The organism is Mucilaginibacter pedocola (genome assembly GCF_002013915.1).
GTDB classification, from domain to species: Bacteria; Bacteroidota; Bacteroidia; order Sphingobacteriales; family Sphingobacteriaceae; genus Mucilaginibacter; species Mucilaginibacter pedocola.
The window spans coordinates 285,983-343,653 of the sequence record NZ_MBTF01000023.1; the positions used below are offsets into that span (position 1 = coordinate 285,983).

Genomic DNA, 57,671 nt, shown 5'->3' on the forward strand with positions numbered 1-57,671 from the left:
CTTTGTAATCGTTCCAGTTATACTCAGGGGCAACAACACCGTAACCGGCAAATACCAAAGGCGAGTTTGTAAGATCAACGGCGGGCATTTCGCGACGGGTGGCGGCAACAAAATCCTCGCCCATTTTGAGGGAGGCTTGCACTTTGCCTGTTAGCTGTAGGGTGGGAGCGGCAGCCGGCCCAATTTCAACCATAGGCACATCCTGATAATAACTACCATTGTTACCGGGTTCTAAACCCAGCTTTTTAAACTGGGATGATATATACGCAATGGTTTTATCCTCGCCCACGGTAAACGGCTTACGGCCCAGTAACGAATCGTTAGCCAGAACGGCAATGTGCTGTTTAATATCTGCTGCCAATTCCGGGTCGGTAGTGGCGGTGTTTTCTTTTTCGTGCGAGCAACTGGTTATAACTGCAGCAAAACCGCAAATGGCAATAAACCGGGCTAATTTGGTATTCATAGGTTTTTGGGGAACTTTAAAAATCAAATATATAAAAGCAGTTTATTGTTTAGGTATCAATACGTCAATTTAACCGCGGAGAACACAGAGGTTGCGCGGAGGTTCGCAGAGTTTTTTTGAAGGCGGCTTATAAGGGAGGGGGGATGCCTAAAGTAAACTTTTAAAAAACTTACTGGTGGCTTTGCAAAGTCTCTGTGCACCTCCGCGGTTTTCACTCTGTGGCCTCCGTGGTTAAATAACTCGCCGCATTAAATAAGCAATTAAAAACCTTCCCCCCTTACCTCAAAATTTTGCACATTTGCAGCACCGTATACTGTACTCCAATGGATCAATACTTTATAATAGATTTCGATAGCACCTTTACCCAGGTAGAAGCGCTTGACGAACTTGCCCGCATATCCCTGAAAAATCATCCCGACAGAGAATCTATCTACAAACAAATAGAGGACCTGACCAATGCATCAATGGAAGGCCGCCTTTCGTTCACCGAGAGCTTGCAGGCCCGCGTTCGTTTGCTTTGCGCCAACCGCGACCATTTGAAGCTGCTGATTAGCCATTTGAAGAAGAAAGTATCTACATCGTTCTCGCGCAATACTATTTTCTTTAAAAACCACCAGGATGAGGTTTTGATCGTGTCGGGCGGCTTCAAGGAGTTTATTACGCCGGTAGTTACCGAGTACCATATCAAAAAAGAGAATATCTACGCCAACACCTTCGTATTTGATGAAGAAGGTAACATTGTAGGTTACGACCACGACAACCCCCTGTCGCAAGAAGGAGGTAAAGTAAAGCTACTGAAAGAGCTTAACTTGCAGGGCGATATTTATGGCATTGGCGATGGTTATTCCGATTTCCAGTTGAAGGAATCGGGCATGATCAAAAAGTTTTTCGCTTTTACCGAGAACATCGAACGCCAATCTGTTATAGAAAAGGCCGACCACATTACGCCCAGCTTTGATGAGTTCCTGTACATCAACAAACTGCCAAGGGCTATATCGTACCCTAAAAACCGCATTAAGTGTTTGGTGGTAGGCGATATTGATGAAGAAGCTTTAGCGCAGATGAAACGCGAAGGTTACAACCTGCGCCATAAAGAAACCATTGAAGATAAGTACCTGGAAGAAGCCGGCGTATTGTTTTGCGATGAGGCCAACCAGCCAACCGTGGAGCAAATACAAAATGCAGGGCGCTTAAAAGTTATTGGCTGCTTTGGCAGGGTTGCCAGCCGTAAATTGTCTGAAGCTGCCTGTGCCGCCGGTATCATCATTTTCGACGACCCGAAAGATAACCCCCGCAACTCGGACTTTATCCCTAAACGCGTTATTGCCTTTATGAACGAAGGCCGCACGCACATGAGCTGCAACTTCCCGGATCTGCAGCCACCACGCAATAATAACGCGCACCGACTGATACACATCCACACCAACGTGCCCGGTATTTTGGCCAAAATAAACGAGGTTTTTGCCCGCCACAACATTAACATTGTTGGCGAGTTTTTGGTTACCAACGCCCAAATAGGCTACGTAATTACCGATGTAAACGTAGGCTACGAAACCACGGTACTGAATGAGTTGAAAGCGATAGAGGAAACGATAAAATTCAGGCTACTTTATTAGAGATCAGGGATAAGTAATATCGAATAATTAATTTCGAACGCTGAATAACGAAGTAGAAAAACCTTCGAAATTCATTATTCAGCATTCGGTGTTTGATATTATTTCTCAGCCAAAGGTACCACCAACACCGGCACCTCAGAGTGCCTTACTACGCTCTCGGCAACGCTGCCCATAAAAAAGCGGTCGAGGCCTGTGCGGCTGTGTGTGCCAATTACTATTAGGTCGGCATTAAATTCTTTGCTGCAATGGAGTATACCCTCGGCAGTGGCGCCAAATTCGCTGAAGTGGGTAACCTGCAAATCGCCTGCATATTTTTCTATGGTACGGTCTACCAGGCTTTCGGATAAGTGTTCCTGCACATTCAGCATTTCCACGTCGTTAACACCCGGGTCTTCATAAGGCAGCCCCGTAATAGTATCATTGGTGGTAATGGGCGTTACAACCGGTTCAACAATATGTACCAGCCCTACGTGTGCGTTAAAAGTTTTGGCTAAGTCGAAGCCATAAGAGGCTGCGTAGTCGGCAAATTTGCTGTCGTCTATCCCAATAAGTATCCTGCTAATTTTCATGGCTGCATGCTGTGGTATTTCTACTATAACAATACAGATGCAATATGTTTTAGGTCATAAAAATTAAAGCCTGTATTTGCCAAAAATGCGTTGCAGGTATTTCGGTTTGCCGGTTTCGCTTTCAGGAAGCTTTTGCTGAGCAGTGCGCTGTGCCGAATAAATGCCACCCTCGCCGCTGAAGAAATAGGCCGTGAAGCAAGCTACGGCAAACAGTAAAGCGTGCTCGCCGCCAAAAAGCTCTATACCCATTAGCGTACAGGCCAACGGTGTATTGGTGGCGCCGGCAAAAACCGCTATAAAACCCAGCGCAGCAAACAAACCAATTGGTGCATTCATCAATTCGCCCAGGGTATTGCCCAGCGTAGCACCAATATAAAATAATGGTGTAACCTCGCCGCCTTTAAAACCACTGCCGAGGGTAACCGCGGTGTATACCAATTTCCAAAACCAGCTGAAGTTAAGCGCGCCTCCTTGCTGAAAGGCTGAAACAATGGTAACAGCGCCGGGGTATTCAGGCTCTACGCCGAGGCTCAGGTAATCGGGCCGGCCGAGTATAAAGGTTAATCCGATAATAATTATCGCGCCGCAAACAGGCATTAGCCAGCTGATTTTTATCCATTTAAGCAGAGTGCTTTTAACCAAATGCACGGCTTTTGCAAAGGCCATAGCTGCCAGCCCGAACAAGGCTGCAGCCAAAATAACTTTTGCCAGCAGCATAAAGTTTACCGGTACGTGCTTGCCGTACAACAGCTGACCAGTATCAATCAAATCAATATGGTAAAGCGTATGTTTAATACCCCATGCCGAAACCGTAACATCGCCAACAAGCCCTGCTATTAAGCAAGGAAGCAACGCAGTATAATTAATACGCCCAATGGCAATAACCTCCAGCGCGAAGATGGTCCCGGTTAAAGGTGTACCGAATACCGCCCCGAAGCCTGCCGCTACACCGGCGGTCAGCAAAGTTTTCTTGTCAGCCTCATCTAACCTGAACCAGCCCGAAAACAAGTTGGCCAAACTGCCGCCAATCTGCACTGCGGTACCCTCGCGCCCTGCCGAGCCACCAAAGAGGTGCGTAATAACAGTAGTAACCAAAATAAGCGGTGCCATGCGTTTGGGCACGCCTGCACCCGGTTGGTGTATCTCATCAATAATAAGGTTGTTGCCGCGCTCGGCGCTTTGCCCGTACCATTTGTATAGCAGGTGTATAATAATACCTGCCAAAGGCAACAGGTACAGCAGCCAGGTGTGGGCAAACCGGTAATGAATAGCCCAACTGAGCAGCCATAAAAACAAGGCTACCATACTGCCAATAGCCACAGCAACGGGCATAACAATAACCGACCAACGGATGAGGTACTTTAAAAGTGAAACCTGGTTTGAGAAGAAATTTTTGAACATAAACCTACATGCAAATAAATAAACAATATTTGAGTGGGAGCCATCAGCCTTGCAGCGGTTCAAATAGGCGGAGCACCATCGCCCTTCGTGAATAAGACAAAATTAAGTAAAAAGTCGAAAGTTAAAAGTCCTAAGTGTTTTAGACTTTCGACTTCCTGCTCAAGACTCCTATCTTTGCCTCTATGAGCATCTCGCCGGAAATAGAACAAAAGTTAGCTTTACTACAGGAGAAATACGAGGCCATGGGCCAGGATATGAGCAGCTACCTGGATGGCTTACTGCATGCCGACTTCCTTACTTATTGGGATTACATCCACCTGGATACTTTACTGAGCCTGCAAAGCCCCAAAACGCCTTTCCCGGATGAAGAGATCTTCATTATGTACCACCAGATAACGGAGCTATACTTTAAACTTAGCCTGCACGAGTGCAAACAAATTGCCGATGCGCAACCGCTTAGCGTAGAGTTTTTTACTGCGAGGGTGCAACGCATCAACCGCTATTTTGAAGCGCTAACCAACTCCTTCGAAATTATGGTAGATGGTATGGAGAAGGAGCAATTCCTGCAATTCAGGATGTCGCTACTCCCGGCCAGTGGTTTCCAGAGCGGGCAATACCGCATGATAGAGATACATGCTACAGATTTTATTAACCTGGTAGCCAAAGACCGCCGCGAAGGATTACGCGATGCCTCGATAGAAGAACAATTCGAATACATTTATTGGAAGTTTGGCGCAACGGAACTATCAACCGGCAAGAAAACGCTTACGCTGAAACAGTTCGAGAAGAAGTATGCCAAAACGTTTATCGAGATGGGTAACGGCCTCACCCAAACTAACTTTTACCACCTTTATAAACAACTGGCCGAAAGTGGTGCCGATACAACTTTGTTAAAAGAGCAATTGAGGCAACTGGATATCAACGTGAATGTGAACTGGCCGCTATCGCACTACAAATCTGCCGTACGCTACCTGCACCGCGAACCTGAAGAAATAAAGGCCACGGGCGGCACCAACTGGCAGAAGTACCTGCCTCCGCGTTTTCAAAAGCGGGTGTTCTACCCTTCGCTATGGTCGGCAGAAGAATTGGATAATTGGGGCAAAGGCTGGGTTGATAAGGTGGTGAGCGGTTTGTAATACGCGCCCATTTTTATATACGCCGAGCCTACGGCTCTCTAATTTGTTTATGCTTTTACCTCGGGTTAAAACCCGGGGCTACAATATTGGCCGAGGCTACGCCTCTTCATGTTGGCCTGATATCTTCTCAGAGCCATCGGCTCGTTTCATATTGTAGCCGTGGGTTTCAACCCACGGTTCACGTCATCCCGATTTATTTCGGCACCCCACACGGCAGGTAGCGTTCATGCAAAGCGGCTTATATGATGGGGTTCTGAAACAAGTTCAGAATGACGATTTTTTATTCAACCCAAGGCGAAGATGAATAATCAACACCCGCCATCGCCGATCACATTTTGTTTAAATACAATTTTCGCACCTTCGTAAACGGTAAGTACAGCGGTAAATGTGTAATATTCGTCATCTTCCTGCTTTCTTTCTGAGGCTTTTACATTCAGCCTGTATTTCCCGCTTACCATTTCAAGCTTGCCGGCAACTTGCTTTGTTTTAAACCTTAAAAGCTTTCCGTTTATCTTCAGCATAGCATCCTCAAAGTTATTCGCGTAAAGCATTCGCCCGGCCTTTTTATCTTTTTTGTTAAGATACAGTGCATCACCGCAGCCATACATATCATCGGGTACTTCGGTAAATGTAGAGAGCTTGAATGCTTGTTGAGCATGGCAAGGCGAAGCAAGGCCAAAAAATAAAAGGAGAGTGTATCTGATCATTTTTTGCGGATGTTGTTTAGGTTAAGTTTATGACTTTTGTATCATTCTTTCTTTTGAGAGGCGTAGCCTTGCCTCATATTGTAGCCGTGGGTTTCAACCCATGGTTCACGTCATCGCGATTTATTTCGGCCCCCCCCACGGCAGGTAGCGTTCATGCAAAGCGGCTTTGCATGGTGGCTTACATGATGGGGTTCTGAAACAAGTTCAGAATGACGTTTTTAGTTGCCCCCTCGGTTATTTCACCGTCATCAAGCTATGCTCTCTCACCCTTTCGGCTATCAGCTTTTGTATCTCATCAAAGCCTTCAAATTTATCCATTACAAACACCGAACGCTTGGCGGGGAGTTTGCTGATGAGGTGAATACCTTGTTTGGCCTCTTTTATCTGCCTGATGTTTTCAAAAGCAATAGCAGCCTCGGGCTGGCCGGGTACGTGCAGGGTTATTTTATCATCATCAACCGTAAGTTGGGTACCGTCGGTATTAGCGAAATATTTTTTACGGCCAAATACAAAGCCAACAGCCAATGCAGCGGCAATGGCGAAAAATATAATGATGTTGGTAGTACCGCCTGTGCGGTAAAGTAAGTTGTATGAAAAAACAGCAATTATAGCTGCAAATGAAGCTAAGATAGTGATGGTCCACGACCGCTTTAATTCGGCGCGGCCCTGGGCACTGAGGGCGTATTTCAACATTTGTTTAAAGGGTTAAGCCTACTAATATACTTTATGACAGCATAAAAATAAAATATGCAGCGAAAAATATTTAACTTGCCATTTTTCGACTAATACGTACTGTCATGACCGAAACATTGGATTTCAAAACTACAAAAACGTCGAAATCGCGTTTACAGGAAACGGATTTTGACAACCTGCCCTTTGGGCGCACCTTTACCGACCACATGTTTGTGGCCGATTATGCTGATGGCGAATGGAAGAATTTCGAAATTGTTCCTTACGGCCCTATCGAGCTAAGCCCTGCCATTTCTGCACTACATTATGGCCAGGCATTTTTTGAAGGTATTAAAGCTTACAAGCATGCAGATGGAACGGTCACCATCTTCCGCCCGGATAAAAATGCTATTCGTTTCAATAAATCGGCAGAGCGCCTTTGCATGCCTACCCTGCCCGAAGATATTTTTGTGAGCAGTATTGCCGCCGTGGTTGATATTGACCGCGACTGGATACCAACACAACCAAACCACGCCCTTTACATCAGGCCGTTCATGTTCGCTACCGACCCATATTTGGGCGTAACGCCGTCGGGTACCTACAAATACATGGTGCTTATTGGCCCCGTTGGCCCTTACTTTTCAAAAGCCCTACGCGTAAAAATTGAAACACATTACACTCGCGCTGCCGAAGGTGGTATGGGGTATGCAAAAGCTGCCGGTAACTACGGTTCATCAATGCTGCCGGGCCGTAAAGCTGCCGAAGAAGGCTTTGACCAATTGATATGGACTGACGCTAAAGACCATGCCTACATTGAAGAAATGGGCGCCGCTAACGCGATGTTCCTGTTAGATGGTGTGTTGATCACCGCCGAAGCAGGCAACACAATTTTGGATGGTGTAACCCGAGATACGGTTATTGCTTTGGCCAAAGAGTGGGGCATTAAGGTTGAAGAGCGCAAAGTTTCGGTTGCCGAAATTATTGAAGGCGCCAAAAACGGTAAACTAACCGATGCTTTTGGTGCAGGTACTGCTGCAACCATTGCGCCGGTAGGCTCTATCAGCTACAATGGCGAAGAGTATTTCCTGAGCGACCCTAAAACCCGCGAGTTCAGCAACCGCGTGTTCCAAACCCTGGATGATATTAAGTACGGCCGCGTTGCCGATACCCACGGCTGGAATTATACCGTATAATTTTAGTTTAGATATTTTGGAGCCCTGCAGAGATGCGGGGCTTCTTGGTTTAACACGATTAAAGGATTTATTGATTTACACGATGCCGGGCGCAGATACAATTTACTTCCTGCTGATAACTATTCTCTAACCTTTTAATCTCTATTATCTATATTTAAGACGTGCCTTATAAATTTTACAGCAGCCGCGAAAAGTTGAAGCGTATACCGCTTTATTATTTCCTGTTGATTTTGATTGCCTGTTTCCCGATAATTATTGTTGCTACTGCATCCTGTATAGCCGAGGCTAACGATTGTGTAATAAATGAGGCCGGCGCACACCCTTGTTATATTGGCAAAACAGATTATGGCGAACTGCTTTCTGTGATGTTTGTTTTTGTCTGGCTAATGCTGGTTACTATACCAGGTGGTATTGTAGCGCTTGTTTGGCTCACCTACGCTACTATACACGATGTGAGGTTTCATTCCGGAAAAGGCAGAACAGCTTATGATACATGGTTGGAACAGCTTAAAAATAGGCGATAAGTTCGCAGGCATTTATATATTTGCTTAAAACAATAAACACCTATGTCTCCTCTTATTGAAGTTACCGACCCGCATATACTTGATGGTTCTGCCGTATTAATTGATGTTCGCGGCGGCGCTGATGCGCACGAACGTTATTTAGCAGGGCACTTACCCAAAGCCGTTTTTGCCGGGCTTGATGCCGATTTGGCCAGCCATCCCGAAGATGCCGCCAATGGTGGCCGCCATCCGCTGCCAACGCTAGAAGATTTTGCGGACACTTTACAGCGTTGGGGCGTAACACCCGATAGCCACGTAATAGTTTACGACGATAAGGCCGCTGCCATGGGTGGTGCACGCCTGTGGTGGATGCTGCGCTCGATAGGGCATACCAACGTACAGGTAATAAACGGCGGACTTAAAGCCGCTACCGATGCCGGTATTGAACTGGCCACCGGCGATCACCAAAACGAGCCTGCTGCTGCACCGTACGCTATCCCCGCCGAATACACCAATACAGTAGATATAGAAGAAGTAAAACAAGCTGCTAAAGACGAAGGCCGCGTGGTAATAGATGTGCGCGAGGGCGTGCGTTACCAGGGCATTACCGAGCCGCTTGATAAAATTGCAGGACACATACCCGGCGCGGTTAATCTGTTTTATAGCAACAGCATGTCGCCCGAAGGCAAATTTCTTACCTCGCAGGCGCTTAATACCCTTTACAGTGAAGTGATAGGCGATGTGCTGCCTAAAGATGTTATTGTGCACTGCGGATCGGGCGTAACGGCCTGCCATACCTTGCTGGGGATGGAGCACGCGGGTATTATAGGCCCAAAACTCTACGTAGGATCGTGGAGCGAATGGAGCCGCCGCGACCTGCCCATTGCCACTACCGAAAAATAATATCAAACAGCAAATAGCGCCGCGCGTTACCCCTCTGTGAAAACATACGTTTTAAAGCTTACGCAAAACCTGCCCATCAGTTTAGATGAGGCCTGGGATTTTTTTTCGTCGCCCCATAACCTGGCGCGCATTACCCCGCCGGAGATGAACTTTATCGTCACCAGTGTTTATAATGGCGATGCTAAGATGTACCCGGGCATGATCATCACCTACAAGGTATCACCTGTGTTAGGTATTCCTTTGCGTTGGATGACGGAGATAACCCATGTGCAGGAAGGCAAGTACTTTGTAGATGAGCAACGCTTTGGCCCTTACGCGCTGTGGCATCACCAGCACCATTTTAAAGAGATACCCGGCGGTGTAGAAATGACCGACCTGCTGCACTACGCCATACCCTTTGGCCCCATAGGCAGGCTTACCAATGCCGTAATGGTAGGTAAAAAAGTGCGCAAGGTATTCGAGTTCCGCAAAAAGGCGGTGAAGGATATTTTTGGTGTGTACAAAGGATAATTACGAACCATAATAAAACAAACAGGCCGCGAATTTCGCGGCCTGTTTGTTTTATGCTCTTATCGGTGGAATCAACCCCAATCGGTGAAATCTGTGTGAATCCCAATCGGTGGAATCCCAAAATCAAATCTTTAATATCGCCTGCAAAGCACCACCATAACCTACACCGGTATTGCGCCCTGCAAAGGTGTAAAAGCCATTGCCGAACAATGAGAAACGGCGGCTAAAGGTATGGCCTATGTTGATAGCGCCTTTGGTGAAGGCAAAATCGCGGTTGATGCTTAAGTTTTGATTGAAGGTTTTGTTAGCACTCGATGAACGCTGCCCGCCAACCTCGAAGCTTACCTGGTTGCGTTTATCCAATGGCACACCAAGCAGGGCCGAATAAATAATAACGTTAGGACCCTGGCTATCAAAATAACGACGGTAGCCTGTTTCTACATTGAAATAGCAACCACGCAGGAAGTTTTTGCTGAAGCTACCGGTGTACATAAATTTAATTTCGGACCCGAAAACACCGTAACCCAGGTCGAGGTCCTGATCTCCGTTTTTATAGAGCGGCGCAATACCCGATACCTGTACCGAGAAGTATGCCTTATAATCGAAGTTAACCAGTGCATAGCTTAAGCCGGCCTGTATATCGCCAAAGCCAAAACTTTGCTGGTAGGTGGTACCGGCAGTGCTGGTGAACTGGCTGCGTTGGTCGGGTGCCAAAACGTTTACAATAAGGTCTAACCGGCGGGTTATGCCATAGCCAACATATAGGCCGTAAGCATAGCTGGTAAACTGGCTATTGCCTGCCGGGGTTACCTTGCGGCCGCCGCTATCGTATATTTTGCTGGAGTGGTAGTAGTTAAATGATGGCACTACGATGTTGCGGTACTTGCCAATGGGCCAGCCTGCAAATGCCTGCTGCCGTGCCGAGCCGAGGATAACCAGTAATAAGCAAAGTATGTAAGTTCTTTTCATGGTAGGGTATGGGTTATGGCATCCTGAAAACTTCTTTCAGCCAGTAGTATTGAAATGTAAAGTATGTAAAGTTAACCTCGTGGGCCTTATCAGGCACTACAAAATATTCGTTGCTTTTGTTGGCAAATTTGTTGAACATACCAAAGCTACAACGCGGCGGGCAAAACTCATCCAACAAACCTATACCCATCAATACTTTGCATTTTACTTTGTCGGCAAAGTTTTGCGGGTCGTAGTAATCCCACACGGCAAGTAGTTTTTCTTTGGTAAAGGAGGGATGCTTTTTAATGTAGTCGTGGAAAACCAGCGTTGGCCAGGTATCAACCGGGTATGAGCTACCGATGGCGTACGAGTCGTGCATATCGGCATAAAGCGGCACCTGGTAAGTGCAAAGCTTTACATTGGGGTGCATAGCGGCTACAAACACAGCAAGCGCACCACCCTGGCTACCGCCCTCTACTACTATCTTATCAGCGTTCAGGCGCAGTTTAGCCGCATTGGCCGTTAAAAAATCTGCCCCGCGCAGGCAATCCATATAAGTGCCGCGGTAAATGTATTTGTCGCGGCTCTCAATGTTCACCAGGTTGTATTGTTTGTAGTCGGGCGCTATTACATCGCGGCTGTTGCCGTTACCACGTACGTTAATGGTAAATACCGCAAAATCCTCCTTGTCGTAGTCGGGTTTCATATCAATGGTGTAGCCGGGCACCCGATAAAGCACAGGGTAGTTTTTACCGCCTTTAGGTACTACAAGCCATCCACGAATGGTAATACCCTCCCACGATTTCATTTCGCACAGGTAAACTATCTTTTCTTTGGTCGATTTCTTTTTATCCTCGGTGAATTTGAACTCCGGTTTGATGCTTTTCAGGGTGTCGATGGTACCTTTCCAAAAGGCATCAAAATCGGCAGGTTTATGCAGCGTGGTTTTAATTTTTTCAGGGTCGATACCGAAAACGCGTTTCACGGTATCATCATAAGCCGACAGGTTGAACTGGAAATGCACACGATAGAAACCCGGTATGCGCTTTGGCAGGGTAACGCTATAAGTTTCGGACGAGTTTTTGGTTAAGTGCACCGGCATGCTATTGGTAGATAACTGCTTAAAATCGTCGCTCAGTACATTGTAGGTGAGCTTGCCGTCCTGGTTCTGCTTATAGGTGCTTTTTACCTTTAATTTGAACTCTATAGTTTCATCACCTTTGAAAATGCCGTTCTTAGAGCCGGGTTTTACATCAATAAAAACCTCGCCCTCGTCTTCCGCTTCTTCTTGTTTATCCTGCGCAAAGGAGCTGTAACAGCAGCCCAGTATGACGCCTGCGGTAACAATAAAATATTTAAACCCTCGGAGTAATTGCATGGTTATGGTTCTCTCTTTTTAAAAAAGCCTTGTTTTATACGGATGCACTGCGCTTTTTGTTCTTAATTAAAAAATCCGACTGCCGGATGTAATGATTCAGCGGTTCTTCTATGGTTTTAAACAGCAGGATAGATACCGCGTTGAGTATAATAAAAGCGTAAAGCACGTTTATACCATCGTGTTGAAAGGGGGAAACCCAATCTACGCCCCATTTATCGTAAAGCTCAAAAACATAGTCGTTAAGCCAGTTAAAACTGAAGTGTAAGCCATCGTACATCCAACCTAAATGTATCAGGTAAAATATGTAGGAGCTTTTGCCAAGCAGTTCAACAAATTTATTTGATAAGATGTTTTTGAGGATGGTAGTTTCGGTAAGCAGCCCGTAAAAAAACAGGGCGATACTCATGGCCAATAAATAATTATTGGTAAAAATACCCATCGGATGATGCAGGCCGGCAACTTCGCCTTTAGGTATCTCCAGCGTACTCATTAACCATACACAGGCAAAGATGAGCAGGAAGCCCACATAGGTAAGCTTTTTATTGCTGCTGCCATCCAGCGTTTTTTTGCGGACGATAAGCGCCAGTTGTATCCCTACAAAAAACTCGAAACAACGCCCGAGGAAGGTATACAGCATCATGAAAGTAAAGTTGCCGAAGAAGCCGTACCAATCTACATTCCTAAAGATGAGTACAAGCAAGGCACCAATACCCGTGATGATAAAGGGCTGGATATAGAATTTTTTATACTTCTGCGCGAAGTAGAAAACAAATGGGGCCGAGAAGTAGAAACATTCTTCAACCGTTAAACTCCATCCCTGGGCTATGCCCGTAAACTTCAGTTGGTCGAAGAAGCCGCGAATGAATGTGACGTTGAGCAACAGCAAACCAATGGGGCTGCCGAAACCGTTGGTTACCTTTTGATCGTGCGTAAAATAGAACGAAACAAAGGCCGCCAGCGTGAGCAGGAAGTACATGGGGTATATACGTGCCACGCGGTTTTTAAGGTATTGCTTGAACCAATCGGTACTCAACTCAAAGCTATCATAGTAACGGAAGGCTATTAAAAAACCCGACAGCGTGAAGAAGATAGTTACCCCAATGTGGAATTCGTTGAAGAAACGTTGCACAGCATGGGGAAAACTCTCATCAAACGCGTAGGCGTAGTGAGATATAAAAACGAGGTATGCAGCGAGTGCACGCACTCCGGTAAGGGCTGGAATGTAATTGAGTAAAGGTTTTTGCGCCAAAACAGGTCAGTTTTTCGTCCCTAAAGATAAATTTATAGCGGAGGAATTGCAAAAACTAAGCCAACAGGTGCGGTTATTCCTAAAACGTAGGGTGGTTTTGTTAACTACATGGTTAAACGCTATCCCTCATGTCATCTCGAACGAGCGGCGGGGGAAGGTGTGCACGGGCGAGGAGAGAACTTCGACGATATGCATGGCAGTAATATCCCGGTGCTCATACATAACGATAATGCATAACCGTACAAGATATCTCGTCGCTTCGCTCCAGAATGATAAGTGGTATTTTGTCATGCTGAGGGACGAAGCATCTATTCGCAAATTTGCATGGCGGTTATTGCATAGTGGCTAATAGATTCTTCGCTATCGCTCAGAATGACAAAGTGGAGGATGCCATAATGCTTACAATGCGCTGCCCTGCACCACGCCTCTGCTCAATATTTTCTGGTCGATATAATATTGTATCTCGCTCTTTTTCAGGCCCCAGTTGGGAGCAATGAGCAGTTCACGGTCGCTGAGGCCGAAGAGGCGCTGGATGATGATATCCGGGCGTACGAGTGGCAGCAAGTCGCAAAGGAAATTGGCGTACTCATCCAGGCTGAAAAGCTTAAATGGTTCGCGTTTGTATTTTACGCCCATTACGCTGCCCTCTACAATATGCAGGTGGTGGAATTTTACAAATTTTATCTGCGCGTGGCGGTTTATCTCGTCGGCATATTTCAGCATCATTTCGTGCGTTTCCCAGGGGAAGCCGAAGATGGTGTGCACGCAAATGTCCAGTTTTGTATTCTCGGTAAGTTTTAACGCCTTCAATAATTCATCGTGGCTGCAGCCGCGATTTATCTGGTTCAGGGTTTCGTCGTAAATGCTCTCCATACCCATCTCCAGGTCCACATCGAAACGGTCGGTATAACTTTCCAGCAGGGCTATCTTTTCCGCGTCTATACAGTCGGGACGGGTGCCTACGCTTAAACCTACAATATCTTCGGTACCGTAGCTCAGGGCTTCGTCGTACAGCATTTTAAGGTAATGAGCCGGCGCGTAAGTATTGGTATTGGGCTGAAAATAGATGATAAATTTATCGGCCTTGTTGCCATTGCGGGCGCGTTCCATGCCCTGTATCACCTGCTCGCGCACGGTAGGTGCATTGCGGCTAACCGATGGCGTAAACGAATCTACATTGCAATACGTGCAACCACCGTAACCCTTACTGCCATCGCGGTTGGGGCAGGTAAAACCGCCATCCACAATAACTTTAAACACACGGTGCCCCTTGTACTTCTCTTTAAGCCATGGGCCATAGTTGTTGTAGCCTTTCTCCCAATTGTTTTTTTGGATTCCACCGATGGGATTTGATTCCACCGATTGATTGGCGTTGATTCCACCGATTAAAGTTGATTCCACTGATTGCATTGGTACAAAGGTACGAATTTATGGGCACACTGATTTATAGCAACCTACTCCGAAGATTCGGGAAACTGGCATATACTCCGGCTCGCTATCAACAAAATCAAATCCCATCAGTGTAATCCTTCTTTATCGGTGGAATCATCCTTAATCGGTGAAATCCAAAAAATCAAAAGATACGCTGCCTGATCACCTCCATAAAGCCCTCGCGGAATTTTTCGCTTATGGGTATTTGTTTGGTGCCGATGTAAATGTGGTTGTCCTGAATTTTGTTGAGGAGGCGGGAGTTTACAATATAGGAGTTATGCACCCTAACAAAAGGAGTTTGCAGTTGCTCTTCAATATCTTTCAAGCGGCGGTATATCAGCAGCTCTTCGGTGGCAGTGGCCAGGCGCACATATTCTTTCTCACTCTCGAAGTAAAGGATATCTGCCAGTAATATTTTACGCAGGGTTTTACCGCTTTTGAAAAAGAAGTAGTCAGGTTCTGGGCTAGTTGTTGCCGATGTGGTTGTTGCGGCAGGGGGCGGGTTAAAGGCAGCCTCTATTTTTTGCGTGGCAGCTACAAAACGTTTTAGGGTGATAGGCTTCAGTAGGTAATCTATAGTTTGGTAGGCATAGCTCTCGGCGGCGTGCTCGGCGTAAGCGGTGGTGAAAACAATTTTAGTTTCTTTAGGCAACAACCCCGCCAGCTCCATACCGGTTAGGTGGGGCATATTGATATCGAGAAAAATAAAATCGACAGTGTGCTTTTTCAGAAATTCGATAGCTTCCAGCGCATTGTAGCATTTGCCCAGCAGTTGCCATTGTGTAGTTTGCCCTATGAGTACCTCCAGCAGGTTTACGGCATTGGGCTCGTCGTCAACTATAATGCACCTCAAATTCATTTCAGCGGGATGTTTAAATGCGCTACGTAAATATCACCTTTATTTGGGGTGGAAAGTTCGAAATCACCAAGGTAAAGCAATTGCAGCCGTTTGCGCAGGTTGGCAATACCCGAGCCGGTGGTGTTGGGATGCAATGGTGTTTCGGGTATAGTATTTTCGGTGCTAAAAAGTAGCCTTCCTGCCTTCTGTATCAATTCGATTTTTACCCTATTCTCCGCGCTCGACTTATCAATGCCATGCTTAAATATATTCTCCACAAAAGGCATCAGTAACATGGGCGGTACGTTAATATTGGCATCGCAATTTTTACTGAAGGTGATATCAACCTCGTATCTGATGCGTATCTTCTCCAGCTCTATGTAGTTTTCTATGAACTGCACTTCGGTAGCCAGCGATACAGTTTGCTTAGGGCTTTCATCAACAAAATACCGCATAATGGTAGATAGCCGCTCGATGAGCGCTGCCGTGCGCGGAGCCTCCAAGTACGCCTCGTAATAGATATTATTCAGAGTATTGAACAGGAAATGCGGCTGCACCTGTGCTTTCAGCAGGTTAAGCTCCGCCTCGGCTTTTTGTACCGCCACTTCTTCCGCCTGTTGCTTTATCGCGAAGTAGGCAATAGCTATCCTAAATACAAAACTGAGCAGGAATATCACCAAATTGCTCACCATAAAACTGCTGATAGCTTGTATCCCCATAGGCACCGGCTTCGGCGCGAACCAGGCATTGTAAACAAACAGGGTTACATAACCACGCACAAACCCGACAGCAAGCAGAAACAGGATAACCGCAATTACATACAGCGCAATCTTCCCTTTTGAGTAAAGTTGCGGGAACAGCCACAAAATATTACCGTAAATGATAATAGCATAAAAGCCACTATTTAAAAAAGCATAAGCAATGGCTTGTCCAAGGCTATCATTCTGCAGTAACGATAGCATGATGACGATGAAGAAGCACGCCCACACCATCCATTGCAATTGCACTACATTAAGCCTGCCTGCGGATATTTTCATGCTTAAAAATACAAAGCTTTTTGCTGCCTTAGTGTAGTTTTAAACCGGCGGGCATATTTATTCAATGGCTTGACGCATTTCTTCAATGTTTTCATCAAATGCTATAATACAACCCGGTTTTATGGCCGATTGAAATTATACCGCGGTCCGTTAAAAATACAGGCAGATGGGTTGAACAGGTTTCGGGTATTTATTAATGCGCAACACCTTTGCACCAATAAATAAAACGCGAACCTTTAACATTCCATACAAATGAAAACTTTACATGCCATACCGGCGATCATCGTCAGCCTGCTTACGCTGTTCTTGTCGGCACAGCCGCAATATGCATCGGCACAAAAAATAGATACCATCCGGCTGAAAGATAACCGCCTGAACGTTGCCACCCTGAAACCCGGCCTGCGCCAGTATGCTGTTTATTTTCAAAACCCCAAAACGCCCAAGATGCTCAAATTTTGGCTTTGGCTGCGCGATACTAAATTGGAAACCCGAGGCGGGCAAAAAGTATTGGTGACCAACCAGCACTGGTACGGTAACGATACCAGCAGCTATCGCACCGTATACTCGGTAAACAAAGCCAGCGATTTTTCGCCCATCTACCATTCGGAAACCGTTGCCGGTAAAAACAAAGCTTTCAACTGGAGCAACACAAAAATTACCGGTGCCGATACTGTAACTATAAACACTGCCAAAACCTTTGCGCTCGACTTTGCAGAGCCTTGCTATAACTGGAATTTGGATATAGAAACCTTCGAGATGCTGCCCCTTGCCGCAGGCAAAACCTTCGCCATCAACTTTTACGATGCCGGCTTCGGCAAACCCGAATATATTGTTTACAAAGTTACCGGCAGCGAGGTAATTACCACCCTCGACAACCAAAAGGTAGACTGCTGGATACTATTCAACGAGAGCGACAACGCCGGCCGCCACGCTACCGAAACCTTTTGGATCAGCAAAAAGAACCACGAATTTTTAAAAGAAGAGGACAACTTCAATGGTATGTACCGCTATAAGGTGAAGATGCCTGCCGCTGCTGCGAATGTTGTGGAGAAATTTTAACACGATTTCAGGATTTATCGATTCACACGATCTTAAACATTTTGTCATTGCGAGGAGCAGAGGCGTGGGGGCGTGCGAGAGGGCGACGTGGCAATCTCGTCGCAAAGCATTACCGAAAACCTGGTTTAAACGACTGTCCTATGAGATTGCCACGTCGCGTCCCCACACCGTCCAGCCCTGCCGCTCCTCGCAATGACAAATTGTTTTTATTTTATGTATCAATGGCTAATATGTAACCCCTCATAAGTCCTCACTCCATCCTCGTTGCCATAGCTAAAGTTGAGGTGAGTGAAGCGTTTGTATTTGGCCTTATATTTTTCTAAAACAGCTGCCGGCTGTTTTTTGCCGTTTACTGTCATTTCATCAGTATTCAGCGTAAGGGTATGCAAGTCCTTATCGGTGGCAATAATTTTATCTTTCACCAAATCGGCAACTAAGGCTCGCAGCAGTTCCTGGTCTTTCTTGGCCTGCTCCATGTCCTTTTTTGCTTGTACCATATCGCGGGCGGCCTGTTCCTGGTCGCGCTTAGCTTGTAACTGGTCTTTGGCGGCTTGTTCCTGGTCAAGTTTTGCTTGTACCATATCTTTAGCGGCCTGCTCCTGGTCGCGTTTGGCCTGTTGCTGGTCGTTTTGGGCGGCTGCCTGGTCGCGTGTTACCTGTTCTGCGTCGCGCTTAGCTTGCATAGCATCTTTTTGCGCTTGTTCTGCATCGCGTTTAGCCTGCAATTGATCGCGCATGGCTTGTTTCTGGTCTTTTTTAGCTTGCAGCATATCGCGGCCGGCTTGCTCCTGGTCTTTCTTCGCCTGTATTTTATCGCGGCGTATCTGCTCTTTTATTTTGGCAATTACGCTGCTGTATTTGTTCCAGCCGCTTTCGGGTATCTGCTGCCCGTCAATATTCAGCTCCGTCATCTTATTGTTTACAAATTTGGCTTTGTAAACCACGCCGTTCCAATTGGTACGGAACTCTTCGGTTTGCTTACCATTCTCGTTAGAGGTTGTCAGGTAGTTGCTGTTCGGGGTGTCATCGTTTACGGTTTGGGCGTAACCTGCGGTCGCGGCCAGCATAGCGGCTACAAAAAGGCCGCCTTTTAAAAATGTTTTCATCACGTTTTGTTTAAAAGGTTAAAAATTGGGCAATACAAATCCACCCCGCTATTGGCAGGTTTTTAAAAAAGTATTACCGGTTGGGTTTATTGGGTGCTAAATGCACGGGTACGGGCGCGCGTTCCCCTACAGGTGTTGTTTAGCGGTTGTTGCTTTATAATTGTATGCTTTGCTGCTGACTGTTCTGCTTGGCTTTTTGCTGGTCTTTACGGGCTTGTTCGAGGTCCTTCATAGCCTGGGCCTGGTCGCGGGCGGCTTGTTCCGCATCCAGTTTGGCTTGAATTTGGTCTTTACGGGCTTGCTCCTGGTCGCGCATGGCTTGCACCTGGTCGAGCGCTGCCTGGCGCATGTCGCGGTCGGCTTGTTCTTTGTCGCGTTTCATTTGCAGCATATCCGATTCCGACTGTAATTTTTGTTTGGCGGCTGCATCGGTAAGCTCAAAATTTTGCGGCGGGGCAGTAAATTCTCTTTGCTTATCAGTGTATAATGCCGCTACTTCGGTTTCGCGTTTTTGTTTCAGCAACTCCGCCATATCGGTGCCGGGTTTGGGCGGATTGGCTACAGCAGTTTGCGGCTTTCCGCGGCGGGTAGGGGTATTTACGGTTTTGGTGGTGGCTGTTTTTTGATCAACACTCTGTTGCTTAACGGTTTCAACCGTCGCTGTCGAAGTCTTATGTTCGGTGCGGGTAACGCTTTTCATTTGCGCTACGGCCACCATGCTTAACATAACCGATAGCATAACAATGCCGCCCAGCACAAAGCCTTTCTCGGCAGGGGCAAGGGTTTTATGGCGGTTAAGCATTATGCGGCTTACCCGCTGTAGTAGTTGGTTTTTGGTGCCAGGAAAAGCTACGCTATAACCGGATGCCTGCAGCGAATATTCTTTAAAACTAATGAGCGCCTCAACAAAGCCGCGTTTGTTTTGCGTTTGGGCAAGTGCCATATCGTCGCAGCAGTTCTCTCGTTCTTCGCGCAGGAGTGATGATATCCACATCAGTCCCGGATTAAAGAAGAAGACGGTTTCAGCGATGGTTTGCAGGAAGTTTACCACGTAATCGTTCCGGCGGATGTGTGCCAATTCATGCAGCAATACAGCCTCCACCTGCTCGGGCGGCAAGCCTGCCAGTAGGCCCACGGGCATTAGTATAACCGGTTTTAAATGCCCTATCACCAGTGGCACTTTCACGTAACCCGATTCCAGCAATCTAACAGCACGGCTTAGCTGCAATTTTCGGCACAGCACATCAACGCGTTGCTGCCAATCAGCACCAGGCAGCGAAACTTTACGATACCTTACCCGCTGAATGTACACCACGCCGCCTATAAACTTTACCGACCTGAACAAAAACAGCACGAACCACAACAGCACTACGAACGGCGCATTAACACTGAAGTAATTAACGCAAGCCTGGCCAAATGCCTGCATCCCCGCAACATCTAAATGGAAAGTGCCGCCAGCCTTTGCTGCAATGCCATTCGCGATGTCCTGGCCAAGGCCTGTGGTATGGCCAATATCAAGTGCGTGCACAAAAGTGAAACCACATCCTGCCAAAAAGAAAACGAACAAGGCCAGCGCCAAATTGTACCGCAGCGCCGAGCTTGCCTTGCGTGTTACCATTAACACCACCGCAGCCGCCACCGCCAGCAGCAAGCCCTGCCAAAGCGAGTGAATAAGCATCCAGCTGAATGCCTGTATTATGCGTGTAGTGTTGAGGTTGTTTAGCAAGTCCATTACGTTGGTATTATTTGCCTTTATCTATATCGTTCAGTAACTCTTTTATTTTTTGCAGCTCCTCTGCCGATGTTTTATCGTTCCCCAGCAGTGCCACCATCAGGCTGCTTGGCGACCCGTTGTATATCGAATCAACAAATCTCCCCAGCATATTGCCTTTTACTTTATCCTCTTCTACAGCGGCGCTGTAAATATGCTTCATGTTGGTTTCGTCGCGCTCCAGCATGCCTTTTTCTTTCATCACCTGCATCAGCTTCAGCGTAGAGGTGTATATCACCGCTTCTTTTTGCTCGTTCAGTTTATCGTGCACAAAGCGTACGGTAGATGGCCCATGCTGCCAAAGCACCTGCAAAACATCCAGTTCGGTTTTGGTAGGTACATTATCGACCGGTTCATCCTTCTTAAATAACTTCATAAACCAAAGGTATGTATTGAAAACGTACGTTGCAATAGTTGAGGTGTTTTTTATTTTATTTTTTTATTTTCTTGATTCCACCGATTACTTATGATTCCACCGATGGCATGGGCTGAGTGATACGAATCAGAGAATCAAAAAAATCAAGAAAATCATGGTTAAATTTGCGAAACCAATTAGTTGCGCATATATTTGCTACCGAAAGGTTGCAAGATAAATATGAGACGAGATGTTTTCCAGGCCATAGCCGACCCTACACGCAGGGCCATTATTACTTTACTGGCTGTTAGCGCCATGACGCCTAATGCCATTGCCGAGCATTTTGAAACCAGTCGGCAGGCCATATCCAAACACATCAAAATTTTGAACGAGTGCAGCTTGCTGGAGCAGAAACAAAGCGGCCGCGAGATCTATTATCATTTTAACCCCGAGAAGATGAAGGAGGTGGATGTGTGGATGGAGCAGTTCCGCAAGATGTGGGAGAGCCGCTTTGATCAGCTGGACGAGATACTGAAGAACCGTAAAAACTAAAGTTATGATAACCAAAGAAACCGTGTTTACTAAAGACACTGAGAACAAAAAAATTACTGTGGTGCGTAGTTTTGATGCACCATTGGCCGATGTTTGGGAAGCCTGGACGAACCCTGAAATACTCGACAAATGGTGGGCACCAAAACCCTACCGCGCCGAAACCCGCGAGATGAACTTCACCGAAGGCGGCCGTTGGATATACGCCATGATAGGCCCGCAAGGCGATTCGAGCTTATGTAAAGAAGAGTTCAGGACGATAGTTACCGAAGAAAGCATCACCAATAAAGTAAGCTTTTGCGACGAAGCCTATAACGATAACCCCGATTTCCCGCTGATGTATTGGAACAAAGGTTTTGCAGCCAATGGCGATGCAACCACCGTAAACATCGAAATAAACTTCGATTCGGAGCAGGACCTGCAAACCATCATCACCATGGGCTTTGAAGAAGGCTTTAAAATGGGGCTGGGTAATTTGGATGAGTTGCTTTCGAGCAGAGATTAGAGGCTGGAGGTTAGAGATTAGAAAAAAAGCGCGAAGTTGTATGAGATACGGCTTTGCGCTTTTTTCTGAACCATGATGCGCTTGATTAAAAGATTCTCTGATTTCTTCCGTTTGGCTAATCAAATCGGTGAAGTCCCAAACAAAAAAATCCTGTAATAATCCCTTCATCCTGAAATCCTGTTAAAATATCACTAAAGTAAATAGGGGTAATCTTGTTTAATCTTGTACAACGTGTATAAAACAAAAAATACACATCATGATAATAGCGTTACTCATATGGCTTTTTAAGAAATACGCCATGCCGGCCATTAGCCGCTATAAAGGGAACAGGGCCTTGAAGATGATCAGGAATACAGTAGCGCTGGCTATGTTTTTGGCATCGTACTTTTCCGCATCGGCGCAGGAGCAAACGGTTAAATACAATGTACTGCACGGCAGCAAGGTGGTGGGCCACATGGACCTTTACCAAAAGCGAAACGGCGATAACCTTTACCTCCGCATGATATCTGAAGTGAAGATGCGTTTCATCTTCAGCATCAAAGTTAATTGCAATGAGGAATCGACTTTCAGCGATGGCAGGCTGGTAAGTTCGCATATACTGCGCAACGTGAATGGCAAGGAGAAAGCCAACCGCCAAACCACAGCCGTAGGCGATGGCTACCAAACCAGCGCCGAGGGTAAAAACGGTACATTAAGCCAAAAAGATATAAGCACCAACCTGATGCTGCTTTATACGCACGAGCCGGCGGATAACTCGCAGGTATATTCAGATAACTTTCAACAGTTTTTAAAGGTAAAGCAAACCGGCAACCATGTATACCGCATAGACCTGCCCGACGGTAATTACAATTACTACTCATACACCAACGGCATTTGCAGCAAGGTGGATATACACCACTCGTTGTATACCATACAGATACAGTTGGCGTAGTGGTGTAGATATTCCCTCCCCAGGGAGGGAATAATAGAAGCATTCGTTCTTTAATTTTCCCCGCCAAACCTCCTATCTTTAGCGCAAAAAGCCGCTAAAGGTGGAACACAGCGACAGCGCCATTATTGCTTTACTGAAGGAGGGTGACCAACGGGTATTTGAACAGGTGTTTAAAACGCATTTCAAAAACCTGCATAGTTACGCCTACACTTTTTTAAAGGATGATGAACTGGCCGAGGAAGTGGTACAAAATGTGTTTTGCCGTATTTGGGAAAAACGCGGGCAGCTGAAAACAGATGGCTCTATAAAGGCTTACCTGTACCGCGCCGTGCACAACGAAAGCCTGAATTATTTAAAACGAGAGAAGGTAAAGGCGAACTTCGAGGTTTATTATACGGGGCAAATGGAGCAACAGGAGGGCGAATCTGCAGAAAAGGTGATGGCTACCGAGTTGGAGCAGCGCATAAGGCAGGCGCTGAACGAACTGCCGCAGCAATGCCGCACCATTTTTCAGCTAAGCCGTTTCGAACAATTGAAGTACCAGCAAATTGCCGACCATATGGGGCTATCGGTAAAAACCATTGAGAACCAAATGGGCAAGGCGCTGAAACTGATGCGCGCTAAACTGGCAGAGTTTTTAACGCTGCTTTTTATATTATGGATAAACCGCTGACCGCATGGATAGTAGCAACCCACATATGAACGACGACCTGCTGGTGAAATACCTGGTTGGCGAAGCTACGCCCCAAGAGGCTGCGGATATTGATGCCTGGCTGGCTGCCGATGAGGCCAACGCCGTGCATTACGCTCAGCTTAAAAGAATTTGGGATGAAAGCCTGAAGCTGGCCAATACCAGCACGGTTGATGCCGATGCTGCCTATACGCGCCTGCAATCCTGCATTAAAAATATGCCGGAGGCGGAAGAAGCTGCAATTGTTCCACTTGCATCGAAGAAAACCAATTGGCTGGCCATTGCGGCAGCTGTATTGGTGTTTGTTGTTGCGGGCTATTTTGGGTTGAATTATTTGACTGGTCCGCCAAAAAATATCAGCATAGCCAGTAATAATGGTGTGCTGACCGATACTTTGCCCGATGGCTCGGTAATTACCATGAATGCCATGTCGCGGCTATCGTACCCAGAGAATTTTAAGGGCGATACCCGGCAGGTGAAGCTACAGGGCGAGGCATTTTTTAACGTAAAGCCCGATAAAACAAAACCCTTTATTATTTCGGTGAACGATGTAACCATTAGGGTGGTTGGCACGTCTTTCAATATAAAAAGCAGGAATGGTAAAACCGAAGTGATCGTGGCTACGGGTATTGTAAACGTTGCGCAAAACCACAAAAGCATTAACCTGAACCCGGGCGAAAAAACTGAAGTAGGGGCAGGGCAAGGTGGTTTGGGCAAGCAAAACGTAAAAGGCAAACTGTACAACTACTACGCCACCAAAGAACTGGTGTGCGATCAAACCCCGCTCGATGAACTGGTGCAGGCCTTGAACGCCATTTATGGGTCGAACATTGTTATCGGCAACAAAGCGATAGCCAAACTGCCTATAACCACGGTGTTTAAAGAGCAGCCACTTAACCAGATACTAACGACGGTACAGGAAACCTTCAGAATATCGGTAGAGCGGCAAAACGGGCGCATCATCCTGAAATAATTTTACTACCAAACACCTATGCAATTAAAGCGCTTGCTATTATTGTTTACGGCTTGTGTTATGCTGTCGGCTATCTGTCTGAAGGCTTCGGCACAATCAATGCTTGGCCGCAATATTTCTATCCATATTAACCAAAGGCCGCTGGGTGTGATGCTGAAAACGATGGAGGAGCGGGGTAAATTCTACTTCTCTTACGATAGCCGCTTGCTGAAACCCGATAGCCTGGTAAGCCTTGATGCTGATAACTGGACCATAAAAGAGGTGCTGGACCATTTGCTGATGCGCAAGTTCGAGTACAAAGAAACGCCGGGCTTTATTATTTTACGTTACGCGCCGTTGCAACTAAAGGTACTAAGCGATAGCACCGCTATGCAGGGTGAAGATTTTGTAGTAAGCGGTTTTATTGCCGACGAGCACAGCGGCAAGAAACTCGCCAACGCCAGTGTATACGAACGCAACGTATTGCAAAGCACCCTAACAGATGCCAACGGCTTTTTCGAACTCAGGCTGAAAAACACCGGTATGCAGGTGCAGCTTACCATCAGCAAGGAGTTTTATAAAGATACTACCATTACTTTCCTGAAAGATGTAAATATTACCCGGGTAACCGGCAAAAGCATTTTGTACTACGCCTTGAATGATGACCCCGAGGGGATAGAAACCACTTCGCTGGGTAAGCTGTTCCTCTCTACCCGGCAAAAAATACAGGCTGCCAACCTAAAGGGGCTTATTGCCAATGCGCCTTTCCAGGCATCAGCCATTCCCAATGTAAGCACCCACGGCGAAATGAACGGGCAGATAGTGAACACGGTTTCGCTGAACGCGGTCGGCGGCTATAACGCAGGTGTAGATGGCGCCGAACTGGGCATTATATTTAATTTGGATAAGGGCGATGTGCGCAGTTTCCAATTAGCCGGTGCTTTTAATGTGGTGGGCGGCAACGTAGGCGGTGTGCAAATAGCAGGGCTTTACAACAATGTATTGGGTAGCGTGCACGCGGTACAGGTAGCGCTATTGCACAATAGCGTAAAACGTAATTTGCGCGGTGTGCAGTTAAGCCTTTACAACCATGTGCGCGGCGAAGTAGAAGGTATACAGGTAGCACCCATTGGCAATATTGCCAATAAACGTGTTGATGGTATACAGATGGCAATACTGGGCAATGTAGCCAGCCGCAAGTTTGAGGGCATACAACTGGGCGGACTGTTTAATTATGCAGGTTACCTGCGCGGGCTGCAGATAGGTTTAATAAACATTGCCGACACCTCGCGCGGATTCAGTATAGGGCTCATCAATATTGTGAAGAACGGCTATCATAAAGTTACCCTTGGTGCCAATGAGACGCTGCAGGCTAACCTCACCCTAAAATCGGGCAGTAAAAGTTTTTATACCCTGTACACCGGTGGTGCCAGGCTGAACGAGAATGCAAAGATGTATGGCATGGGGATGGGTTTTGGCACCGTAATGGGCGGCGGGCGCATTACCCTAAACCCCGAAATCAGCAGCCGTTACCTGTACCAGGGTACTTGGCATTGCACCAATTTATTGAACAGGTTGGATGCTAATATCAATATCAGGCTGGCAAAAGGATTGGCACTCATCGGTGGCCCATCGATAAACTTATATTACACCGGGCAGTTTAATGCCGTAAAAGGCTACGCGTTAATGCAGGATTTGCACCCCAAGTTTGATGCTACCAAACGCAGTAACTGGTTTTGGGGCTGGAATGTGGGGCTGAATTTGTTTTGATGGGAAGCTTTCTCATTTCCTTCCTCCCCCCCATGTCATCCCGAACGAGCGGTGGAGGGATTGCGCGCCGGGGCGAGGAGGGAACTTGTACGATATGCAAATCCACAATGCAAAGCGTTCATGCATTTGCGTCGAAGTTTTCTCACCCGCTCGCGCACCTGTCCCCGCTTCAGGGATTCGAAATTACAAGAGGGGGAGGGGCTGGTGGTGCTTACGCCTCCGTCAATTCTCCCCTCAAATCCATCTCCAAACAACGCCTAACTTCCTGCGGGTCGTCTATCTCGCCCAATAGGTACATCATTTTGGTTACTGCTGCCTCAAAGGTCATGTCGAAGCCGCTGGCTACGCCCATATCTTTTAGTTCTTTGCTGGTTTCGTAGCGGCCAAGCTCTACCGTGCCTACTTTACATTGCGATATATCCAATATCACTTTGCCGGCATCAATGGCTTTCTTCAGCAGGTCGATGAACCATTGATCAGTAGTAGTGTTGCCCGCGCCGAAGGTTTCCATTACAATGCCGCGTACATCGGCACCTAAAATGGTTTCTACTACTTTAGGGCTTATGCCGGGGTAAAGTTTTAGTACGGCCACATCGCTCACCAGCTTATTATGCACTTTCAGCGGGCCTTCTCCGGGTTGGCGGATATCGTTGGCACTAAAACGCAAATGCACGCCCGATTCGGCAAGTATTGGATAGTTAGGCGAACGGAAGGCTTCGAATTTTGACGAGTTATATTTAAACGCCCTGTTACCGCGGAAGAGTTTATAATCAAAGTAGATACAAACCTCGGGTACGCGGCTTTTGTCGTTCTTTTTGGCCTTTGCTATTTCAATGGCCGTCATCAGGTTCTCCTTCGCATCGGTACGTACCGCGCTTATGGGTAACTGCGAGCCGGTGAATATTACAGGCTTATCCAAATTCTGCAGCATAAAGCTCAGTGCCGATGCCGTGTAAGCCATGGTATCCGAGCCGTGGAGTATCACATAGCCGTCTACCTCATCGTAATTAGCTTCTATTAAGCCGGCAAGCTCGCTCCAAATTGCAGGGTTCATGTTTGATGAATCGATGATCTGCTCGAAGGAGTGTACCTTGATTTTACAGTTCAGTTTCTCCAGCTCGGGTACGTTATCCATTATCTGTTCAAAGTTAATGGGTACCAAAGTTTTAGATATCGGGTCGGCCATCATGCCTATAGTTCCGCCGGTATATATGATGAGTATTTGGCTCATTGCTCAGGTTCTGCTTTTTAATAAAATAATTACACCCCGAATATTTTTTTAGAATTTTCGGTGGTGGTTGCTGCCACTTCTTCTACAGTAATATGATAGAGTTCCGCAACCTTTTGGGCTATGTACGTTAAATAAGAGCTTTCGTTAGGTTTACCTCGGTACGGAACAGGGGTAAGATACGGAGAATCAGTCTCTAAAACGATATGCTTTAAATCAATTTGAGGTAAAACTTCATCCAGCCCGGCTTTTTTGTAGGTAACAATACCGCCAATGCCAAGGTAAAAGCCCAAGGCAATTACCTTTTGGGCCTGCTCTACCGTGCCGCCAAAACAATGGAATATGCCACGAAGATTTTCGCCCTGCTCCTGCACTAATACCTCGTGCACCTCATCAAAGGCATCGCGGCAGTGTATCACAATGGGCAAACGCAATTGCTTGGCCCATTTTATCTGTAGTTTAAATGCTTGTATTTGTTCCGTCAGGAAGGTTTTATCCCAATACAGGTCAATGCCAATTTCGCCAATGGCATAAATGGGATGCTTGTGCAGGTGGGGCTGCATCAGCGCTAACTGGTGTTCCCAATCCTCTTTTACCGAGCAGGGGTGCAACCCTATCATGGCAAAGCAATTATCGGGGTAAGCGCTTATCATCTCCTGGATAAGCGGGAGCGATGCGGTATCTACGTTGGGCAAAAACAGGCGCTCTACCTTATTATCCAAACACCGCTGCATCAGGGCCTGCCGCTTTGTATCAATAGTTTCGTAATACAAATGCGTATGTGTATCTGTTAACACCATGCTGCAAAAATAAAAAAGCCTCCGTTGCGGGAGGCTTTTTAGGCTTATTAATTTTTCTTTTTAGCTACCGGGCGCTTTTTTACCGGCGTTTTTGCTTTTGTTGCGGCCGCAGGTTTTGGTGCAGCGGCATGTTTACCTACTTTCAGGTCGGCAATTTCTACATCAAAAACCAATGCGCTGTAGGGCTTAATTTCGGCACCCATACCGCGCTCGCCGTAACCAATGGCCGATGGGATAACGAAGGTTGCTTTAGAGCCTTTGTTCATCAGCTGCAGGCCTTCTACCCAACCCGCAATTAAGGGCTGCTCGCCTAATACAAAGCTAAGCGGCTGGTAAGGGCGGCCTTCCTGGTAAACGCCTTCGGCTTTGGCAACCGACTCAATGCTGGTATCAAAAATCTTTTCGTTGGTTAAACGGCCTGCATAATTAACCGCCAGCGAGTCGCCTTTTTGTGCTTTGGGACCAACACCAAACTTGGTTATTACGTACCTTAAGCCCGATGGGGTGGTTTTTAACACCAAATTGTGTTTTTTGATGTAAGCATCAGCATCGGCAACTTCGGCGGCTTTTAGTTTTTCTAAACCGGCGTTACGCTCGGCAATAGCCTCTGCCATGGTTTGTATTTGCAGTATTTTTACGGTACACAAAATATTGCCGCCTTTGGCCAAAAACGCAGGGCGCTGGCTATCGTTACCTTTAAAAATGGTATCAACCGGTACCTTAACAAAGGCGCTATCGCCCACGGCTAATAGTGGTAAAATATCCATCAGATCGCCGGGGTTGCGCGATGGCTGGGCTTGCACTTTTATGGGTTGGCCTATTTTATAACTGCTAAACAGTACCGAATCTTTATCCGTGCGTTGGGTAACATGAAAGGTTACTACATCGGTTTGCTTAATTTTTTCGCCGGTGTTGGGCGTAAATATCTGGTATTGCACGCCTGTAGGCAGGGTTTTAACCTGCGCCTGTGCGCCGGCAGCAAATGCTGCGCAAAATAGGAGGGTATAGATAGATTTTTTCATCATTAAAAAAGCCTTCCGTTTTTGTACGGAAGGCCGGTATAGTTTTTTACAAATTATCTAACAGCAGGTGGTTGTGGCTCTGCTACTTTAGGTGCATTTGGGTTTGCGTGGATAATGTTCACCACTTCTACAGTAAATACGGTAGTTGCAAACGGAGGTATCATTGGCGGCGCGCCCTGTTCGCCCCAGCCCAAAGTAGATGGGATAACCAAGGTAGCTTTAGCACCTTTGTTTAATAACAACATGCCTTCATCCCAGCCTTTTACTACGCGGCCTGCGCCAACTGCAACTTTAATAGGCTCGTAAGTGCGGCGAGGGTCAACAGGTCTTTTTGATTCTGCAGCAGCTTTCTCGGCATCGGCTTTAATGCTGCTATCGAAAATTTTGCCATTTGTTAATTTGCCGGTGTAGTTTACCACAGCAGTGTCGCCATTGATAATGTTAGGGCCCGAACCCGGAGTAGTTATCTGGTAGTTTAAGCCCGATGCGGTAACAGTAGCAGTAATTTTGTTGTCTTCGTTATATTTTTTGATTTTGGCTGGTTCTGCTTTTTGAGCTGCTTCGGCAGTAGTTTTCAAATACTCAGATATACGGCCCTGGAAAACAGCATCGCTAAGATTACCACGAGGAATAACCTTTTCAACTTTTACATTGTAAATAAGGTATTTGCCTTTCATGCCCGGAGGTTTTGGCTGGCCTTTTTTGAATACCGAATCGATATTCATTTTAAAGGTTGCGCTATCGCCTTCGCTAAGCAGGGCAAAGCCGGTAGTGATGTCGCCTTTTTTGCCATCCTTTGGCATAGGAGCCAACACCGGGCGACCCAATTCGTAAGTGCTGTACACTACCGAGTCGCCTTCGGTTTTCAGCACCAGGTTCAGGCTCATAAAATCGCCAGCCTTAATGGTAGGGCCCGATTTGTCGGTGTGTATATCGTATAACAAGCCACCATCGGCCTGCTTAAATCCACCTTTGCAGCTTGCAAGGCCAAGGGCAGCAAGCGCTACAAACATTACGTTTTTTCTCATTTTAGTTTTTACTGTATTAATAGTTTTTTATACTCGGGTAATATCGATTTAAATTTTTCTACCGTGGCCTCAAAGCTTTCGCCCGATTGGCCGCCGGCCGCGTTGCGGTGCCCGCCGCCATTGAAATACTTTTTGCAAATTTCGTTAGCCGGGAACTCTTCTTTACTGCGTAACGATAGTTTTACCATATCCTTACGCTCTACTATAAAAGCGCCAAGTTTTATGCTGGCTATTGATAGGGCATAGTTTACCACGCCTTCGGTATCGCCGGTGTTCACGTCAAACTTCTCCAGGTCGGCTTTATTAACGGCAATTATGGCGGTATTGTATTCGGGCAGTATTTCCAGGCAATTGGCCAGGCAATGCCCTAAAAAGCGCAGGCGGTTTTCTGATGCGCTGTTGTATATCAGCTCGTGTATGCGCCAGTTAACGGCACCACAGTCTATCAGTTCGGCAACTATACGGTGAACATCAGATGTGGTGTTTGGCAGGCGGAACGAACCAGAATCTGTAAGGATACCGGTATACAGGCAGGTGGCCACGTCCTTATTAATATACTCGCGGTGCCCAAGTTCGTTGGCAATAAAGGTGTAAACCAATTGCGCGGTGGCACAGGCATTGATGTTCCAGTAACGGTAATCGTCAAAATCCTGCGGCTCCAGGTGGTGATCTATCATCACCTTATAAGCACTGCTGGCGCCAACCAGTTCGCCCATTTGGTTAATGCGGCTAAGGCTATTAAAATCGAGGCAGAAGATAATATCGGCTTCGGCTATTAAAACGGCAGACGCTTCGGTGTTCTCGGTGTAAATAATTACCTCTTCGTTACCGGGCAGCCAGGCTAAAAAGTCGGGATAATCTGTCGGTGCAATTACCCTGGCGTGGTGCCCCAGTTGTACTAAATAATTGTACAGGCCTAACGACGAACCCATGGCATCGCCATCGGGTTTGTGGTGGGTGGTAATTACTATCTTTTTGGGCTGGGCTAAAAGTTCTGCCAGCGCTGTTAAATCCAACATTAATTCTTAAAACAAGGCGCAAAGCTAATTAAATAAATTAAATACAAACGGCTTATTTAACGCTATTTGCTTTATGTTTCAGCTTAAAAAACCTACTTTTGCGGCAATTTTAATAATCTATTAAGCAGATTAACCCTAAGAAATGAAAACCAACAGAACATTTACAATGATAAAGCCCGATGCGGTAGCAAACGGCCACATCGGCGGTATTTTAGACCACATTACCAAAGCCGGCTTTAAAATAGTTGCTTTGAAATATACTGCCTTAACTCCTGCCAAAGCAGGCGAATTTTATGCTGTACACAGCGAACGCGGCTTTTTTGCTGATTTAGTAGACTTTATGTCATCTGGCCCTATAGTAGCTGCTATTTTAGAGAAAGAAAATGCAGTTGCCGATTTCCGCACCGTAATTGGCGCAACCGATCCTGCTAAAGCAGAGCCGGGCACAATCCGTAACCTGTTTGCCAAGTCTATCGAAGCAAACGCAGTACACGGTTCAGATTCTGATGAGAACGCCGAAATTGAAGGTAACTTCTTCTTCTCGGCTTTCGAAAGGTATTAATAGCCAGTAGTATAAAAAAGGCGCAATTGAAAAATTGCGCCTTTTTTATTTGGATTTGCTTTGTTTCGTATAATATTTGTTTTTAACTTTACGTTGTAATCCCAATTACATACCAGTTAAAAAATTATAGTTCGTGAAAGCCCTGTTCAAATACGTAGTATACTCTGTGGTCATCGTGACTATTCTGTTAATATCGTTAGATATTTTCAGGTATCATCCCGAAGCGCAGTTTGCGTTTATTTTCCCGGGGATATTTTTACTGGCTTTTTCGCACATTATGGACGATGCCCTGCGCGGAATCACTTCGCGTATCCGTCTCGGGCGCCAGTAGTATTCAAATACTACAGAAATACTATATCAACCACCAGTTCGGTTTTAGCATCCTCGTTTATTTTGGTGATTATTTGGCTGCGCATCAGCACCAGCTCGTTTTTTATTACCGATGACTCGATGCGCAGGAAGAGTTTCTTATCCCTGATGAATAATTCCTTGGTGCGGTTAGCTACCGATTTGCCCACCAGCTCGGGCCAGGCAGCCACTACATGTGTCTCATCGTACCGGCGTTTAATTTTATAAACGTTCAGCATTTGCTCAATGGCATCTTTAAGCGATTTGTCGTTGGTTTTACGCATCAATAGTTCCCTCCGCTACTTTAAATAATTTTACATCTACGTTTATCGCCTCAAATATTTGCTGCACCCGGCTCAGGCTGGTATCGGTTATCAGCACCTGCCCAAAATCGTTATTGCTCACCATTTGCATTAGTTTGGTTACGCGCCCGTCGTCAAGCTTGTCAAAAATATCATCTAACAGCAGCAAAGGCTTAAACGCCTTCTTTTGAGTGAGGAAGGTGTACTGAGCCAGCTTCAGCGCTATCAGGAAAGATTTTTGCTGCCCCTGCGAGCCAAACTTTTTCATAGGCATGCCATGGATATTAAATTGCAGGTCATCCTTATGGATGCCGCTGCCGGTGCGCTCTAATGCACGGTCACGCCCTATGTTCTTCTTCAGCAAGTCGGTAAGGCTATCGTTCAATAATTGCGATTCGTAAGCCAGTTCTACCTGCTCGGCACCGTTGCTAATGAAGCTGTAATGCGCATTGAAGATGGGGGTAAAGCTTTCCATAAAATCGCGGCGTTTTTCGAATATGCGCGTGCCGGATGCTGCCAACTGTTCGTCCAGCACATCCAGCAGTTCCGGGTCGAACCTGCCGGTGTCTGCCATCATCTTCAGCATGGCGTTGCGGTTGGTAAGCACTTTGTTATAGGCTATCAGCTCGTCCAGGTAGCGGTTATCGGTTTGCGATATTACGTTATCAATAAACTTGCGTCGCTCTTCGCTGCCTTCTATAATAATGCTGATATCGTAAGGCGATATCATTACCAGCGGTAGCAGCCCAATATGGTCGGCAAGGCGGGTATAATCTTTTTTATTGCGTTTGAATTGCTTTTTCTGGTTCCGCTTTACACCGCAGGCCACCACTTCCTTATCACCGTTTTTCTCGAAGATGCCGTTTATCATAAAAAAATCGGCACCCTGTTTTATCTGCTGGCTATCTATAGGGTTAAAGTAACTTTTGCAGAGGCTGAGGTAGTGCACGGCATCAAGCAAATTGGTTTTGCCGGCCCCATTATTACCCACAAAAGCATTCACCCCGGGGCTGAGGGTAAGCTCGGCTTCGGTATAGTTTTTAAAATTTAAAAAGGAAAGCTGCTGCAGGTGCATGGGATGGCAAATTTACGCATTTAGTTTATTGGTTCATTAGTTCATTTGTTGATTGGCGTTAACAACTATCAACAAAAAAGGCAGCCTTAAAGCCGCCTTTCCATATTCTGTAAATTCTAAAAATTCGTTTAATTCGAGTTTTAGAAATTATACGAGCTGTATTAAATGCTTCAATTGCACCACCTCTTTTTCATCAAGATACCTCCAGCGGCCGCGCGGAAGGTCCTTTTTAGTAAGGTTGGCGTATATCGAACGGTCGAGCTTTACCACTTCGTAGCCCAGGCTTTCGAAAATACGGCGTACAATGCGGTTTTTGCCGCTGTGTATTTGTATGCCAATTTCGCGCTTGGTGCCACCGGTTACGTACGATACGCTGTCGGGTTTTATAAAGCCGTCTTCCAGCTCTAAACCAAACTGTATCTTGTTCAGGTCGCCCTGGGTGAGCGATTTGCTCAACTCTACGTTATATAATTTGGTAATGTTGTTGCGCGGGTGCGATAGTTTGTCGGCCAGGTCGCCATCGTTGGTCATCAATAGCAAACCGGTGGTATTACGGTCGAGGCGGCCAACCGGGTAAATACGTTCGCGGCTGGCTTTTTCTACCAGGTGCATTACCGTGCGGCGCTCTTGCGGGTCGTCGGTAGTGGTAATGTAGTCTTTTGGTTTATTCAGCAATACGTACACCATCTTCTCGCGTTTAAGCGGTTCATTGTTGTAGCGTACTTCGTCTTTATAAGGGTCAACCTTGTGGCCAAGCTCGCTTATAACTACACCATTTACCGATACCACGCCTGCGGTTATTAGCTCATCGGCCTTGCGGCGGCTGCATATGCCGGCGTTAGCAATGTAGCGGTTAAGGCGTATAAGCCCGTCATCCTTAGCTTTTGGGGCAGCGGCGTTTTTACGGCCACGCATGGTGCGTGCAGGGGCGTCGCCTTGCGGGCGCTCGCGGTCGAATTTTTTATAGCCCGATGTGGTGTTGGCAAAATCTTTTTTACCGGTTGTGTTTTTTGCATCACGGTTAAAGGGTTTGCGGTCGCCATCGGGGCGGTTGCCAAAGGGTTTATCTTTAGCAAAGGGTTTGTCTTTAGAGAAAGGTTTTTTGAACGATGCCGGGCCTAAACCGCTGCGCTCTTCGTTATCAAACCTGCGTTGCGGGCGTTCGCCATCGGGGCGGCCGCTGTATGGGCGGCCTTTTGGTACAAATGCCTTTTTATCGCCACCGCCAAAAGCAGAGCCTGATGAAGTGCCGCGTTTTGGCCTTTCGTTGTCAGAATCGGAATTTTTGTATGGTTTTGAGTTCGATGATGTCCTCCTGTCGGCACTGTAGTTGTTACCGCTATCGGCACCACGGGTGCCATAAGGGCTGCGTGATGATGAAGATGAGGGGCGTTTTGGTGCACCTTCGCCGCTGTTTGAGCGGGCTGATGATTTGTTTGGCCTGTCGTCGCGACCGCCGGTTGGCTTCTTGTATACCATGTTATTTTTAGTTTGCGCTTTCGCAGCGTGAGAGGGTCAAAATTACGAAAATTTGCGAGATTTTAAGCCAAAAAAATAAAAAACCGCAAGGCCTTAAAAACGTTGTTTAAAGTGGTTTAAACGCCGATTTTGAACCGCTTCGGAAATCGGTCGGCACACTAATCCGTGGCTAAATGGTTGACAATGTGATTTATATAGCGTACCTTTGCCGCACATCATACCAAATGTTTAATTAACGAGTAATTTAGAAATGGGTAAAAAACACTTAATTACGTGCTCCGTAATGGTGGTGCTGGCAATCATTTCCAGGCTTGACATCTTCGGTACAACACCGGCAAATCCTGCAAAAACTTCGCCAAAAACAAATGCCTATGCTGCTTCATCGCTGGTATTTTACAAAGTGGCCGAAGAAGAGGCCGAAGCCGGCTTTAGTTTTGCAAACGAAGCGATCCCCGTAAACGACAAACGGGTGAATCTTAAACTTAAAAAATCTATCTCAAAGAACAGGTTTAAAAACGTACAGTCGAACATCCTGCACAGCAAGGCCGACAAGCTTTTCCCTATCATCGAACCAATACTTAAAGCTTACGGCATCCCCGAAGATTTTAAGTTTGTGCCTTTGGTAGAGAGCGGGCTTAAAGAAGGTACCTCGCCAAAAGGCGCACGCGGCGTATGGCAGTTTATGCCGGGCACCGCACGCACTTATGGGCTAAAGGTTAACAAGGCTGTAGATGAACGCCTTAACCTGCGCAAATCAACCATTGCGGCCTGCAAGTACATTAAAGAATTGTACGGCGAATTTAACAGCTGGACGCTTGCCGCCGCAGCTTACAACAACGGAAGCATTAAACTTTCGCGCGCTATAAACAGGCAAAATGAGGACAACTATTTCCGCATGAACCTTAATCGCGAAACCGGCAGTTATGTGTACAAACTAATTGCCATGAAAGAGATTATTACCAAGCCGCGCAAATACGGCTACAGCAACTATTACGGCTATCTTTTAAAGCCAAACAGCGTGCCATATTTAATGGCAGCAAATTAATATTAGTAATTCCTTAAAAAATTACGGAGCACATTAAAAAGCCATCCCTAACCGGGGTGGCTTTTTTTATGTGCAGATGTGCAACGGATGTGTAGATGTGCAAATTTCAGATGTGCAGATGAAAGTTTATAAACTATGTCATCCCGAAAGAGCAGCGTAGGGATGTGTGGAGGGGGCGAGGAGGGAACTTGTACGATATGCAAAGGCACAATGCAAAGCGGTAATTTATTTAAATAACACGAGCCGCTCTTTTTAAGGGCGGCTCGTGTTATTTAACGCAATGGCGGCGTAGCGGTTAAGCAGGTATGTGCAACTGCCTTGCTAATCCGCTACTTGCCATTTTTATTACAGCGTTATTTTTTTGAAGTATAAGCGGTTATGGTCTACTGTTCCGCTTGATGGCAATAGTTTTTGTGCGAAGCTGCTGGCACCATTATCAACAACGCCAAAATCGTCGTCGTTAGATATTACCAGTATGTTGCCAGGCTGCAGGGCAATACCTTCGGCTTTATCGTGCGGGTAAACAGTTGGCAGGTCTTTTAACAAATCAAGCACCAATGTTTTTGTAACCGGGACAATGCCTGCGCCCGAAATACCGGCTGCATTAGCCAGTTCTTCAGGGGTTTTACCACCAAATAGTTTGCCGGTAGCACTGTTGGCCGGGTCAGATACATCGGTAGCGCCGCTAATATCTATCTTGAATATTTTTTTGAAAGTGGCTGGTGTGGTTGGCGCGCCGCCATACAGGCCATCGCGCTCGATGGTAAGAAACTGGGTTGCACTAACGGCAAGTATCTCGCTGCAGCCTGTAAGGCTTGCATCGTCCATCAAGTAAATGTATTGTTTGGTAGCACCGCTGGCAATATCAAAAGTAAGTATACGCAATACCACAGAGCCAGTAGCCGAAGCTTTAACCGGGTTATACATAGGCGACTGCATTATGCCTACCAATGTTTTGCCATCGGGCGTAATGGTTAGGCCTTCCATACCGCGGTTGGGGCGGCGTTTTGCAAATACCAATGGCAGCGTACGATTGCCGGTACCGGTTCCGAAAGGGTTGATACGCTCTATGGTTTTACCTGTAGCATCAAAGTGCACAATATGTGGGCCATATTCGTCGCTCACCCAAAACGAACCATCAGCGGCGCGTACAAGGCCTTCCGAGTCGAGGCCATCGGCGCTTGGCGCAATGGTGGCACCGCTCAGGTCGTAGGGTATTTCGCCGGTAGCACCTGCGCCCGCTGGGTTTGGTAAGCCGTTAAGGTTAGCGCCGGCGGCATTTTTTAGGTTGATGGTAGATTCCAGCACCAGTTTGCCATCCTTCAGCCTGAATTTGCCAATGGCGGGTGTAAAATCGGGTTTACCAATGATGATGGAGTTGGCCACAGTACCGGCAACGTTGGGCCCGCGGTCGGTAAGCAGGTAAAACACGGCCGGGTCGGTTGGGTCAGCAGCAACGGCCGAGCCGAAGCCGCCGTTATAAACTTTTACGCCCGCGGCGGTGGTCATCAGCAGCGCAGGATCGCTGGCCTCGGCCATATCGGGATATACAATGGGTTGGTCAACAACCACTTTTTCGGATTTCTTGCAAGCATTAAAGCTTAGGGCGCCAAGGGCAAGCAGGGCCAGTACAGGTTTTTTCATCACGTGCGGAATTATTGTTTAAAGTTGACCGCAAATGAAATGTTACCATGTATCCATAATGTTAACCTAACGATAAATGTTAAGGATAATGCGCAGGTGTGTAAAAATGTGCAGATTTCAGATTTCAAATGTGCAGATGAAAATAATAGCGCAAATTACCACTATGCCGTCCCGAACGAGCGGCGTAGCGAAATGCGATGGGTGCGAGGAGGGGACTTGTACGGTGTGCAAAGTGTATGAACCATGATTTTCCTGATTTGAGGATTCTCTGATGCGTACGGCAATAACCTGCCATTATCTCGCCGTCATTGCCTTACGTTTTTAACTCACCAAGAGCTATTCTCTTTCCTTCACCAAATCAGGCCGTTTATACCTTGCCACTATCGCATCCCTAACGGGTTTCTCCACCAGTAAATGAGCCAGGCTCGCCAAAACAATTATTGCCAGCACAAGGCCTGCCAATGCGGGTGCGGTTTTTACCTCAATAATATAACGCGTATAAAAAACATAAACCGGGTACTGCAAAATATACATGGCGTAACTGGCTTCGCCCAAAAATAGGAATGGCTTGCTACTGAATACTTTAGTTTCGGCCTTGCTGAAACCTGTAATGGCCATAATGAATATAAAGTAGGCAGGCGCCAGTACGCCGCCTTTTAAAAGCCATGAGCCATGCGGTAGGTAATATTTAGCGGCTAAAATAATAGCCGATGATGCCAGGAAGGCCACAATATTTAATGCCTTTGTTTTAAAAAATGGCCTGTCGCTTTTCAGGAAGTATTGGCCCGCCAGCATACCGAACATAAATACGCTGATCAACAAAATGGGGTTAAGGTATATCCCGCCAACTATTTTAGAAGCGATACCCGTCAATGGCGATTTGAGCAGCCCAGCCAATTGTTGGGTTATCAGCAGCGATACTATAAAATAAACCCACACCAATATGCCAAAACCACGCGCATTGCGGCGCAGGTAATAAGCCAGTAGGGGGAACAGCAGGTAGAAAAACACCTCGCAGGAAACCGACCAGCCCGGGTAGTTGAACGAGCCTGCATAAAGCCAACGCTGTATGCCCGCCATCTCGAAAGGCATGCGCATTAATACCGTAGCGGTATCTATCCGTTTAATTACGAAGTGGAAGAATAGCAGCAAAAAAATGGCCAGCAGGTACAGGGGGTAAATACGTGCCACACGTTTAATATAGAATGTTTTAAGCGGGAAAGTGGCCTGGCCGCTCGTAAAGAATCTACTGTTGGAAACAGTAAGCACAAAACCCGAAATAAAAAAGAAAAGGTTTACCGCCTCGCCGCCGTTTTTGATGATGAAGCCAATATGTTCCCCCACGCCCGGCGGGCTGTAGTGAAACAATATAACCACCAGCGCCGCCACAAACCTGACTATATATAAGGTATCGGTATTTCTTTCCATGCTTGCTGCGCCTAAAATAGGGGATTTTAGTGAATAGTGAGTGGTTGATTAAGTGAGTAGTGGTTGCCGGGCAGCGGGTAATCAATAAGGGGGCAGCTCTAAACTACTCACCACCCACTTAATCAACCACTCTCCAAATACCCATTCTCCAATTTTTTTCCTATCTTCGTTTGCCCAAGCCCCCGGTCATAACATTTCGGTTTATCATGCTGTTTAATTCGCTGCATTTTGTTGCTTTCTTCCTTATTGTTACACCGCTGTACTTTATTCTTCCGCATAAATTCCGTTGGGTATTGCTGCTGATAGCCAGCTGCTATTTCTACATGACTTTTATCCCCATCTACATCCTGATATTGGTTTTCACCATTATAGTAGATTATTTTGCTGGGATACTTATCGAAAAATCCGAAGGGCGCGAGCGGAAGCTTTACCTCACCATATCGCTGGTGGCCAATATTGGGGTGCTTGCCTTTTTTAAATACTTCAACTTTTTAAACGAGAACCTTACCTTGCTGATGAGCGAGATAGGTTTGCGTAACGCTATACCTTATTTATCTATCGTATTGCCTGTCGGGCTTAGTTTCCACACTTTCCAGGCCATGAGTTATACCATTGAGGTATATCGGGGCAACCAGGCGGCAGAAAGGCATTTCGGTATTTACTCGCTTTACGTAATGTTTTACCCGCAGCTGGTAGCAGGTCCAATAGAGCGGCCGCAGAACCTGTTGCACCAGTTTTACGAGAAACACCCGCTCACTTATGAAAACTTCTCTGCAGGTTTCAAGATGATATTGTGGGGTTTTTTCCAAAAGCTGGTGGTGGCTGATAGGCTCTCGATATTCGTATCGGCCGTGTACCAAAACCCGGGCGCGTACAGCTCGTCGATGCTGCTGGTAGCCATACTGTTCTTCGCCTTTCAGATATATGCCGACTTTGCAGGTTACTCTAATATCGCTCTCGGCACGGCGCGCATCATGGGCTACAAACTCATGACCAACTTTAACACGCCTTTCTTCGCTACCAGCGTTACCGAATACTGGCGCCGCTGGCATATATCGCTCAACACCTGGTTTAACGATTATTTGTTTACCCCCATTATGGTGGCTAACCGCGATTGGGGTAAGGTAGCCGTAATATTCGCGCTGATGATAACCTTCGGGCTAAGCGGGCTTTGGCATGGTGCCGGGTGGACGTATATCATGTACGGCCTGCTACACGGTGTGGCGGTGAGCTATGAGTTCCTGACCAAGAAATTCCGCAAGAAATTATCTAAAGCCATGCCAACCACCTTATATAATGGTTTGAGCATGCTTATTGTGTTCACCTACGTGTGCCTTACCTGGGTATTTTTTAGGGCGCAAACCTGGCACGATGCCATTACCGTTTACAAAGGTTTGTTCGCTTTTAAGGGCAGCTTTTTTGTATTCGATAATAACCTGGGGGTGATACTATACTCGCTGGCGGGGATAGGTATTTTGCTGGCGCACGATGTTAGCGCACATCTTAACCATGGCAAAAGTTATTTCTTTCACCATAAGTCGGCCGCGGTGCGTATGGCTACCTATTGCTTTATTTTGGTAACCATTGTGCTTATCGGCGTGTTCGACGGCGGGCAGTTTATCTACTTTAAATTTTAATATGGCGGCAGATCACAAACTCATCCTGAAACGATTTGCCATACTGATAGTATGCATGTTTCTGCTCGATTGGGGCATAGGTGCTGTATTAAAGCATTTCTACTTCACCAAAAAAAGCGGTGCCGATTACCGCACCAATTACGTTATCAATTCGGTAAAAAGTGATGTGCTGATATTTGGCTCCTCAAAAGCGGTTTACCATTACGATGCCAAGATCATCTGCGATAGCCTCAAGCTTTCGGTGTATAATGCCGGTCGTGACCTGAGTTATATTTACTACCATTACGCCCTGCTGGAAAGTGCTCTGAGACGCTATACACCCAAACTGGTAGTGCTGGACACACGCGCGAACGAGTTCTTCCAATTCCGCTTTAACGAAGACCGCGACCGCTTGAACGTGCTGCTGCCCTTTTACGATTCGCACCCCGAGCTGCAGCCCATCATTCAATTGCGTGGCGAGTATGAGAAGTATAAGCTGCTATCGAAAATGTACCCCTACAATTCGCTGGTGCTGAACGAACTGGTGGAACTTCTTCCGCTGGAACGTTATAAAAAAGACGATTCGCAAAACGGCTACATTGCCAAATATGGCAGCTGGAAAAAGCCAAAAGAAGATTATACCGTACGCGATGCTGTTGATACTACCGCCGCCGGTTATTACAAAAAGTTTGTGGAGCTGTGCAAGGCTAAAAATGTGCCGCTGGTGGTAGTGTATTCGCCCATTTACCAGAATATTAACCCCGCCGCTAACCGCAACGTGCAATACGTAATGCAGCTTTGCGAAAAAAACAATGTGCCCGTTTGGAACTACCTTACCGATAGCACCTTTAATAACCCGGCCTATTACTTTGATGCCCTGCACCTTAACCGCCAGGGTTCGGCGCTATACAGCAGCATAATAGGGGGCAAGTTGAAGCAATACCTCAATAACAAATAAAGCGTATTATTGCAGCATGAAGGATTTTGCCGCCCTTAAACGCAACCTCAAAAAAGATGCATCGGCATTAAAGGCCATAAAAGTTGCCCTGCTGGGCGATACTGCCACCCAGTTTTTGGCCAAGGCCATACAAGGCGCAGGCTACGAGTTCGGCTATAACTTGCAACTATGGGAAGCCGATTTTAACCAGGTAGAGCGCCAGGTGTTCGATCCATCTTCGGAGTTGCACGAGTACGGTGCGGAAATCATAGTCATCTTTCAATCGGCACATAAGCTGCTGGGCAAATACAATAAGTTTAAAGGAAATGCCGCCAACTTTGCCGCGGAGGAACTGAACGGCGTTAAAGCCCTGTACGATACCCTTGCATCGGTAAACCCTAAGGCAAAGGTTATTTATTACAACTACACCGAAATAGACGATAACGTGTTCGGCAACTTTGCTAATAAAACCGCATTATCGTTTTTATTCCAGTTGCGCAAGCTGAACGTTTTGTTGATGGAGTTTGCGGCTGAGGTGCCCAACTTTCACATCTGCGATATTTCGTCGGTACAAAACGCGGTTGGTAAGTCCGTAATGTTTCAGCCATCGGTATACATCAATTCCGAAATGGTGCTGAGCATTGAGGTGCTGCCGGAGGTTGCTTACAAAACGCTTCATATTATCGCAGCTTTACAGGGCAGGTTCAACAAATGCGTTATACTCGATCTGGATAATACCACCTGGGGAGGCATTATTGGCGATGATGGCTTGGAGAATATCCAGATAGGCGCTTTAGGCATCGGCAAAGCATTCTCCGAGTTTCAGTATTGGGTAAAAAAACTGAAGAACCGCGGCATTATTGTAGCCGTGTGCAGCAAGAATACCGAAAGCATTGCCATGGAACCCTTCGAGAAGCACCCCGACATGGTGCTGAAGATGGATGACATTGCCGTGTTTGTGGCCAATTGGGAAAACAAAGTAGATAATATCCGCAAGATACAGGGCATCCTCAATATCGGGTTCGATTCGATGGTTTTCCTGGATGATAACCCCTTTGAGCGTAATATGGTGCGCGAGGGCATTCCGCAACTTACCGTGCCCGAACTGCCTGAGGATCCGGCCGAGTATTTGGAATACCTGTACACGCTCAACCTATTCGAAACGGTATCTTTCACCGAGGATGATGCTGCCCGTACCAAGCAATACCAGGTAGAAGCGCAGCGTGCAACGCTGTTCGAGAAATTTGCCAACGAGGACGATTTTCTGCAGAACCTGGATATGGTGAGCGTGGTGGAGCCTTTCACCAAATTCAATACGCCACGTGTGGCGCAACTATCGCAACGCAGCAACCAGTTCAACCTTCGCACAGTAAGGTATACCGAGGCAGACCTGGAAGCACTTGCCGCATCGCCGGAGTATTTTACCTTTTCGTTCACGCTGGAGGATAAATTCGGGAACAACGGCCTGATATGCGTTATTATATTAAAGCAGCAAAGCGCGGATACCCTGTTTATTGATACCTGGCTGATGAGCTGCCGTGTGCTGAAACGCGGTATGGAAAACTTCACCTTGAATACCCTTGCCAATTTTGCGCAGGAAAAAGGCTACAAATATTTAAAAGGCGAGTATATTGCCACCGTAAAAAATGGCATGGTGGCCGAGCATTACAGCAAACTGGGCTTTGAGCCCAACGACGGCTTTTGGCTGCTGGACCTTGCCGAATACCAAAACAAAAAGAGTTTCATCCATAAAAAATAAACACCCGTGGAAAGACAACAAATTATAGCACAGTTAAACGAAGTTTTTCGCGATACGCTTGATAACGACGACATCAACCTAACCGATACCACTATTGCAAAAGATGTGGAGGATTGGGATTCGCTGAACCACATCCAGTTGGTGGTTGCTATCGAAAAGAAATTTAAGATACGTTTTACCGCTAAAGAGATACATAGCTGGGAAAATGTAGGGCAATTGGTGGATAGCCTGGCCGGGAAACTTTAACACGATCTAAGGATTTAGCGATTTACACGACGCGTGTTTTGGCTTCGTGCTAATCTTTGTCGCCCTGCAACTCTTACGGGAGGGAAAACTTTAATCCGGCCCCGGGATTCAACGATTAACACGATGCTTGTTTAGCTTCGTACTTACCTTTGCTGCCATGCAACTCTTACAGGAAGACCAAACATTTACCAAACTTTCCGCTGCCGAACTTACATCCGCACAAACCTACGAACATTGTAAGTTTGTGGCTTGCAACTTCGCGAATGCTAACCTTGACGGGTTGGTGTTTATTGATTGCGCGTTTGAAGATTGTAACCTGTTGTTGATAAGCGTTGGCAGCACCGGCTTTCAGAATGTTACCTTTAAACATTGCAAACTCAGCGGCGTAAATTTTGGCAAAGCCCGCGATTTTTTGTTCGAAGTGAATTTTGAAGGCTGTATTTTGGATAATGCTGTCTTCTACAAAAAGAAGAACAAGAAAGGCCGCTTCGCTGATTGCTCGATGATAGAAACCGACCTCACCGAGGCCGACCTTACCGAAGCCAAATTCATTAATTGCAACCTGCATCGCGCATTCTTCAGCCGCACTATATTAAAAGGTGCCGACCTGCGCTCGTCGTACAATTTCTCTATAGACCCGGATGATAACATCGTTAAGAAGGCACATTTCTCATTGCATGGCTTACCGGGACTATTGGCAAAGTATGATATAAAAGTGGAGTAGGATAATCCCGTTTTGTAAACAAATTGCTTAAATTTGTTTTAAGCGTATGGATAACATCCTTTTAAAATATAGCCTTTTAGATAATGCCTCAAAGAAGGAGGTCGATACCTTAATGGACCAACTTTTGGCTAAACAAGAAGAAGGAAATTCTCGTCAGGCGCATTCCGCTTACAAAAAGAGGATTTTAGAAGTGTCCATCTGGACTGAAGATGATGTACAGGCCATCGGCATGAGCTAAACGACACTTCAAGCAACCAATTCTCCAACCTCCCCGTACCCTTTAAACCGGTGTAACACTTCATCCGTAAGTATTACTGTAGAGGGGATTCGCCGCCCCGAAACAATTTAAGCCGCGTTGTTATTACTATATCAAACCCCATACGCATGCCATCTGTTGCTTCTGTATCAGCTATAAAACTCCCTTATAAAATACATCAACAGGATGTAAAGGCCCAAGCACATGCGTTATTTGCCGAACATTTTGCCGGGGCCGAACGCCTGATGCCTGCGTTTGACAATACAGAAATTGATACCCGTAACTTTTGTAAGCCTATCAGCTACTATGCCGAGCCGAACACTTTTGAGCAACGCAATAAAGATTATATTGAAAATGCCCTGCAATATTCTGTCAGGGCAATTGAAGATGCGCTGGAGAAGGCAGGCCTTGCGAAAGGGGATATTACCGACCTGGTATTTGTATCCACCACGGGGCTGGCAACGCCAAGTATAGATGCACTCATTATCAATAAAATGCGGCTAAATCCCCACATTAACCGCCTGCCCGTTTGGGGATTGGGCTGCGGTGGCGGGGTTGCAGGCGTGGCGAAAGCTAACGCACTGGCAACGGCCAACCCTAATGCGGTGGTGGTACTGGTTGCCGTGGAGCTTTGCTCGCTCACCCTCATTAAAACAGATTACAGCAAAAGCAATTTTATAGGCAGCAGTTTGTTTAGCGACGGCATTGCCGCAGTTATTATAAAAGGCGATAACCATCAACCAAAAACGGGAATTAAAATAGTAGCCAATAGCAGCAAGTTATATTACGATTCGTTGGATATTATGGGTTGGGATTTTAACGATGATGGCTTTAAGGTGCTTTTCTCTAAGGATATCCCAACGTTCATTCGCCAAAATATAGGGTCGGATATCGATGCGTTCTTGTCGGCGCATAACCTGCAGCTGAGCGATATTAGAAACTTCATCTTCCATCCCGGGGGTAAAAAAGTGCTGGATGCTTATATGGATTCGCTGCAACTGACAGATGATGCTTTGCAAAACACCCGGCAAGTGATGAAAGATAACGGCAACATGAGCAGCGCCACTGTGTTGTATGTGTTGGAGAAGTTTTTAGAAGAAGGGTATCGGGATGGCTACGGGTTGATGCTGGCCATGGGTCCCGGCTTCAGCAGCGAAATGGTTTTATTAGATATGAAAAACTAAGCCGATGTATTTTATACTTTTTATAGCCTTTGTAATAGCCCAGCGCCTGCTGGAACTGGTGATTGCCAAACGCAACGAGGCTTGGGCACGCCAACAAGGGGCTGCAGAATTTGGCGAGGCGCATTACCCATTTATAGTAGCGCTGCACACGCTTTTCATCATTAGTATGATAGCGGAATACTTTGCTCTCGGCGGCGAATTTAGCTTCGCTATGCTCATCGTTTTTCTGCTGCTCATCAGCCTAAAAATATGGACCATTGGCTCGCTCGGGAAATATTGGAACACCAAAATACTGCGCATCCCCAATTCGGCGTTCATCAAAAAAGGGCCTTACAAATGGTTCAAGCACCCTAATTATTTCATCGTTATCTGCGAGATCGTAGTCATCCCGCTGGTGTTCCATCTTTATGCAACCGCCATAGTGTTTAGTTTGTTGAATGCGGTAATGTTGGTGGTAAGGATACGGGAAGAGGAGAGGGTGTGGGGGGAACCATGATTTTTCGTAGGTTAATTGTTTCTCATAGGCACTCAAGAGGGCTTCGCCGTTCGCTTGATTTGTGGATTCTCCGATACTTGGTATTTAGTTTCAGGGACATTTTTTAGAACGTCAGCAGGGAAGCTTTGGGCGAAAGCGGGCAGAACGTATTGGACTGGTGGGCGGGATGGGCATAGGGAATGTTTGCTGAAGCGAAGGGCAGGAGCGGCGAAGCAAGGGGCAAATTTTCCCAGCCCGTGGTTCTGTCCGGTTTGCAGCGGAAAAGCCCGTGCGGCAAGAGGCATTTCTGCTGAAAGCACTTTTTGGTTACTTTTTGGTGCCTCAAAAAGTAACAAGCCCCTCGCGGCGAATGAGCGAGCGGATGTTTTTAGTTAAATATAAAGTATTATAAAAGAACCACAGCCTTACGCCAATCCCCGGTTTCGTCCTAACTTTGATCACCACTATGAAATACACCTTCCTCGCTGTAACCCTCACTTTATTTTCAGCAACCGCTTTCGCCCAAGCCGATACCGGCATGTACAAAAACTTCAACACCTTTAATAATGAGGTATTGAAAGGCCATATTAAAAAAGCAGAAGCACAAAAAACTATAGCCTGGTTCGTTAAACAGGTAAATGCCGACTATACCTCCCATTCCTCTGCCACACCCAATACACAATGGGTATTCCCGCTGCAAGGCTATAACTATCGTGCTGCCGGCGGTACCAATGGTAATGGCTATTTTGATAAGGGCTTTAATTATATGGATGGGAATAAACACGGTGCACACCCGGCGCATGATATTTTCATCAGCGATAATAACCAGGACTGTATCGACGATAAAACCCGCCAGCCCGTAAACGTACTGGCCATAACCGATGGTATTGTGATAGCCTGCACCAACGAATGGGATGCCGCCAGCGATATGCGCGGCGGACGGTACATTTGGATATACCATCCGGCATCGGGCAAGCAGCAGGGCTTCTTTTCATACTATGCCCACAACCGCGCCATATTTGTGCAGCCGGGAGCTTATGTTAAACAAGGGCAAAAAATAGCCGAAGTAGGCCGCACAGGGTTGAACGCCTACAAAAAACGCTCGCCAACGCACCTGCATTTCTCTACTTTTAAACTGGTTGATAATATCCCCGTGCCCTTCAATAGCTTTACACAACTCAAAACCGCCTTATCTAAATGAAACACCTTGTCGCCCTTGCCTTAATAACATGCCTGGGTTTTACTCCGGCAGATAAAGTGTCTACGCGTTTTAAAGCGCCGGATGGATATAAACTTGTTTCGGCAGCGCCGGGTAGTTTTGGTGCTTATTTGCAAAACCTGCCGCTGTTGCCGGTCGGCACACATACCAAAACCTACAAAGGCAGTATAGCCGCAACAGACCAATACACCGCCGCCGTAGTCGACATGAGCATTGGCAAGCAGGACCTACAGCAATGTGCCGATGCCGTAATGCGCCTTAGCGCCGAATACCTCTACCAAAAGCAGGACTACAAAGCCATCAGCTTTAACTTCACCAGCGGCTTTAAATGCGATTTTGTGCACTATGCCAACGGCTACCGCTACAGCAACGGGAGGTGGGTGCTCAAAGGGAAAAAGGACTATAGTTACGAAAATTTTATGCGCTACCTCACGCTGGTATTCAGCTATGCCGGTACGCTCTCGCTCGAGAAAGAATTAAAGCCCGTTACCGATGCCAATAGCCTGCAAGCCGGGGATGTATTCATAAAAGGCGGCTCGCCGGGGCATTGCTTTATTGTGGTTGGCGTTGCGGAAAATGTTGCCCACAAAAAGATCTTCCTGCTGGCTCAGAGTTTTATGCCTGCCCAAAATATTCAGGTGATTCAAAATGGCAGCCCATGGTTTACGCCCGGCCAGCCAGCCAATATCCCTTACGGCGAACTGGTAGATAAACGATACTTGCGGAGGTTTTGAGGTTAGTTAATTAGAGGTTGGAGGGCGGAGGTTAATTGATTGACTGTCGCGGAACTTAACGGTCTTATTAATAAATTCGTAACCTTTGATTAATTTAAAATTCCGTCAATGGAAAATTTATTAACCAAAGAATAAAATCTTTAGCGCTGATTTTCAGCCACTTTTGGCTTTTGTAGCGTTAACTATACACTACTTATTAGGTAGAGATTAACATTTTACCTATCTTGCTATCAGCAAAAAAGCTTGTTCTTACCATCATCTACAAACAAAACAATAGTTTTTGATCGAATTTGCGCCAAAACGGGCACGGCTATTGCCTTACCTGCACTAACTGAAAGAAATTTTAACTATGAAAGACTTACTTGCCGATTCGCTTCATATATTCATCATCATCATGATAGCCGCCTTTATAATAGGCGGAATACTGGCCCTAACAGGCACTTTTGACCATTGGGGCTCGCGCTACGTGCTGAAGAGGCGCCGCAAACGTTTAATGCGTAACCGCCGATCAGAAATACGTAAAACCAACGCCACGCAGGAGGTACCCAATACCAAACCCTACTATGCACCACGGCCCGAACGCAACACCAACCCTAACGGTTATAACAGCCGCTATGCTTAAAGTGTGAAAAAATAGAAAAATATTCAGCCTCCGTAAGGGGGCTTTTTTGTGCCCGATATTTTTCTTCGCCGGCGTGTTGTAGCTTGTAGCAGAGTGTTTTCTGCAGATGCTTCTGAAAAACTTAAAACCCGGCGCTTGGGTTTGGGTTATACCAATGGCCAAGGGCCAATGCATTATGCTTGTTACATTTTAAACCTTGGCCGCGTAAACCTATCTACATAACAAATAATAATTACACAGCACAACATGAAAAAGTTAATATTAACAGCCCTTATCGCCGTATCGGCATTTACAGCATCGCAAGCGCAATCGGTAGACCTGCGCCGCAAAATAGAAGTTACCGGCGTGGCCGAACAAGAAGTTACCCCCGATATTATCAACGTAACCATTACCCTGAAAGAATACTTGGACGGTAAAAAGAAAACCACCATAACCGACCTGGAGAAACAATTGGAAAAAGCAGTTGCCGAAGCCGGCATAGCTAAGGAAGACTTCACGGTGAACGGCCTCTCGTCATGGAACTACGCTACCGAGAAAAAGAAGAATCCCGACTTTTTGGCGAGCAAAAGCTATGGCATCAAATTCCGCGATCTGAACAAATTTAACCAGATCATCAGCAAACTGGATGCAAAGGGCATACAGGCAACCAACATCGATAGCTACGATTATTCAAAACTCAACTCGCTGAAAAACGACCTGAAGCTAAAAGCCCTTTTGGCCGCACGCGATAAGGCCGCATTTTTAGTGGCCGGCCTTGGCGATAAACTGGGCAGCGCCATTAATATCGTAGAGAACGATAACAGCAGCTTCCCTTCGCCACGTAATGTAATGTACATGTCTAAGGCTGCCATGGCCGATGTTGCACCCGAAAGTGACATTGATGTGCGCAAAATAAAGCTGAGCTTTACCATCAACGCCGTATTCGAAATAAAATAACGTTTTAGGATATATTTATAAGCCGGGCTTAATATTTAGGCCCGGCTTTTTTTGGGGCTGTTTTTTTGAGATAAACGCAATCATTTTTAGTTAAATAAATGTGATTTTTATAGCTAAAAACCTTTGGTAATGTAAAAAGTACATTTTAACTTTACGTACCCCAAAATAAGTTTGAGCATGATTCGTTCGCGTTCTAAGAAAGTGCTTTTGGTTGCCCCTAAAGCGTTCCCTTCTGAGCTGGTTGCAGGCTATAATGCTGTGCGCCAGGTGTCTGTGCAGTCTGCAATTTTTCCATCAATTCATGAAGTAAAGCCCGATGTTATCTTGTTCGATTACGAGCACATGGCCGATGATATGGAGAAAATTTTGCGCCGCCTGCAATCAAACAGTTATTACCGCAACATTAAGATCTGCTGCTACAAAAATAAAGAGCATACCCGTGTAGACGGCCTGCTGAAAGTATTGGGCGTAAACCACTTTTTTTACCAGGAAGACCTCGAAAAAACATCCAAAAGCAAATCGGCCCTTAGCGCGATCAATGGCATACTGGATGCTTCTATCCTTAACTGGGTCGCTGGGGTGGCTTAGTTCATTTGTTCACCGGTTCATTTGTTCATTGGTGGTGGTATGGCTAACCTGTTTTGCTAACACAACATCATGCCGATGCATATCGGTACCCCACGCGGAAAGGTAGCGGTAGCGCAAAGCGGCTTAGCGATGTGGCTTATATGATGGGGTACTGAAACAAGTTCGGTATGACATGAACTTTAGCTTCCCTATTTCCTTCGTCTTTCCGGACTTTCTGACATCAGACTTCCGACTTATTCTCCCATCCAAACTTTTACAAAAGCCTAACACATTTGTAATAAATTGCTGTTAAACTTGCATGCTTTATAACAGCTATATCAACACCACGTATTCTCCCTACGCATATTTGGCTCGGTAATGGTTGTAACGGCTTAAATCGTATCAGCATTATATGAAGATCGGCATTGTTTGTTACCCTACTTTTGGCGGTAGCGGAGTTGTAGCTACAGAATTGGGCAAAGCCCTTGCAGCGCGCGGGCACCAGGTGCATTTTGTTACTTACAACCAGCCTGCCCGGCTCGATTTCTTTTCGGAGAACCTTTTTTACCACGAAGTATCGGTATCTAACTACCCGTTATTCGATTATCCGCCCTATGAGTTGGCATTGGCCAGCCGTTTGGTAGATGTGGTGCGTTTTGAGAAGCTGGATGTATTGCACGTGCACTACGCCATACCGCATGCCTCTGCTGCTTTTATGGCACAGCAGATATTGCTTACCTACGGCATCAACATTCCGTTCATCACCACGCTGCATGGTACCGATATCACGCTGGTAGGGCAGGACAGGACCTTCAAACCCGTTGTAACCTTCTCCATTAATAAGTCGGACGGGGTAACGGCTGTATCGGCACACCTGCGCGACGATACTTACAAGTATTTCAAAATTGAGAAGGACATCAAAGTTATTACCAACTTTATAGATCTTACACGCTTTAGCCTGAAACCAAAGGACCACTTTAAAAAAGCTATAGCGCCCAACGGCGAACGTATACTGGTGCATACCTCTAACTTCCGTAAAGTAAAGCGTACCGAAGATGTGGTGAAGATATTTGCCGAAGTAGTGAAAAAAATACCTGCCAAACTATTAATGGTTGGCGATGGCGGCGAACGCTCGCTCTGCGAAAAATTGAGCCGCGATCTGGGCATTGCCGAAAACGTGCGCTTTTTGGGCAAACAGGATGCTATTGAAGAAATACTTTCTGTTGCCGACCTGTTCTTGATGCCATCCGTATCTGAAAGCTTTGGCTTGGCCGCGTTGGAAGCAATGGCCTGCAAAGTACCTGTGATAAGCAGCAACGCCGGCGGCTTGCCCGAACTTAACGTGGAAGGCGTAACAGGCTTCCTGCGCGATGTAGGTGATGTAGCCGGTATGGCAGAACGCGCCATTTATATTTTAGAGGATGATGCCCGCCTGGAGCAATTTAAAGAGAATGCCCTCGCACATGCCAAAACCTTCGAGCTAAGCAACATACTGCCTCAGTACGAGAACTACTACCAAGAGGTGATAGATAAGAGCAAACAGGGGGCGTAAGCTCTACTAACCCCTCTTCTTTAAATTAACTTTCAGCATCGGTTTACCACCCCGGCGGGGTACCGTGTTTGTAGCAAAATAAAACGCGTTATTTGGGGCTCCGTTAGGTCCCGCCTATAACTATGTTGGCTGTGTTTTGCAATTCCCGCTAAACCTTTTCGGCTATTTTAACTCAAACTATAATAAATTATAACACTAACCTTTTGGCAGGATTTGTGTTATCGTTGCTGTAATTTAAATACAAACATCACCATGAAAAAGATATTTCACACAACAGTCGCCCTATTGGCCCTTAGCCTTGCTTTTACCGCTTGCTCGTCCTCAAAAAACACAAGCTCTTCACCTTCTACCGAAACATCGGCAGCAAGTGTATCTCGCGGTAAATTTGTAGGCACCTGGCAGCTTACCAATGTTAGTTACGATGGGTTGGTAGAAAACGCCGTTCAAAACGTGTTTGACCAAGCCGCCCCCAGAGATTTTATTGGCAGTACCTGGAAATTCACCAACAGCGGTAACGGTATTTACACCCTGAGCAACGGCCAATCGCAAACCATCTTTTGGTCGGTTTATAACGGTGGCAGCACCGGTACGCAATTCCAGTTTAAAAAACTGTACGAGGGCGATAAAGCTAAAAACGTGCAAGAGGGTTACCGCCTAAACATAGGCAGCATCAGCGGCACAGGTATGACATTGATGTCGCCCATAGCTGTAGGTAGCGGTACAGGTTATATTATTTATACTTTTGTTAAGTCTTAAGCAGAGAGTTTTGAGTCGGAAGTCTCGAACTTAGCATAACGAAAAGTCTTATAAAAGAAGAAGTCCGGGAGCGTTCGCTCACGGACTTCTTCTTTTTACTATGGTGTCTACTCCTGACTTAAGACCTCCGACTTAAGGCTTCAGACTTAATTTATTGCGCTGAAGCAAATTTCAAGCACACAGGGTTGCCTATATCAACCTTGCCTACAATGCCCAGCATTTTACCGGTGGTTTTATCGAGGCGATAAACGTAAATTACATCACTGTTTTGGTTGGCTACCAGCAGAAAAGTGCCGGTTGGGTCAATCACAAAGTTGCGGGGGCCTTTACCGTTGGTAGATCGGCGGTCAACAAAAGTAAGTTCGCCTGTTTCCTGGTTAACCGAGAATACCGAAATATCATTAGCATCGCCGCGGTTACTGGCGTATAAGAACAAGCCGTTTGGCGATATGTGGATATCGGCCGCGCCGGTAGCGCCGGTAAAGCCATCCTTTAAAAGCGTTACGGTTTGTTTCTCAGTAAGCTTGCCATCGTTATAATCGTACATAGTAACGGCACTGCCCATCTCCTGTATCACATACAAATGTTTTTTATCTGCCGAAAACTCTAAATGGCGCGGCCCGCCGCCGGGTGCAACCGCTTTAAACGGAGGCTTAACGCCGCGCAACGGGCTATCTTTACCGCCTTTGTAGCGGGTGATGTTTATTTTATCGGTACCCAAATCGGTATATAAAACATATTTCTCATCGGGGCTCAGGATGGCGGTATGTACGTGGGGCTTTTCCTGGCGCTCTTTGTTTGGGCCTAAGGGGCCATCATCGCGAATGGTTTGTGCTGCGGGGGCAATAGAGCCATCTTCGTTCAGCGGAAGTACTGCAATGTTGCCCCCGCTATAGTTGGCTACAAAAAGGCTCTTGTTGGCTTTATCAACTGATACATAGCATGGCGAACCACCCAAGGTCGATTGTTTATTGATGAACTTCAGGGTACCCATCTTAGGGTCGAAGTTGAAAGCGCTTATTTCGCCCTCATCGTTCTCGTTAGTGGCATAAACAAATTTGTTATCGGCAGATACCGTTAGGTACGATGGGTTGCTTACGCCATCTATCTGGCTAAGGTAAGCTACTCGGCCGCTCTCGGCATAAAAACGGAAAACAGATATACCCTTGCTGGTGCCGCTGGTGTATGTGCCTACCACAAGGTCGTATGTTTTGGGCATGGGCTTGGGTTTTTGTGCAAAAGCTGCTACAGGCAATAGTATGGCAGCAATTATCGAGAAGTTTTTCATCTATTCAATATTGGTTTGAAGTGCAAGTTAGTAAAATATGGCAAAATCGGTATTCCCTTCATTTTACAATTACGCGATAGTTGTTTGCAGGAAAGAGAGATGGGATAGATGGCAGCTTTTTTTAATTGCCTGGTGCTGCCTCTTAAAACTTAATAATAGATATGCAAAGCTTTGTGTGCTTTGTGCTCGCCTATTGGCAGGTACTTTGCGCCCTTTGCGGTTAAATTAATGATATTTATTTCCTTCATGGTCAAGTCAATCAACGGTAAATTTTTATTTGTGAGAGAACTTGAAAACCGTATTTTTGCAAACTTAATTTTAAACATACAAATGTCAGCAACCGAGTTGAAAACAAAAGCTACGCCGGATAACACCGAAACTGTAAAGAGCGGTAGCTTTGTTCAGGAGAACCAAAAGAGCTTATTATTTATTGCCGCCGCAATTGTGTTAATGGTGGTTATATACATAGCCTACGTTAAATTGTACCTGGGCGGCCGCGAAGAAAAAGCAGCAAGCCAAATTTATATGGCACAGCAATTTTGGTCGAACAAAGAGTGGGATAAAGCCATTAAAGGTGCTGATAGCTACCCTGGCCTGGAGAAAATTGTTGCCGACTACAGCAATACTAAAACTGCAAACCTGGCTACTTTTTACCTGGGTGTTGCTTACCTAAACAAAGGCGAATACCGCAAAGCTATTGATAACTTTAGCAACTACCGTGGCGAAGACGTTATGGTTGCTGCAGAAGCTTACGGTAACACCGGTGATGCTTATGTAGAGTTGAAAGATTACGACAAAGCCGAAACCTATTTCAAAAAAGCTATTGATAAAGCTAACAACCAGTTTTTATCGCCGGTTTACCTGAAGAAATTAGGCTTGGTTTACGAAGCGAAAAACGATTTTAAAGCAGCTGCTGAAAGCTACAAGAAAATAAAAACCGATTTCCCTACAAGCGCCGAGGCACAAAGCATTGATGCTTACATTGCCCGCGCAGAAGCAAAATAGTAAGGACGTTATTAAAAGTTGGAAGGGTTGAAAAGGTTGTAATAGTTGCGAAACGTTACTTCTTTTTCAACCCTTTCTCATTTTTTAGAATTAGATATATACCCGCTTTTAACTTCTCCAACTTTTTCCAACCTTTACAACTTATTATAACTAACACATGGCTTCAGCCCTAAAAAACCTTTCTGATTTTTCTACCGCTACCGAAATACCATCGGCAGAAGCATTTACCTTTGGTATAGTTGTGGCCGAGTGGAATGCCGAAATTACCAACGCGCTTTACAAGGGTGCTTACAATAGCCTGATAAAATACGGCGCTAAAGAAGAAAATATTTACAGCTACCCGGTACCCGGAAGCTTTGAGCTAACCAGCGGTGCCGACTTGCTTTTGCAAACCGGTAAATTCGATGCTGTTATAACCTTAGGTTGTGTAATACAGGGCGAAACCCGGCATTTTGATTTTATTTGCGATGCAGTTGCAAACGGAGTGTCGAATGTTGCTATAAAATACGCTAAACCTGTTATATTTGGTGTACTAACAACCGATAACCAGCAGCAGGCCTTAGACAGGGCTGGCGGCAAACATGGTAATAAAGGCGACGAGGCTGCCGTAACCGCCATTAAAATGGCAAAACTGGCTGAAACTTTAAAGGGGTAAAAACGTATAAATCCGAGTTAATTATAATCCGCAAAATGAAAAAAATAGTTTACATAGCATTAGTAGCTTTGGCATTGGGCATCAGCGTTTCTTCGTGCTCAAACAAGCTTTGCCCTGCATACGGCTCGTACCCTAACCGTCGCTAATAACCTCTTCTGCGTCGGTTATTTAACCGCAAAGCACGCAAAGGATTTGCATGAACTTTAACGCAAAGAAGCGCAAAGCATACTTAGTGGATAAATAGGTAAATGCATGATTAGTGCCTTAATATTTTTCTTTGCGGCTTAGCTCTGTTGCGTGATATAAAATAAGGGGGCAACAAGCTTTGCGTCCCTTTGCGTTTTTTCTCCGCGCTCTTTGCGGTTAAAAAACATAACAACATCCCCGCCCCAAAACTTTAAGCAGTTTTACATTGTATTTACTTTAAACACAGTTTATAAAACTACTTTTGTGCTATGGAATGGATACAGTTGGACACTGCCGCGCAGATAGATACTATAAAACAACAAGAAGGCTATAGCCTGATATTTAAGCACAGCACCCGCTGCAGCATCAGCATGATGGCCAAAAGGCGTTTCGAACTAGATTGGGAAGGCCTGCCTGCCGATATGCCCCTATATTTTTTAGACCTGATAAAACACCGTGACCTGTCTAATAAAATTGCAGAGGATTTCCAGGTGCACCACGAGTCGCCGCAGTTGCTGCTGATAAAAGACGGCGAATGCGTGTTAGACCAATCGCACGGCGCTATCTCGGTTGATGAGGCAGTGAGTGTGGTGGGATAGTCCGAAAGTTAGAAAAGTCCGGAAGTCAGAAAGACGGATGCCGCTCGATAAAATATTTTAAGCTCCTAAGTTTTCTTGGGGGCTTTTTTAGTATTTGCGTGCTTCTTATCCCTGTGCTTTCGGACTTCCGGTCTTTCGGACTTCTCGACTTTCTCTAAATAAATCAAGAATCTGCAATATTTTGTTCCCCCTTTAGGGGGTTAGGGGGCTTTTAACTACTTTTGTACCATGATAGAATTGCCTGTAGTGCCCGCAAACCAACCGCAACGTAAGCCAGACTGGCTTAGGGTTAGGCTCCCGGTAGGGAAAGAATATGCCCATGTACGCGGTTTGGTTGATACGCATAAGCTTCACACCATTTGCGAGAGCGGTAACTGCCCTAACATGGGCGAGTGCTGGGGTGCCGGCACGGCAACTTTTATGATATTGGGTAACATTTGTACCCGCAGCTGCTCGTTTTGCGCAGTAGCCACCGGCCGCCCGCTGGCTGTTGATACCGACGAGCCCAACCGTGTAGCCAACTCGGTGAAACTGATGCAGGTAAAGCATTGCGTAATAACTTCGGTCGACCGTGATGACCTGAAAGATGGTGGCTCTATTATTTGGGCAGAAACCATCAATGCCATCCGCCGCGAAAGCCCGGAGACTACTTTAGAAACTCTGCTGCCCGATTTCCGTGGCAACTGGGATAACCTGGCCCGCGTGCTGGAAACCCGTCCTGAGGTTGTATCGCATAATCTGGAAACCGTTCGCCGCTTAACCCGCGAAGTACGCATACAGGCAAAATATGACCGTAGTTTAGATGCTTTGCGCCATGTATCAGCAGCGGGGCTGCGTACCAAATCGGGCATAATGCTTGGCTTGGGCGAAACCGAGGCTGATGTATTAGAGGCAATGGACGACCTGCTGGAGGCCGGTGTGCACATCTTAACGCTTGGCCAGTACCTGCAACCAACCCGTAACCACCACCCGGTTATCGACTGGATACACCCCGACCAATTTGCTGCTTACAAAGAGTGGGGTTTAAAGAAAGGATTTAGGTATGTAGAAAGTGGCCCGCTGGTGCGCTCTTCTTATCATGCTGAAAAACATTTATTTGAAATGTAGGTTTTCCTTTCTATATTTCCTGCCG

60 protein-coding genes and 1 riboswitch (1 of these 61 cut by a window edge) are annotated in these 57,671 nt (G+C 46.2%); of the genes, 35 read left to right on the forward strand and 25 right to left on the reverse strand.

The annotated features are described in order from the left end of the window. On the reverse strand, positions 1-463 hold the beginning of the coding sequence (locus BC343_RS18820) for a M28 family metallopeptidase (RefSeq protein WP_078349344.1). The gene continues 1,187 nt to the left of window position 1, outside the view; the window shows 463 of its 1,650 coding nt (coding positions 1-463); the start codon lies at positions 461-463; the stop codon falls past the left edge of the window. A 323-nt stretch (positions 464-786) separates the two neighbouring features. On the opposite strand from BC343_RS18820, the gene BC343_RS18825 reads away from it, so the two are divergent. Then, the gene (locus tag BC343_RS18825) at positions 787-2,079 is read left to right on the forward strand and encodes an HAD-IB family phosphatase (RefSeq protein WP_078349345.1); all 1,293 of its coding nucleotides are present in this window, start codon (positions 787-789) and stop codon (positions 2,077-2,079) included. A 98-nt stretch (positions 2,080-2,177) separates the two neighbouring features. Here BC343_RS18825 and BC343_RS18830 read toward each other — a convergent pair whose 3' ends face one another. After that, positions 2,178-2,648, reverse strand: a complete 471-nt coding sequence (locus BC343_RS18830) for a universal stress protein (protein ID WP_078349346.1) — start codon at positions 2,646-2,648, stop codon at positions 2,178-2,180. Positions 2,649-2,711: 63 nt separating this feature from the next. Continuing rightward, entirely contained in the window at positions 2,712-4,049 is a 1,338-nt protein-coding gene (locus BC343_RS18835) for a voltage-gated chloride channel family protein (RefSeq protein ID WP_078349347.1), read from the reverse strand. A gap of 27 nt (positions 4,050-4,076) precedes the next feature. Further along, positions 4,077-4,141, reverse strand: a riboswitch (Fluoride riboswitch). 90 nt (positions 4,142-4,231) lie between these two features. Here BC343_RS18835 and BC343_RS18840 point away from each other — a divergent pair. Next, a complete protein-coding gene (locus BC343_RS18840) occupies positions 4,232-5,185 on the forward strand; it encodes a tryptophan 2,3-dioxygenase family protein (RefSeq protein ID WP_078349348.1) in 954 nt (317 codons plus the stop codon). A 308-nt stretch (positions 5,186-5,493) separates the two neighbouring features. Here BC343_RS18840 and BC343_RS18845 read toward each other — a convergent pair whose 3' ends face one another. Both BC343_RS18845 and BC343_RS18850 read right to left on the reverse strand, forming a co-directional pair. Then, positions 5,494-5,892, reverse strand: coding sequence for a hypothetical protein (locus tag BC343_RS18845; RefSeq protein WP_143822263.1), 399 nt, complete (start codon positions 5,890-5,892; stop codon positions 5,494-5,496). A 234-nt stretch (positions 5,893-6,126) separates the two neighbouring features. After that, positions 6,127-6,585, reverse strand: coding sequence for a hypothetical protein (locus tag BC343_RS18850; protein ID WP_078349350.1), 459 nt, complete (start codon positions 6,583-6,585; stop codon positions 6,127-6,129). Between the two features lie 104 nt (positions 6,586-6,689). Here BC343_RS18850 and BC343_RS18855 point away from each other — a divergent pair, with 104 nt between their 5' ends. From BC343_RS18855 to BC343_RS18870, 4 genes are all read left to right on the forward strand, one after another. Next, positions 6,690-7,754 (forward strand): branched-chain amino acid aminotransferase, encoded by a 1,065-nt coding sequence (locus tag BC343_RS18855; protein WP_078349351.1) that lies wholly within the window; start codon positions 6,690-6,692, stop codon positions 7,752-7,754. Between the two features lie 161 nt (positions 7,755-7,915). Continuing rightward, on the forward strand, positions 7,916-8,278 hold the full coding sequence (locus BC343_RS18860; RefSeq protein WP_078349352.1) for a hypothetical protein: 363 nt from the start codon (positions 7,916-7,918) through the stop codon (positions 8,276-8,278). Positions 8,279-8,320: 42 nt separating this feature from the next. Beyond that, complete coding sequence (locus tag BC343_RS18865) at positions 8,321-9,160, forward strand: sulfurtransferase (RefSeq protein WP_078349353.1); 840 nt, start codon at positions 8,321-8,323, stop codon at positions 9,158-9,160. A gap of 36 nt (positions 9,161-9,196) precedes the next feature. Further along, a complete protein-coding gene (locus tag BC343_RS18870) occupies positions 9,197-9,670 on the forward strand; it encodes an SRPBCC family protein (protein ID WP_078349354.1) in 474 nt (157 codons plus the stop codon). 123 nt (positions 9,671-9,793) lie between these two features. On the opposite strand, the gene BC343_RS18875 is transcribed toward BC343_RS18870, so the two are convergent. The 6 genes from BC343_RS18875 to BC343_RS18900 form a co-directional block, all read right to left on the reverse strand. Continuing rightward, a complete protein-coding gene (locus BC343_RS18875; protein ID WP_078349355.1) occupies positions 9,794-10,639 on the reverse strand; it encodes a hypothetical protein in 846 nt (281 codons plus the stop codon). Between the two features lie 13 nt (positions 10,640-10,652). After that, entirely contained in the window at positions 10,653-11,999 is a 1,347-nt protein-coding gene (locus BC343_RS18880) for an acetylxylan esterase (protein WP_078349356.1), read from the reverse strand. Positions 12,000-12,033: 34 nt separating this feature from the next. After that, positions 12,034-13,248 (reverse strand): acyltransferase family protein, encoded by a 1,215-nt coding sequence (locus BC343_RS18885; protein ID WP_078349357.1) that lies wholly within the window; start codon positions 13,246-13,248, stop codon positions 12,034-12,036. Between the two features lie 399 nt (positions 13,249-13,647). Continuing rightward, the gene (locus tag BC343_RS18890; protein WP_238381807.1) at positions 13,648-14,607 is read right to left on the reverse strand and encodes a TIGR01212 family radical SAM protein; all 960 of its coding nucleotides are present in this window, start codon (positions 14,605-14,607) and stop codon (positions 13,648-13,650) included. A gap of 214 nt (positions 14,608-14,821) precedes the next feature. Beyond that, positions 14,822-15,538: a LytR/AlgR family response regulator transcription factor gene (locus BC343_RS18895; protein ID WP_078349359.1), complete on the reverse strand. Its 717-nt coding sequence runs from the start codon at positions 15,536-15,538 to the stop codon at positions 14,822-14,824. Then, positions 15,535-16,554, reverse strand: coding sequence for a sensor histidine kinase (locus BC343_RS18900; RefSeq protein ID WP_078349360.1), 1,020 nt, complete (start codon positions 16,552-16,554; stop codon positions 15,535-15,537). The genes BC343_RS18895 and BC343_RS18900 overlap by 4 nt, the downstream gene beginning before the upstream one ends. Before the next feature lie 252 nt (positions 16,555-16,806). Between BC343_RS18900 and BC343_RS18905 the strand changes: the two genes are divergently transcribed. Continuing rightward, positions 16,807-17,613: a DUF3108 domain-containing protein gene (locus BC343_RS18905; protein ID WP_078349361.1), complete on the forward strand. Its 807-nt coding sequence runs from the start codon at positions 16,807-16,809 to the stop codon at positions 17,611-17,613. 218 nt (positions 17,614-17,831) lie between these two features. On the opposite strand, the gene BC343_RS18910 is transcribed toward BC343_RS18905, so the two are convergent. The 3 genes from BC343_RS18910 to BC343_RS18920 all read right to left on the reverse strand — a co-directional run bounded on the left by BC343_RS18910 (position 17,832) and on the right by BC343_RS18920 (position 20,866). Then, positions 17,832-18,719, reverse strand: coding sequence for a hypothetical protein (locus BC343_RS18910; RefSeq protein WP_078349362.1), 888 nt, complete (start codon positions 18,717-18,719; stop codon positions 17,832-17,834). Between the two features lie 154 nt (positions 18,720-18,873). Then, the gene (locus BC343_RS18915; RefSeq protein ID WP_078349363.1) at positions 18,874-20,451 is read right to left on the reverse strand and encodes a M56 family metallopeptidase; all 1,578 of its coding nucleotides are present in this window, start codon (positions 20,449-20,451) and stop codon (positions 18,874-18,876) included. Positions 20,452-20,461: 10 nt separating this feature from the next. Next, positions 20,462-20,866, reverse strand: coding sequence for a BlaI/MecI/CopY family transcriptional regulator (locus BC343_RS18920; protein ID WP_078349364.1), 405 nt, complete (start codon positions 20,864-20,866; stop codon positions 20,462-20,464). A gap of 219 nt (positions 20,867-21,085) precedes the next feature. On the opposite strand from BC343_RS18920, the gene BC343_RS18925 reads away from it, so the two are divergent. From BC343_RS18925 to BC343_RS18950, 6 genes are all read left to right on the forward strand, one after another. Beyond that, positions 21,086-21,397: an ArsR/SmtB family transcription factor gene (locus BC343_RS18925; RefSeq protein WP_078349365.1), complete on the forward strand. Its 312-nt coding sequence runs from the start codon at positions 21,086-21,088 to the stop codon at positions 21,395-21,397. 4 nt (positions 21,398-21,401) lie between these two features. After that, positions 21,402-21,899, forward strand: a complete 498-nt coding sequence (locus BC343_RS18930) for an SRPBCC family protein (protein WP_078349366.1) — start codon at positions 21,402-21,404, stop codon at positions 21,897-21,899. Between the two features lie 256 nt (positions 21,900-22,155). Continuing rightward, complete coding sequence (locus BC343_RS18935) at positions 22,156-22,830, forward strand: DUF6134 family protein (protein ID WP_078349367.1); 675 nt, start codon at positions 22,156-22,158, stop codon at positions 22,828-22,830. 100 nt (positions 22,831-22,930) lie between these two features. Then, a complete protein-coding gene (locus tag BC343_RS18940; RefSeq protein WP_078349368.1) occupies positions 22,931-23,503 on the forward strand; it encodes an RNA polymerase sigma-70 factor in 573 nt (190 codons plus the stop codon). A gap of 4 nt (positions 23,504-23,507) precedes the next feature. After that, positions 23,508-24,494 (forward strand): FecR domain-containing protein, encoded by a 987-nt coding sequence (locus BC343_RS18945; RefSeq protein WP_078349369.1) that lies wholly within the window; start codon positions 23,508-23,510, stop codon positions 24,492-24,494. A gap of 18 nt (positions 24,495-24,512) precedes the next feature. Further along, positions 24,513-26,243: a peptidase associated/transthyretin-like domain-containing protein gene (locus BC343_RS18950; protein ID WP_078349370.1), complete on the forward strand. Its 1,731-nt coding sequence runs from the start codon at positions 24,513-24,515 to the stop codon at positions 26,241-26,243. Positions 26,244-26,454: 211 nt separating this feature from the next. Here BC343_RS18950 and BC343_RS18955 read toward each other — a convergent pair whose 3' ends face one another. The 5 genes from BC343_RS18955 to BC343_RS18975 are packed head-to-tail and all read right to left on the reverse strand — an operon-like array spanning position 26,455 to position 31,340. Then, on the reverse strand, positions 26,455-27,474 hold the full coding sequence (locus tag BC343_RS18955; RefSeq protein ID WP_078349371.1) for an asparaginase: 1,020 nt from the start codon (positions 27,472-27,474) through the stop codon (positions 26,455-26,457). A 29-nt stretch (positions 27,475-27,503) separates the two neighbouring features. Beyond that, entirely contained in the window at positions 27,504-28,271 is a 768-nt protein-coding gene (locus BC343_RS18960; RefSeq protein ID WP_078349372.1) for a TatD family hydrolase, read from the reverse strand. 47 nt (positions 28,272-28,318) lie between these two features. Next, on the reverse strand, positions 28,319-29,296 hold the full coding sequence (locus BC343_RS18965) for an FKBP-type peptidyl-prolyl cis-trans isomerase (RefSeq protein ID WP_143822264.1): 978 nt from the start codon (positions 29,294-29,296) through the stop codon (positions 28,319-28,321). Positions 29,297-29,346: 50 nt separating this feature from the next. After that, complete coding sequence (locus tag BC343_RS18970) at positions 29,347-30,321, reverse strand: FKBP-type peptidyl-prolyl cis-trans isomerase (protein ID WP_078349374.1); 975 nt, start codon at positions 30,319-30,321, stop codon at positions 29,347-29,349. An 8-nt stretch (positions 30,322-30,329) separates the two neighbouring features. Then, entirely contained in the window at positions 30,330-31,340 is a 1,011-nt protein-coding gene (locus BC343_RS18975; RefSeq protein ID WP_078349375.1) for a DHH family phosphoesterase, read from the reverse strand. A gap of 142 nt (positions 31,341-31,482) precedes the next feature. On the opposite strand from BC343_RS18975, the gene BC343_RS18980 reads away from it, so the two are divergent. Next, positions 31,483-31,902, forward strand: a complete 420-nt coding sequence (locus tag BC343_RS18980; RefSeq protein WP_078349376.1) for a nucleoside-diphosphate kinase — start codon at positions 31,483-31,485, stop codon at positions 31,900-31,902. 133 nt (positions 31,903-32,035) lie between these two features. Then, positions 32,036-32,233 carry a hypothetical protein gene (locus BC343_RS30805; RefSeq protein ID WP_143822265.1) on the forward strand — a complete coding sequence of 66 codons (198 nt, stop codon included), beginning with the start codon at positions 32,036-32,038 and terminating at the stop codon, positions 32,231-32,233. 10 nt (positions 32,234-32,243) lie between these two features. On the opposite strand, the gene BC343_RS18985 is transcribed toward BC343_RS30805, so the two are convergent. From BC343_RS18985 to BC343_RS18995, 3 genes are all read right to left on the reverse strand, one after another. Next, positions 32,244-32,534, reverse strand: coding sequence for a DUF721 domain-containing protein (locus tag BC343_RS18985; RefSeq protein WP_078349377.1), 291 nt, complete (start codon positions 32,532-32,534; stop codon positions 32,244-32,246). Then, positions 32,527-33,627 carry a DNA replication/repair protein RecF gene (gene recF, locus BC343_RS18990; RefSeq protein ID WP_078349378.1) on the reverse strand — a complete coding sequence of 367 codons (1,101 nt, stop codon included), beginning with the start codon at positions 33,625-33,627 and terminating at the stop codon, positions 32,527-32,529. The genes BC343_RS18985 and recF overlap by 8 nt, the downstream gene beginning before the upstream one ends. A gap of 147 nt (positions 33,628-33,774) precedes the next feature. Then, a complete protein-coding gene (locus BC343_RS18995) occupies positions 33,775-35,106 on the reverse strand; it encodes a pseudouridine synthase (RefSeq protein WP_078349379.1) in 1,332 nt (443 codons plus the stop codon). 250 nt (positions 35,107-35,356) lie between these two features. On the opposite strand from BC343_RS18995, the gene BC343_RS19000 reads away from it, so the two are divergent. Continuing rightward, positions 35,357-36,151, forward strand: a complete 795-nt coding sequence (locus BC343_RS19000; RefSeq protein WP_078349380.1) for a lytic transglycosylase domain-containing protein — start codon at positions 35,357-35,359, stop codon at positions 36,149-36,151. A 345-nt stretch (positions 36,152-36,496) separates the two neighbouring features. Here BC343_RS19000 and BC343_RS19005 read toward each other — a convergent pair whose 3' ends face one another. Next, a complete protein-coding gene (locus tag BC343_RS19005; protein ID WP_078349381.1) occupies positions 36,497-37,795 on the reverse strand; it encodes an esterase-like activity of phytase family protein in 1,299 nt (432 codons plus the stop codon). Positions 37,796-38,131: 336 nt separating this feature from the next. Next, entirely contained in the window at positions 38,132-39,223 is a 1,092-nt protein-coding gene (locus tag BC343_RS19010) for an acyltransferase family protein (protein WP_078349382.1), read from the reverse strand. A gap of 206 nt (positions 39,224-39,429) precedes the next feature. On the opposite strand from BC343_RS19010, the gene BC343_RS19015 reads away from it, so the two are divergent. The 15 genes from BC343_RS19015 (at position 39,430) to BC343_RS19090 (ending at position 52,806) form a co-directional block, all read left to right on the forward strand. Then, a complete protein-coding gene (locus tag BC343_RS19015) occupies positions 39,430-40,860 on the forward strand; it encodes an MBOAT family O-acyltransferase (RefSeq protein ID WP_078349383.1) in 1,431 nt (476 codons plus the stop codon). Between the two features lies 1 nt (position 40,861). Continuing rightward, on the forward strand, positions 40,862-41,797 hold the full coding sequence (locus BC343_RS19020; protein ID WP_078349384.1) for an SGNH/GDSL hydrolase family protein: 936 nt from the start codon (positions 40,862-40,864) through the stop codon (positions 41,795-41,797). A 16-nt stretch (positions 41,798-41,813) separates the two neighbouring features. Further along, entirely contained in the window at positions 41,814-43,535 is a 1,722-nt protein-coding gene (locus BC343_RS19025; RefSeq protein ID WP_078349385.1) for an HAD-IIIC family phosphatase, read from the forward strand. Between the two features lie 6 nt (positions 43,536-43,541). Continuing rightward, complete coding sequence (locus BC343_RS19030; RefSeq protein WP_078349386.1) at positions 43,542-43,781, forward strand: acyl carrier protein; 240 nt, start codon at positions 43,542-43,544, stop codon at positions 43,779-43,781. A gap of 157 nt (positions 43,782-43,938) precedes the next feature. Next, positions 43,939-44,505: a pentapeptide repeat-containing protein gene (locus tag BC343_RS19035; protein WP_143822266.1), complete on the forward strand. Its 567-nt coding sequence runs from the start codon at positions 43,939-43,941 to the stop codon at positions 44,503-44,505. 46 nt (positions 44,506-44,551) lie between these two features. Continuing rightward, positions 44,552-44,743, forward strand: coding sequence for a hypothetical protein (locus BC343_RS19040; protein ID WP_078349388.1), 192 nt, complete (start codon positions 44,552-44,554; stop codon positions 44,741-44,743). Between the two features lie 146 nt (positions 44,744-44,889). Further along, a complete protein-coding gene (locus BC343_RS19045; RefSeq protein WP_078349389.1) occupies positions 44,890-45,945 on the forward strand; it encodes a type III polyketide synthase in 1,056 nt (351 codons plus the stop codon). A 4-nt stretch (positions 45,946-45,949) separates the two neighbouring features. Then, complete coding sequence (locus BC343_RS19050; RefSeq protein ID WP_078349390.1) at positions 45,950-46,441, forward strand: isoprenylcysteine carboxyl methyltransferase family protein; 492 nt, start codon at positions 45,950-45,952, stop codon at positions 46,439-46,441. A gap of 445 nt (positions 46,442-46,886) precedes the next feature. Next, entirely contained in the window at positions 46,887-47,621 is a 735-nt protein-coding gene (locus BC343_RS19060) for a M23 family metallopeptidase (protein ID WP_078349392.1), read from the forward strand. Beyond that, on the forward strand, positions 47,618-48,373 hold the full coding sequence (locus BC343_RS19065) for a DUF4846 domain-containing protein (RefSeq protein WP_078349393.1): 756 nt from the start codon (positions 47,618-47,620) through the stop codon (positions 48,371-48,373). Before BC343_RS19060 ends, BC343_RS19065 begins: the two co-directional genes overlap by 4 nt. A 349-nt stretch (positions 48,374-48,722) precedes the next feature. Then, a complete protein-coding gene (locus BC343_RS19070) occupies positions 48,723-48,995 on the forward strand; it encodes a hypothetical protein (RefSeq protein WP_078349394.1) in 273 nt (90 codons plus the stop codon). A gap of 246 nt (positions 48,996-49,241) precedes the next feature. Next, on the forward strand, positions 49,242-49,931 hold the full coding sequence (locus tag BC343_RS19075; protein ID WP_078349395.1) for an SIMPL domain-containing protein: 690 nt from the start codon (positions 49,242-49,244) through the stop codon (positions 49,929-49,931). Between the two features lie 177 nt (positions 49,932-50,108). Then, positions 50,109-50,519, forward strand: coding sequence for a hypothetical protein (locus BC343_RS19080; protein WP_078349396.1), 411 nt, complete (start codon positions 50,109-50,111; stop codon positions 50,517-50,519). Between the two features lie 391 nt (positions 50,520-50,910). Continuing rightward, entirely contained in the window at positions 50,911-52,050 is a 1,140-nt protein-coding gene (gene bshA, locus BC343_RS19085) for an N-acetyl-alpha-D-glucosaminyl L-malate synthase BshA (RefSeq protein ID WP_078349397.1), read from the forward strand. 252 nt (positions 52,051-52,302) lie between these two features. Continuing rightward, on the forward strand, positions 52,303-52,806 hold the full coding sequence (locus BC343_RS19090) for a hypothetical protein (RefSeq protein ID WP_078349398.1): 504 nt from the start codon (positions 52,303-52,305) through the stop codon (positions 52,804-52,806). 151 nt (positions 52,807-52,957) lie between these two features. Here the strand turns inward: BC343_RS19090 and BC343_RS19095 are convergent, their stop codons facing one another. Further along, entirely contained in the window at positions 52,958-54,094 is a 1,137-nt protein-coding gene (locus tag BC343_RS19095) for a lactonase family protein (protein WP_078349399.1), read from the reverse strand. A gap of 330 nt (positions 54,095-54,424) precedes the next feature. On the opposite strand from BC343_RS19095, the gene BC343_RS19100 reads away from it, so the two are divergent. The 4 genes from BC343_RS19100 (at position 54,425) to lipA (ending at position 57,646) form a co-directional block, all read left to right on the forward strand. Further along, positions 54,425-55,099, forward strand: coding sequence for a tetratricopeptide repeat protein (locus BC343_RS19100; RefSeq protein ID WP_078349628.1), 675 nt, complete (start codon positions 54,425-54,427; stop codon positions 55,097-55,099). A 157-nt stretch (positions 55,100-55,256) separates the two neighbouring features. Then, on the forward strand, positions 55,257-55,754 hold the full coding sequence (gene ribH / locus BC343_RS19105) for a 6,7-dimethyl-8-ribityllumazine synthase (protein WP_078349400.1): 498 nt from the start codon (positions 55,257-55,259) through the stop codon (positions 55,752-55,754). Between the two features lie 455 nt (positions 55,755-56,209). After that, the gene (gene ytxJ / locus BC343_RS19110) at positions 56,210-56,539 is read left to right on the forward strand and encodes a bacillithiol system redox-active protein YtxJ (RefSeq protein WP_078349401.1); all 330 of its coding nucleotides are present in this window, start codon (positions 56,210-56,212) and stop codon (positions 56,537-56,539) included. 228 nt (positions 56,540-56,767) lie between these two features. Further along, the gene (gene lipA, locus BC343_RS19115; protein WP_078349402.1) at positions 56,768-57,646 is read left to right on the forward strand and encodes a lipoyl synthase; all 879 of its coding nucleotides are present in this window, start codon (positions 56,768-56,770) and stop codon (positions 57,644-57,646) included. Positions 57,647-57,671 lie beyond the last annotated feature (25 nt).

Bases quoted from the DNA above. Each gene is read 5' to 3' on its own strand.
- BC343_RS19015 (WP_078349383.1), top strand. From the start codon at position 39,430: ATGCTGTTTAATTCGCTGCATTTTGTTGCTTTCTTCCTTATTGTTACA.
- BC343_RS18930 (WP_078349366.1), top strand. From the start codon at position 21,402: ATGATAACCAAAGAAACCGTGTTTACTAAAGACACTGAGAACAAAAAA.
- ytxJ (WP_078349401.1), top strand. From the start codon at position 56,210: ATGGAATGGATACAGTTGGACACTGCCGCGCAGATAGATACTATAAAA.
- BC343_RS18910 (WP_078349362.1), bottom strand. From the start codon at position 18,719: ATGAAAACATTTTTAAAAGGCGGCCTTTTTGTAGCCGCTATGCTGGCC.
- BC343_RS18960 (WP_078349372.1), bottom strand. From the start codon at position 28,271: ATGGTGTTAACAGATACACATACGCATTTGTATTACGAAACTATTGAT.
- BC343_RS19035 (WP_143822266.1), top strand. From the start codon at position 43,939: ATGCAACTCTTACAGGAAGACCAAACATTTACCAAACTTTCCGCTGCC.
- BC343_RS19100 (WP_078349628.1), top strand. From the start codon at position 54,425: ATGTCAGCAACCGAGTTGAAAACAAAAGCTACGCCGGATAACACCGAA.
- BC343_RS19050 (WP_078349390.1), top strand. From the start codon at position 45,950: ATGTATTTTATACTTTTTATAGCCTTTGTAATAGCCCAGCGCCTGCTG.
- BC343_RS19045 (WP_078349389.1), top strand. From the start codon at position 44,890: ATGCCATCTGTTGCTTCTGTATCAGCTATAAAACTCCCTTATAAAATA.
- BC343_RS18925 (WP_078349365.1), top strand. From the start codon at position 21,086: ATGAGACGAGATGTTTTCCAGGCCATAGCCGACCCTACACGCAGGGCC.
- BC343_RS18970 (WP_078349374.1), bottom strand. From the start codon at position 30,321: ATGAGAAAAAACGTAATGTTTGTAGCGCTTGCTGCCCTTGGCCTTGCA.
- BC343_RS19095 (WP_078349399.1), bottom strand. From the start codon at position 54,094: ATGAAAAACTTCTCGATAATTGCTGCCATACTATTGCCTGTAGCAGCT.
- BC343_RS18900 (WP_078349360.1), bottom strand. From the start codon at position 16,554: ATGAAAATATCCGCAGGCAGGCTTAATGTAGTGCAATTGCAATGGATG.
- bshA (WP_078349397.1), top strand. From the start codon at position 50,911: ATGAAGATCGGCATTGTTTGTTACCCTACTTTTGGCGGTAGCGGAGTT.
- BC343_RS19060 (WP_078349392.1), top strand. From the start codon at position 46,887: ATGAAATACACCTTCCTCGCTGTAACCCTCACTTTATTTTCAGCAACC.
- BC343_RS19075 (WP_078349395.1), top strand. From the start codon at position 49,242: ATGAAAAAGTTAATATTAACAGCCCTTATCGCCGTATCGGCATTTACA.
- ribH (WP_078349400.1), top strand. From the start codon at position 55,257: ATGGCTTCAGCCCTAAAAAACCTTTCTGATTTTTCTACCGCTACCGAA.
- BC343_RS19025 (WP_078349385.1), top strand. From the start codon at position 41,814: ATGAAGGATTTTGCCGCCCTTAAACGCAACCTCAAAAAAGATGCATCG.
- lipA (WP_078349402.1), top strand. From the start codon at position 56,768: ATGATAGAATTGCCTGTAGTGCCCGCAAACCAACCGCAACGTAAGCCA.
- BC343_RS18895 (WP_078349359.1), bottom strand. From the start codon at position 15,538: ATGAATTTGAGGTGCATTATAGTTGACGACGAGCCCAATGCCGTAAAC.
- BC343_RS19070 (WP_078349394.1), top strand. From the start codon at position 48,723: ATGAAAGACTTACTTGCCGATTCGCTTCATATATTCATCATCATCATG.
- BC343_RS18945 (WP_078349369.1), top strand. From the start codon at position 23,508: ATGGATAGTAGCAACCCACATATGAACGACGACCTGCTGGTGAAATAC.
- BC343_RS19040 (WP_078349388.1), top strand. From the start codon at position 44,552: ATGGATAACATCCTTTTAAAATATAGCCTTTTAGATAATGCCTCAAAG.
- BC343_RS18985 (WP_078349377.1), bottom strand. From the start codon at position 32,534: ATGCGTAAAACCAACGACAAATCGCTTAAAGATGCCATTGAGCAAATG.
- BC343_RS18980 (WP_078349376.1), top strand. From the start codon at position 31,483: ATGAAAACCAACAGAACATTTACAATGATAAAGCCCGATGCGGTAGCA.
- BC343_RS18835 (WP_078349347.1), bottom strand. From the start codon at position 4,049: ATGTTCAAAAATTTCTTCTCAAACCAGGTTTCACTTTTAAAGTACCTC.
- BC343_RS18845 (WP_143822263.1), bottom strand. From the start codon at position 5,892: ATGATCAGATACACTCTCCTTTTATTTTTTGGCCTTGCTTCGCCTTGC.
- BC343_RS18965 (WP_143822264.1), bottom strand. From the start codon at position 29,296: ATGATGAAAAAATCTATCTATACCCTCCTATTTTGCGCAGCATTTGCT.
- BC343_RS18975 (WP_078349375.1), bottom strand. From the start codon at position 31,340: ATGTTGGATTTAACAGCGCTGGCAGAACTTTTAGCCCAGCCCAAAAAG.
- BC343_RS19090 (WP_078349398.1), top strand. From the start codon at position 52,303: ATGAAAAAGATATTTCACACAACAGTCGCCCTATTGGCCCTTAGCCTT.
- BC343_RS18865 (WP_078349353.1), top strand. From the start codon at position 8,321: ATGTCTCCTCTTATTGAAGTTACCGACCCGCATATACTTGATGGTTCT.
- BC343_RS18950 (WP_078349370.1), top strand. From the start codon at position 24,513: ATGCAATTAAAGCGCTTGCTATTATTGTTTACGGCTTGTGTTATGCTG.
- BC343_RS18825 (WP_078349345.1), top strand. From the start codon at position 787: ATGGATCAATACTTTATAATAGATTTCGATAGCACCTTTACCCAGGTA.
- BC343_RS18850 (WP_078349350.1), bottom strand. From the start codon at position 6,585: ATGTTGAAATACGCCCTCAGTGCCCAGGGCCGCGCCGAATTAAAGCGG.
- BC343_RS19020 (WP_078349384.1), top strand. From the start codon at position 40,862: ATGGCGGCAGATCACAAACTCATCCTGAAACGATTTGCCATACTGATA.
- BC343_RS18915 (WP_078349363.1), bottom strand. From the start codon at position 20,451: ATGGACTTGCTAAACAACCTCAACACTACACGCATAATACAGGCATTC.
- BC343_RS19080 (WP_078349396.1), top strand. From the start codon at position 50,109: ATGATTCGTTCGCGTTCTAAGAAAGTGCTTTTGGTTGCCCCTAAAGCG.
- recF (WP_078349378.1), bottom strand. From the start codon at position 33,627: ATGCACCTGCAGCAGCTTTCCTTTTTAAATTTTAAAAACTATACCGAA.
- BC343_RS18995 (WP_078349379.1), bottom strand. From the start codon at position 35,106: ATGGTATACAAGAAGCCAACCGGCGGTCGCGACGACAGGCCAAACAAA.
- BC343_RS18830 (WP_078349346.1), bottom strand. From the start codon at position 2,648: ATGAAAATTAGCAGGATACTTATTGGGATAGACGACAGCAAATTTGCC.
- BC343_RS19000 (WP_078349380.1), top strand. From the start codon at position 35,357: ATGGGTAAAAAACACTTAATTACGTGCTCCGTAATGGTGGTGCTGGCA.
- BC343_RS18920 (WP_078349364.1), bottom strand. From the start codon at position 20,866: ATGAAGTTATTTAAGAAGGATGAACCGGTCGATAATGTACCTACCAAA.
- BC343_RS18840 (WP_078349348.1), top strand. From the start codon at position 4,232: ATGAGCATCTCGCCGGAAATAGAACAAAAGTTAGCTTTACTACAGGAG.
- BC343_RS18880 (WP_078349356.1), bottom strand. From the start codon at position 11,999: ATGCAATTACTCCGAGGGTTTAAATATTTTATTGTTACCGCAGGCGTC.
- BC343_RS18935 (WP_078349367.1), top strand. From the start codon at position 22,156: ATGATAATAGCGTTACTCATATGGCTTTTTAAGAAATACGCCATGCCG.
- BC343_RS19010 (WP_078349382.1), bottom strand. From the start codon at position 39,223: ATGGAAAGAAATACCGATACCTTATATATAGTCAGGTTTGTGGCGGCG.
- BC343_RS18875 (WP_078349355.1), bottom strand. From the start codon at position 10,639: ATGAAAAGAACTTACATACTTTGCTTATTACTGGTTATCCTCGGCTCG.
- BC343_RS19065 (WP_078349393.1), top strand. From the start codon at position 47,618: ATGAAACACCTTGTCGCCCTTGCCTTAATAACATGCCTGGGTTTTACT.
- BC343_RS18955 (WP_078349371.1), bottom strand. From the start codon at position 27,474: ATGAGCCAAATACTCATCATATATACCGGCGGAACTATAGGCATGATG.
- BC343_RS18905 (WP_078349361.1), top strand. From the start codon at position 16,807: ATGAAAACTTTACATGCCATACCGGCGATCATCGTCAGCCTGCTTACG.
- BC343_RS19005 (WP_078349381.1), bottom strand. From the start codon at position 37,795: ATGAAAAAACCTGTACTGGCCCTGCTTGCCCTTGGCGCCCTAAGCTTT.
- BC343_RS18855 (WP_078349351.1), top strand. From the start codon at position 6,690: ATGACCGAAACATTGGATTTCAAAACTACAAAAACGTCGAAATCGCGT.